Here is a 57,408-nt window from a genome sequence, read left to right as displayed (position 1 = left end):
TATTGTCCAGCCCGCCGCAAGGGCGCTTTCAGGGGTGCGCGCCGGTCCTCCCGCGACCGCCGTGCCCCCAAGCGCCCCCGCCCTCAACGCCCCCAGCGCACCCGGTGTTCCGCGAGATGGGCCAGGACGGCGTGGTTGGCCTCCCAGCCGTCCGGGAACTTCACGGTCACGCCCAGCTGGACCGGCTCCGTCGACGGGTGCTCGTCCAGCAGGTCCGAGACGCCCTCACGGCACACCACGACGCAGGCGTGGCGGTGGCGGGAGGCCAGCACGCACAGCCGGCCCGTCTCCAGATGGAACGCGGTGGCGTCCGGGCGGCCCGACAGCGGGTGCAGCACCACCGTGACGTCGAACTCACGGCCCTGGAGCCGGTTCGCCGTGTCCACCGCCACCCCGGTGACCCCGAGCTCGGCGAGCGCCGCCCGTACCGCTGCCGCCTGGTCGCGATGGGCCGTACCGACCGCGACCCGGTCCGCCGTCACGGGCGCCGGGTCCGGGGAGCGCTCGCTGGTCGCCGCGCCGCCCCGGTCCAGCAGCCGGCGCACCACGAGGGCCACCGCCCGTACGGCCTCCGGGTCGGTGCGCGGGGTGTGCCGGGCAGGGAGCTCCAGCAGCCCCCACCCCGACTCCGCCGCCTCGTCCAGCACCCGGTCCGCCGCCGATCCGTCGGACGCGACGCCGAACGACAGCAGCCGGTCGCCGTGGTCCGTACCGCTGCGGAACGGTGTGTACGGGTAGAACGCGTCCGACACCAGCGGCGCCGCCGAGGCCGGCAGCCGCCAGGAGACCGGCAGCCGGTGCTGCGGCAGCTCCGGGTTGTGCGCGAGCAGCGTGGTGACCGCGCTGGCCGACGGGTCATAACTCAGCCCGGCCCACTGGTCCGCGCCGACGATCGAGAACGGGTCCAGCTGGCCCGGATCGCCGACGAACAGCGCCCGCTCGAAGAGCCCCGCCACGGCCAGCAGCGCGTCCGAGCGCATCTGGTACGCCTCGTCGACGATGGCGTGGCCCCACGGCTCGACGTTCTTCACATGGGCCCACTTCGCCGCCGTCGAGATGACGACGTCGAGGCCGGCCAGGTCCGCGGCCTTCGCCGACTTCCGTACGTTCGCCAGGCCGTCCAGCACCTTGTCGTACGGATCGGAGTCGTTGCTGTGCAGCCGGCCGACCGGCAGGCCGGGGTCCTTCTCGGCGAGCCGGACCACCAGGTCGTCGACCTGGGCGTTCGTCTGCGCGACCACCATCAGCGGGCGTCCGGCCGCGGCGAGCTCCAGCGCGGCACGCACCACCAGGGTCGACTTCCCCGCACCCGGCGGGGAGTCGACCACGATGCCGCGGGCCGAGCCGTTCAGCGTGTCGTCCAGGATCCGGGCGGTTGCCAGGCCCGCTGCCGCGCCCGGGTCGAATACGGCCGTCACAGCAGGTCCTCCGTGGTCACGGGGTCGGGGCGCTCGGCAGCCGCCGTGCCGCCCGGCGGGCCGCCGTGGGTCCACGGGGTCTCCTCCGCGTCCGGAAGCTGGGGGCCGCCGCGCTGGTCGTGCTCGAAGAGCGTCCAGGCGATGACGTCACCGGGCTCCGGCACCGAGCCCGGGGCGGGCTCCTTGCCGCGGCCCATCCGGTCCGTGATCCGCAGCACCAGCGCGGGAGCCGGGCCGTCCCCGGCCGGGCCGTAGCCCGCGAACTCGGCGGTCTGCGGCTTGCCGTCCAGCGAGCGGTAGACCTTCACGCGCTCGCCCAGATGCGGCTGTTCGGCCGTGCGGACCGTGACCAGCGGGCGCGGGGAGGGGCGCTTGGACTCGCTGTACGCCATTTCCACCGCGGTCACCTCGCCGAGGAACGCCTCGCCCGCCAGCCGCCGCCCCGCCAGCACCAGCGGATCGTCCAGCGCCTCCTGGGCCTCCAGCTGCGCCTGCGCCGTCTCGCGCGCGGCCAGCTTGCGGGCCGCCGTCACCGCGTCGTCCCGCCGCGGCTGCGGGGGCTCACCGGCCCGCACCCGGTCGCGGTGGCCGGTGAACGACCAGCGGTCACGGGTCCAGCGGTCCTCCACCCTGGATCCCTCGGGCAGCTCCCGCAGCAGGTCCAGGCCCCGCCACACCGCGTCCCAGGTCGGCAGCAGCACACCGGCCAGCACCTTCCGGATCTCCCGCTCGGCCGCCGTCAGCCCGGCGAGCCCGGCATCGGCCGCCGGCCCGTCCTCGGCCGCGGCCAGCGAGGTGCGCGCCCGGTCGTACTTCTCGATCGCGGGGGCCAGCAGCCGGTTGTCGAAGTCCGGGTCGGTGGCCGGTCCGGCCGGCGGGCACAGCAGCTGGCCCCCGGCGTCCCTGGCCAGCTCGGCACGGAGCGCGGCCTCGGCCCCGGACTCGCCCGCCGGCGGGTCGATCCAGGCGAGCAGGGCGCCCAGGTGCTGGTCCTCCAGGGAGGACTGGCCGGTCGCCCAGTGCCGGTTCAGCAGATCGGTGCCGGCCAGCAGCAGCGACGAGCCCGGCACCCGCGCCCGCTCGCCGTAGTGCGTCAGCCAGCGGCCCAGCAGCGGAACCCGGGCGGGCGCCGGATACGGGGTGTCCGGATCATCCTCGGCGGTGCGCCGGAACCGCATCGAGCGGCCCAGCAGCCGGACGAACTCGATCCCCGCCCGGCTCGGCACGACCAGCTGCGCCGCGTCCGTGCACAGCTCGGTCTCGACCTTGACCTTCTTGCCCGTGCCGGGGTCGGTCTCGCTGCGCTCGGCGGGCTCGATCACATCGGCGTACGACTCGATGTACGGCAGGACCGCCTCGGCCAGCTCGGCGAGGAACGCGAACCGCAGGTCCCGGTCGCGCGGCTGGGCCACCGCCAGCAGCCGGGGCGCGTCCCGGTCCGTGCCGACGAGCGCGCCGAGCGGGGCGCCCGCCTCGCCCGCGGTGGTGAGCGGCACGAGCACGAGGGGCCGGTCGCCGAGCCGGCGGTGGCGGACGGTGGCCATCGGCTGCGCGCGGCCGCTCTCCACGGCCTCCAGCCGGGCCAGGGTGCCGATCAGCGACATGCCGTGCCCCCCAGGCCCTGTACGGCGTTCCCCCGCAGTGTCACGGCGACTCCTTCTCCCGCGCCGGAACTCCGTACAGGACCCAGAGCCTCGGCGCGCAGCGCAGCCGCGCGGAGCAGCGCGGCGACCGTCGGGTCCGCCGGATCACCCTCCTTGCCCGCGGCCGCCGCGAGCACCGCGGTGACCGTGGTCAGCCCGCCGAGCTCGCCCCGCACGCTCCGCCCGAGCGCCTCGACCGCACCGGCGGCGCGGGCCTTGGCCCGGCAGTGGAACGCGAGCTCGCAGGCGGCCAGGCACTCCGGCGCGTACGCCGCCGTGACGGACTCGACCGCGGTGTCCAGCTCCTCGCGGGAGCACTCCGGGTCGAAGGTGGTGCCCTCGGGCAGGGCGGCGGCGATGTCCTCGATGCGCGTGAGCCGGGTCAGCTGGCGCCGGGTGACCGCACGCTGCTTGCGTACGTCGACGACGGACGCGGTCGGCAGGTTGGAGAAGTCCTTGGGGCAGACCAGCAGTACCCGGTGGCCGACCTCCGCGCCGTCCGTCGCCGCCGCGACCCGCTCCAGCGCCAGGACGTACACGGCGGACTGGCGGGCCGCGGCGCCCACCTTCGCCGCGTCGGCGGAGCCGTCGATCATGGGGAAGGACTTGATCTCGACGACCGTCCAGGTGCCGTCGGGGTGGACCACCACCGCGTCCGGCTCCAGGTAGGCGGGTGAGCCCGCCACCTCCAGAGCCAGCATCGGATGGTCGAGCAGCGCCCAGCCGCCCGACCCGGTCGCCTCGCGCAGCGCGAGCGCGGTGCGGGCGGCCCGGCCCTCGGGGCCGGCGGCCGTCAGGTCGGGTACGGAGACGTCCACGGGCGGTTCGCCGGGTTCACCGAATCCCTGGTGCAGCAGGCGCATCAGCTCCGTACCCCCGTCGGCCTTGACGCGGGCCTCGAAGGCGTTGCCCCGCATGAAGGCGAACTGGGACTGGCCGAAAGCGGCCGGTGAACCGAGCGCGGTGGCGAGCGCGCCCTTGTCGACCCCTGCGCCGTCGAGCAGTGCGCGCCGCTTGCAGCCGGGGTTGGCGGCCAGGGCGGCCAGCGCGCGGGCGTCCAGCGGACGGGGCGCGACGGCCGGGCCCCTCAGCTCAGCGAGCCGCCGTCGCAGCGTCACCGCCTGCGGCTCTTCCCGCGGAGGCCGGGACATCGGCCGGGGCAGGTGGGCCGGCCGGTGCTGCTGCGTCGGTGGGATCTGCGGAGGAGGTCCGCTGGCCGGGGATTCGCTCACCCGCGGAAGTCTTGCATCCGGCACTGACATCCGGGGACTTCACGGCCGGGGACACCTGTGCGAAACGGGCCTGGACCGCGTCCTTGACCCGGTCGGCGAGGCGCGTCACGGGCCTGGCCAGCAGCGCCCCGGCGCCCATCACGGCGGCCCCCGCGACAGCGTCCAGGAAGTAGTGGTTGGCCGTGCCCATCACCACGATGACGGTGATCAGCGGGTAGGCGACACCGGCGGCCCGCAGGAGCGGGTGCCTGCCGTGGCGCCACAGGAGGATGCCGCACCACAGGGCCCAGCCGACGTGCAGGCTCGGCATGGCCGCGTACTGGTTGGTCATACCGCCCATGCCGCGCGGTGCGCTCGCTTCGGTGCCCCACCAGCCGTACGAGCTGTACTGGGCCATCGTGTCGACGAAACCGTGTCCGGCGGCCAGCAGCCGCGGCGGGCAGGTCGGCATCAGCGTGAAGCCGATGAGGCCGAGCATCGTGGAGGTCATCAGCCAGGTCCTGGCCCGGCGGTAGGCGGCCGAGTGGCGGCGGAACATCCAGATCAGGACGGCCGGGGTGACCAGGTAGTGCAGGGAGGCGTAGGCGAAGTCCGCGGGTATGCCTATCGAGGCGTGCGCGGTGAACAGCCGGTTGAGCGGGTGCTCGGCGTTCAGGAAGAGCGCCTTCTCGAGATCCAGGATGCGCAGCCCGTGATCGACGGCGGTGGACACGTCGCCGCGGACCAGGAGTCTGCCGCCCGAGTACGCCCCGTACACCAGGGCCAGGAGCGGGAGCTCGGTCCACCAGCGGGGCCGGTGGCGCGGCACGGGCGCGGTGGTGGCATGCGGCATCCGGAATTTCTCCATCACGTGTTCATGCGGCCGACGGCGGGCGTTCAACCGTACGGTGCCATGCGGCCGCGGTTCGCCCGGGGTGCTCTTTCGGCGCCCCTCAGCTGCTCGGATTCGTCTGTGGTCAGTGGGACGCCGGTGCGGCCCCACAGGTTGCCTCACGCGAAGGTACGCGATGATGGAAATCCGGACGATCCGTTTCCCCGCTCCGCCCGTCGCACCCGCCCCATCCGTTCCCACCTGGACGGATTCGTCCCCCGTCGATGTCCAAGATCCAAGATCTCAGATCCCGTATCTGAAGGTCTCAGTTTTACAGGGAGAGCCGCACATGGCACCGCGCATCCTGCTGGCCCGGCACGGCCGGACGGAATGGTCCGTCAAGGGCAATCACACCGGCAGGACGGACATTCCGCTGCTCGACTCCGGGCGCGAGGGGGCCAAGCTGCTCGGCGAGCGGCTCCACCGCGGGCCGTGGGCGGACCTGCCCGGCCTGGAGATCCGCACCAGCCCGCTCGTGCGGGCGTCCGAGACGTGCGCGATCGCGGGGTTCGGCGAGCGGGCGGAGCCGTGGGACGCGCTGATGGAGTGGGACTACGGGGCGTACGAGGGGATGACGCCGGACGAGATCAAGGCGATCCGCCCGGACTGGTTCATCTGGCGCGACGGGGTCCCGGAGGGCGAGACCCTGGCCGAGGTGTCGGCCCGGGCCGACGAGGTCGTCGAGTGGGCGCGGTCGGCCGACCGGGACGTCCTGGTCTTCGGCCACGGCCACATCCTGCGGGTGCTGGGGTCGCGGTGGCTGGGCGAGGACGCGTCGTTCGCGGCACGCATCCGGCTGGACCCGACGTCGCTGTCGGTCCTGGGCTGGGCGTACGGGGCGCCGGCGCTGGAACGGTGGAACGACACGGGCCACCTGGAGCGGTAGCGCGGGGGCGCGCGCTGGTGCGTCCGGGGCTTGTTGGCGGACCCGTCCGGCTGGGGCTCCCGGTCTGCCCGGGAAACCGAGCCGGCCCGGCGTTTGTCGGTGGACCCGTCTGTCGGGGTTCCCGGTCTGCCCGGGAGTCCCAGCCGGCCCGGCGTTTGTCGATGGGCCCGTCTGGCCGGGAATCCCAGCCCGCCCGGCGTTTGTCGGTGGACCTGTCTGGCCGGGAATCCCAGCCCGCCCGGCGTTTGAGGGCGGAACCCTCAGCCCGGGATCGGGGTGCGAAATGCAGCCCGCCCGGCGCTTGAGGGCAACGACCCGCGCCCGGGACCGAGGCGAGGGTTCCGTCCTCAAGCGCCGGACGGGCTTGAAGTGGGCGCGGGGTTGCGTGGTCCGGCGGGCGGGCGGGCTTGTGTGGGGCGCCGTCCCCCTGGCCGGGCGGCCGACGAGGGGGGGCGAGGGTTCCGTCCTCAAACGCCGGACGGGCTTGAGGTGGGTGCGGGGTTGCGTGGTCCGGCGGCCGGGCGGGCGTGTGTGGGGCGCCGTCCCCCTGGCCGGGCGGCTGACCAGGGGGCGGCGGTTCCGTCCTCAAGCGCCGGACGGGCTTGAAGTGGGCGCGGGGTTGCGTGGTCCGGCGGCCGGACGGGCTGAAGTGGGCGCCGTCCCGGGGCGGGCGGGCCGGAAGTGTGTCGTCCTACATGCCCGCGGCCATCGCATGGCGGTCCAGGAAGTCCTTGACGTCCACCGAGCCCCGGCCCCGGGGGCGCAGGACCGTCACCGCGTCCGCCAGCATCGACCGGATCCGGGACGACTGGACCTGGTCCAGCAGGTCCAGCACCCGGTGACCCGTCGCAGCCGCCTCCTCCGTGAGGCCCGCCCGCGCCAGATCCGTGGTCAGCTCGGCGCGGTACAGCGCCAGGTTCCGGGTGAAGTGCGGGTCCTGCAGCCGCGTCGCCCGCCGGGCATGGCGGGCCGCCCTCGACCAGTCGCCCAGCGCCGACCAGCACTGCGCCTCCAGCATCTCCAGCTCCGCCTCGCGGAAGAAGGTCATCCACTCCGGGTCCGCCGCCGACGGCCCCTTCCCGAACGCGGTGTGCGCCCGGCCCAGCGCCCGTTCGCAGCCGGTCCGGTCCCCGAGCCCGGCCCGGCCACCCGCCTCCCGCAGCGCGAGCAGCGCCAGCAGTCGCGGCGAGCCGAGCGACCGTGCGGCCCGCTGCCCCGCCTCCGCCGCCCGGACGGACTCGCGCGGCCGGCCCGTATCGCGCGCCAGGAACGACGCGTTGCAGAACGCGTGCGCCTCCAGCGCCGGGTCCCCGGCCAGCCGTGCGGTGGCCAGCGCCTCCGCGTAGTGCGAGCGGGCGTCGTCGAACCGGCCCGAGTCATGGGCCAGCCAGCCCACCGAGATGGCCAGCTCACCGGCGCCCGCGTGCAGCCGGTCCGCGGTGGAGCGGCGGGTCGCGGTACCGGAGTCGAGCAGCGCGTACGCCGCCCGCAGGGGCTGGGAGGCCCGTCGGTAGAGGCCGTCACCGCCGTGCCGGTCGTCGAGCAGGCGGATCTGCCGCACCGCCTTCTCGACGGCACCCACCTCCGCCTCGCCGACCCGGCGCTGTACGGGCACGGCGGCGGCCGCGCCGCCGAGACCCAGGCCCAGGGAGGCGGCCGCCACCGCGGTGGTGCCGCTCGTCATCAATGCGCGACGCAGCACGTCGCTCTCCTCATCGGTGTCGCTGCCGAGCACGAGCAGCGGGGAAGTCGGGGGGCGTGGGGCGGCGGAGGCGGTCCGGGCCCCCCTGCCGCGTACCGATTCGCGCGGTGAGAAGCCCAGGTCCGCCAGGTCCGCCCCGGGGAACATGTGCAGGAAGACCCGCTCGTACGCGTAGTTGGGACAGCGGATCTCGCCGGACTCCACGCGTCCGATGTACCGGGCGTCGCACGCGACCTGCTCACCGATCTCGCGAGCGGACCTGCGTACCGCGGCAGCGAACTCCCCGGCGGAGCGCTGTCCGCGCAGCCGCCGGAAGGCGATGTTGGGAACTGCCCGTGTCGACACCATGGCGGGGCCCTCTCTGGTGCAAGCCGGGCGCCTGTTTCCGGTGTCCCGGCGGAGCAAGAACGTACCTGCTGTGATGAGACGCACACGCTGCGTTTGCCAACAAACCGGACATCTCGCCCACGATCCGCCATGAACTGCCACCCTTTGGCGCGGTGCTGCACCGTAGCCCTTGACGCCGTCGGCGCGTTGGTCCATGAGGAGACGGAGTCCGGCTCCGCCCGGCGATGAGAGGAGAGGTCCCTTGTTGCACCTCGGTACGGCGACCGGCTCGCGAACGACCGCGACGAGCGCGACGACGGCCACCACGGCGACGACCGGTACCACGGCGACGACCGGCACGACGGCACCTGCCGAGGAGCCCGGCGTCCCCCGCACGCCCCCGGCCCCCGAACCCTGCGATCTCGTGACGGTCCCCGCCCGCCAGGGTCTGGAGGCCGTCGACATCCTGCGGCGCGGCGCCGACCAGGAGGCGGTCGGGCCGGTGATCCACGACGGGGCGTGCGCCACGCTCGGCTTCCTGGTGCCGCCCGGTACCGCGCAGGCCTGGGACGTACCGGGCAGCGCCTGTACGCAGACCGACGGCCGCGGGCTGCGTATCCCCGCCGAGCCGCCGGCCCCGGGCAGCGGCTGGCTGCTGCCGCCCGCCGACCACACGCCGGTCACCGACCCGGCCGTGCTGCGCGCGGCGCTCGATCAGGCGGCCCGGCTGATCGAAGCCGCCGACAACTGCCGCTGAGAGGCGGTCCGACGCGCCCCGGCCGCCCCTGAGCTCATAATGGCCGGACGGCGGGCGTTTCGACCGGCCCGTCACGGCCGGTCCCGACCGGCCCCGGACGTGATGAGCAGTGAGCAGGGACGAGGGGCAGTGGCACGTCGAGGAGCGGCCGGCGGCGCGGGCGACCGCAAGCAGCGCGCGGACCGCAGGACCGACCGCAAGGCGGCGCGCGGCTCCGAGCGCCCCGAGGGCAACGTCACCGAACCCGTGGACGGCGGCCTCGCCGAGCTCGTCCCCGACCGGGAACGCCGGCGTGCCTGGACCCTGACGATCGACGGCGCCCCGCAGTCCCATGTGGACCTGGACGACCCGACGTACCTCTCCTTCGAGTACCAGCGCCGCATCGGCCACATCATCGACCTGGCCGCCCCGCCCGGGCAGCCGCTGCACGTCGTGCACCTCGGCGGCGGTGCCTTCACCCTCGCGCGCTACGTCGCCGAGACCCGCCCCCGCTCCACCCAGCAGATCATCGAGGTGGACGCCGCCCTCGTCCAGCTGGTGCGCCGCGAGCTGCCGCTGGACCCGCAGGCCAGGATCCGGGTCCGCGCCACCGACGCCCGCGCCGGGCTCGGGAAGATCCAGGACGGCTGGGCCGACCTCGTCATCGCCGACGTCTTCAGCGGGGCCCGTACGCCTGCCCACCTCACGAGCACCGAGTTCCTCGCCGAGGTGCGCCGGGTCCTGAAGCCCGGCGGGACGTATGCGGCCAACCTCGCCGACGGGCCGCCGCTGGCCCATCTCCGCGGCCAGATCGCCACCGCCGCGACCGTCTTCCCCGAGCTGGCGCTCGCCGCCGACCCGACCGTCTTCCGCGGCCGGCGCTTCGGCAACGCGGTGCTGCTCGCCTCGGACGTGGCGCCGAAGGCCGCGGAGCTGACCCGCAGGGTGGCGACCGATCCGCATCCCGGACGCGTCGAACACGGGCGTGCGCTCGCCGACTTCACCGGCGGCGCGGCCGCCGTGCACGACGCCGACGCCCGGCCCTCGCCCGCGCCGCCGCCGTCCGCCTTCGACTGACCGGGCGGGGTCTCACGACGGAGGCCGTTCACCGGTGCGGCGTCACGACTTCACGATCTCGACCTGCGGTGGATGGTCGTTCCAGGTGCAGAACACCGACACCGTCGTGGAGTCGTCCCGGGTGAAGTTCACCCGGATCCACGTCGTGTTCGTCCACACCTGCACCGACCAGCCCTGCTCCGGAGTCGCCGACACCAGTTTCGCCGAGTCCGATCCGAGCTCGAAGACGATCCGCCCGCCGTCCGTCTGGTAACTCCTCGCCGTGCCCGACGCGGTGGCCGTCGGCCGCGGAGTGCCGGCGGGGGTGCGCGACGGCGACCGGGACGCGGTCACGGACGGCTCGGGGGCGGCCGAGGAGGCCGTGGCCCGGGGCGGGGCCGACGGGCTCCTCGACGGGGCCGGCTCCGGGCGGTGCGTGGAGGACGACAGGTTCTCGGAGCTGTCCCGGCCGCCTCCGGCACCCGCCTCGATCGGCACCGCGCGCGGCGGGTCGTACGCCGTACCGGCCATCACGGTGTGCACACCCCACCACGACAGCGTGACCGCGGCGCCGGTGGCGAGCGACCACGCGAGCGCGTGTACGAGACCTCGTTGCATCCGGCACATCCTGCACCACCGGCCCCGGCCGAGGACGGAGAACCCCGCACAGGACCCGCATGGCGTACGGTGCCGCCCATGCCAAGTGTGCTTGTGGTCGAGGACGACCAGTTCGTACGTTCCGCCCTCATCCGGCACCTGACCGAGGCCTCCCACACGGTGCGGAGCGTCGGAACCGCGCTCGAAGCGCTGCGCGAGGTCGCCCACTTCCGGTTCGACGTGGTCATCCTCGATCTCGGGCTGCCCGACCTCGACGGCGCCGAGGCGCTCAAGATGCTGCGCGGCATCACCGACGTGCCGGTCATCATCGCGACCGCGCGCGACGACGAGAGCGAGATCGTCCGGCTGCTCAACGACGGTGCCGACGACTACCTGACCAAGCCGTTCTCCGTGGAGCATCTCGCGGCCCGGATGGCCGCCGTACTGCGCCGCTCGCGGGGGACCGGCGGCGAGGCCCCGCCGCCGCGCGTCATCCAGGTCGGCGGGCTCTCCATCGACCCGCTGCGACGCCAGGCCGAACTCGACGGCACGGAACTCGACCTCACCCGCCGCGAGTTCGACCTGTTGACCTTCCTGGCCGGCCGGCCGGGCGTCGTCGTCCCGCGCAGGGAACTCCTCGCGGAGGTCTGGCAGCAGTCCTACGGGGACGACCAGACCATCGACGTCCACCTCTCCTGGCTGCGCCGGAAACTGGGCGAGACCGCCGCCAGGCCCCGCTATCTGCACACCCTGCGCGGCGTCGGCGTGAAGCTCCAGCCGCCCGCCGCGCCCCCGGAGCAGCCCGCATGAGATGGGCCCTGGTCAAGGTCTGCCTGGCCGTCACCGCGATGGTCGTCGTCGCGTTCGCCGTGCCGCTCGGCCTCGTCGTCAAGGAGATGGCGCGCGACCGCGCGTTCACCGACGCCGAACGGCAGGCCGCGACGATCGGCCCCTCCCTCTCCATCACCACCGACCGTGCCGAGCTCCAACGGGCGGTGCTCACCACCGAACCCGGGGCCGCGGGCAGGATGGCCGTCCACATCCCGGCGTCCGACGAGGCCGGCGGTGTGGCGGTGGAGATCGGCAGCCGGCGCGCGACCCGCAAGGACCTGGAGACCGTACGGGAGTCGGGGCGCGCCTCCATCACCGACGTGACGGGCGGCTCCGCGCTGCTCCAGCCGACCGCGCTCGGGTCCGGGGGCATCGCCGTCGTCGAGGTGTTCGTGCCCGAGGACGAGGTCTCCAACGGGGTCGCCACGGCCTGGCTGATGCTGGCCGGCGTGGGCATCGCGCTGATCGTCGGCTCGGTCGCGGTGGCCGACCGGCTGGGCGTACGCATGGTGGAACCGGCCCGGCGGCTGGCGGGCGCCGCACAGGACCTGGGGGAGGGGCGGCTCGGCACCCGGGTGCCGGAGGACGGCCCGACCGAACTGCGTTCCGCCGCCGTCGCGTTCAACTCCATGGCCGATCAGGTCGTCCAGCTCCTCGCCAACGAACGCGAACTGGCCGCCGACCTCTCGCACCGCCTGCGCACCCCGCTCACCGTGCTCCGGCTCAACGCCGCCTCGCTCGGCGAGGGACCGGCGGCCGAGCAGACCAGGGCGGCCGTCCAGCAACTGGAGCGCGAGGTCGACACGATCATCAGGACCGCCCGGGAACAGCGCCCCCAGACCCAGGGGCAGAGCGGCGGGCCCGGGGCCGGCTGCGACGCCTCCGAGGTGATCCGCGAACGGATGGACTTCTGGTCCGCGCTCGCGGAGGACGAGGGCCGCGAGGTGCGCCTCGCGGGAGTCGACCGTACGGTACGCATCCCGGTGGCCCGGCCCGAACTGGCCGCCGCACTCGACGCGCTGCTCGGCAACGTCTTCCGGCACACCGCGGAGGGAACCGCCTTCGCCGTCGACGTCCACCACAGCGGTGACGCGGTGATCGTGCTCGTCTCGGACGCGGGCGGCGGCATAGCGGACCCGAAGGCCGCACTGGCACGCGGCGGCAGCGGGCGCGGCGGAGCGCGGGGATCGGTGGGCTCGACCGGGCTGGGCCTCGACATCGTCCGCCGGGTCGCCGAGTCCACCGGCGGCGACGTGCGGATCGGGCGCTCGGTGCTCGGCGGCACCGAGGTGCGCATCTGGATCGGGCTCGACGGGCAGCTGCCGCAGCGGCGCGGGCGCGGCCACCGGGTGGGACGGCCACGCCGCGGAGTGGCCGGCCGTGGCGGAAGGCCCCGGTTCCGCTCCGGCGCGGGCCCGAACCTTTAGCGCGGCCGATGCGCTCCTTAAGTCAACCCTAAGAACATCAACCCCCGTCCGGATCATGCCGTTTGCCGGATTCGGTGCGGCTAGCGTGCTCCCGCATCCCCCACTTCCGTACGACGAGGCAGGCACGCGATGGGCACCAGCACGCACCGGCGCAAGGCGAGCACCAGGACCAAGGCGATCGGCGCGGTCGTCGCCGCGGCCGTGATCGGTGGCACGGTCTTCGCCCTCACCGGCACGGCCCAGGCATCGGCCGTCGGCGCCGCGTACACGAGGACCAGCGGCTGGACCGGCGGATACACCGGGCAGTACGTCGTCACCAACGACACCGACCGGGCCAAGTCCGGCTGGACGCTCGAATTCGACCTGCCGGCGGGCACGAGGATCAGCTCCCTGTGGAACGGCGAGCACACCGTCAGCGGCAGCCACGTCACGGTCGAGCCGGCGAGCTGGGACAAGGAGCTCGCGCCCGGCAAGTCCGTCACCATCGGCTTCGTCACCAGCTCCGACGGCACGGCCGCCGACCCCACCGGCTGCCTCATCGACGACACCGCGTGCTCCGTCGACACCGGCGCGACCCCGGAACCCAGCGGCCGCCCCACAGAGACCGCGACCCCCACCCCGACCGCCCCGGCCACCCCCACGGCCCCGGCCACCCCCACCGCGACCGCGACACCCACGCCGACGCCGACCGGGACCACCGGCGGCGGCACGGCGAGCGGCGCGGGCTTCGCCCCGTACGTCGACACCTCGCTCTACCCGGCGTTCGACCTGCTCGACACCGCCGCCAGGACGGGCGTGAAGCAGTTCACCCTCGCCTTCATCACCTCCGGCGGCGGCTGCGCCCCGCTCTGGGGCGGGGTCACCGGACTCGGTGACGACCACGTCGCCTCCCAGCTCGGAGCCCTGCGCGCGGCCGGCGGGGACGTCCGGGTCTCCTTCGGCGGCGCCTCCGGCTCCGAGCTGGCGCTCAACTGCACGTCGGCCGCCGACCTGGCGGCCGCGTACGGCAAAGTCGTCGACACGTACGAGCTGACCAAGGTCGACTTCGACATCGAGGGCGGGGCGCTGCCCGACACGGCAGCCAACTCCCGTCGCTCCCGGGCCATCGCCCAGCTCCAGAAGTCCCACCCGGGCCTGGACGTCTCCTTCACCCTGCCGGTGATGCCCGAGGGACTGACCCAGCCCGGCGTGGACCTGATCGCCGACGCGAAGAAGAACGGCGTGGACGTCGGGGCGGTCAACGTCATGGCGATGGACTACGGCGCCTCGTACAGCGGCGACATGGGCACGTACGCCACCCAGGCGGCGACGGCCACCCAGGCCCAGATCAAGGGCGTGCTGGGCCTCTCCGACGCGGACGCGTGGAAGACCGTCGCCGTCACACCGATGATCGGCGTGAACGACGTGGCCACGGAGGTCTTCACGGTGGAGGACGCCGCCCAGCTGGTGACCTTCGCCAAGGAGAAGGGCCTCGCGTGGCTCGCGATGTGGTCGGGCACGCGGGACAAGGAGTGCGCGGGCGGGCCGAAGCCGTCCGCGGACGCCTCGTGCAGTTCGATCGCGCAGGAGCCGCTCGCCTTCACGAAGGCGTTCGGCGCCTACAAGCAGTAACCCAGCAGCCGATTTCCCCCGCCCGCGCGCCCCGGCCGGCCCCCACATTCCCCCCACCCGGCCGGGGCGCGCGCCCCATTGCGCGCGCGGCCCGCCCGGGCGTCCTCGCTCGCCGGACGGGCTTCTACCCCGCCCGGTTCACCGCCGACAGCACCGCCGCCACCGCCGCGGCCACGCCCGAGGCGTCCCGGCCCGCGCCCCAGCGCACCCGCTCGCCGACCCGGACCTCCGCGTACGCCGTGACCAGCCCCCCGGCGCCCCCGTGCTCCGCGAAGTCGAGGACCGCGACCTTGACCCCGGCCCCCTCCAGCGCGTCCGTGAACGCCGACACCGCACCGCCGCCCGTGCCCTCGTGGTCGGTCTCGCGCCCGTCCACCCGCAGCGTGCAGACGAAGCGGTGCTCACCGGCCGCCCCGCCCTCCGCCGACCAGGCGGCCAGGGCGACCGAACCGTCCCGGCCGGGGGCCAGGTACGTCGCGTCGAACAGGTCCCACAGGTCCTTCGGCGTGGCCTCCAGACCGCTGTCGTCCGTCGCGTCCTGCACCGTACGGGAGAAGTCCGCCCGCATCCGGGCCGGCAGGTCCACCTCGTGGTTGCTCCGCAGCAGGTGGGCGATGCCGCCCTTGCCGGACTGGCTGTTGACCCGGATGACGGCCTCGTAACTGCGCCCCACGTCCGCCGGATCGATCGGCAGGTACGGCACCGACCACAGCGGCGAGGCGCTTTCGGCGTGGTGCGTGAACCCCTTGCTGATCGCGTCCTGATGGGTGCCCGAGAACGCGGTGTACACCAGGTCGCCGCCGTACGGATGGCGCGGCGGGACCGGCAGCCGGTTGCAGTGCTCGACCGTGCGGCGGATCTCGTCGATGTCCGAGAAGTCGATCATCGGGTCGACCCCCTGGGCGTGCAGGTTGAGGGCCAGGTTGACCAGATCGACGTTGCCCGTGCGCTCCCCGTTGCCGAACAGGCAGCCCTCCACCCGCTGCGCCCCCGCCAGCACGGCGAGCTCCGCGCAGGCCACGCCCGTACCGCGGTCGTTGTGCGGGTGGACGGAGAGGATCACGGAGCCGCGCCGGTCCAGATGGCGGTGCATGTACTCGATCTGGTCCGCGTACACGTTCGGTGTCGCGATCTCCACCGTGGCCGGCAGGTTGTGGATGACCGGCCGGTCCTCAGAGGCGTCCCAGAGCTCCGTGAGGCTGTTGCAGATCTCCAGGATGTAGTCGGGCTCGGTCAGGACGAAGACCTCCGGCGAGAACTCGAACCGGATGTCCGCCCCGGGCCTGTCCCGTGCCAGCCGGTCCATCTGCCGCGCTGCGTCCAGCACCACGCCGTGCACCTCGGCCCGGCTGCGGCCGAGGACGACGTCGCGCCAGACGGGCGCGGTCGGGATGTAGAGGTGGACGACCACCCGGTCCATCCCCGCGACCGACTCGAAGGTCCGCTCGATCAGCTCGGCCTTGGCCGGGGTGAAGACGACCACGGTCACGTCGTCGGGCACGGCTCCGCTCTCCGCCAGGTGCCGTACGAAACCGAAGTCGGTGCGGCTCGCGGACGGATAGCCGATCTCGATCTCCTTGTAGCCCATCGCGACGAGCAGATCGAACATCCGGCGCTTGCGCGGAGTGTCCATCGGTTCGGCCAGGGCCTGGTTGCCGTCGCGCAGGTCGACGGGGACCCAGAGGGGGGCGCGGTCGATCCGGGCCTGCGGCCAGCTCCGGCCGGTCAGCGGGATGTCGACCCGGTCGAACGCCGGCCGGTAGCGGTGCGAGGGCATCGAGCTGGAGCGTTGCGGGTTCCAATGGGGCGCGGCCTCGGGTACGGGCCCGCGGGGCGTGCAGATCGTGGGGAAGCCGTACATCGGCGACATGGCCTCGGACTTGACGCCGGACGTGACGCCGGACATGGCGTCGGACGGGGAATCGGGCAGGGACTCGGACGTGAGCTCGGACATGAACGCGGTCTCGTTTCGCATCGCCGGATGCGACCGGCCCAGCACGGCACCCCGCGGCGGGGTGCCGATCGCTTCAGGCCCCGCCGCGGCAGCCGAGAAGGAGGAGACCGCGGTACGTCATGATCGGTACGATAGCCAGAAACCAAGTCCTCAGACAACCTGACAGGTGAATCCCGTGTCCTCGCTCGGCCCGCTCCACCCCAGCCCCCTGGTCGACCAGGCCACACGTCATCTGCGCGCGCAGATCACCGAGGGGCACTGGCCGGTCGGCACGAAGATCCCCGGCGAGACCACGCTCGCCAAGACGCTGGGCGTGGGCCGCTCCACCGTGCGCGAGGCGGTGCGTACGCTCGCCACGCTCGGGCTGCTCCGGCCCCGCCAGGGCGCCGGCGTCTTCGTCATCGCCGATCACGAGGCGGAGGAATGGCCGGTCCGGCTGCGGCGGGCCGCGGTCACCGACGTCTACGAGGTCCGCATGCTCATCGAGGTCCAGGCCGCCCGCCTCGCCGCCCGGCGCCGCACCGACGAGGACCTGATCGCCCTGGACGCGGCGCTCGCGGCCAGGCGGGAGGCGGGCGCCGGGCCGGACGACGCCGCGTTCGTGGACGCGGACATCGCCCTGCACCGGACCGTCGTGGCGGCCGCCCACAACCCCGTACTCACCGATCTCTTCGCCGAGTTCGCCCCCGCGCTGCGGCAGGCCCTCATCGACCTGGTGGATCTGCTCGGGCTGCGCCGCGGCGACCCGCACCACGGTGACGCGCAGCACCGGGCGCTGGTCACCGCCGTGGTGGCGGGTGACGCGGAGTCCGCGGGCCGGGCCGCCCAGGCGGAGCTGGAGCACACCCTGGAGCGCCTGCGCTCCGCCTGACCTGACCTGACCTGACCGGGCCGGCCTGGCCCGGTCAGGCCCGGGCCGGGCCGGAAGGTGCTAGGCCGGTCCGGTCCCCGAGGCCCGCCACTCCTGTGCGTACTCGTCGAAGATCGCCCGCAGCTGGTGGCCGATCTTCAGATAGTCCAGGTCGTCCAGATTGGCCAGGGAGACGCGGACCGACCACTCCGGCCCCTCGAAGCCGCCGCCGTTCAGCAGCACCACGGACGTCTGCTCGGCCAGCCGGAACAGCGGGTCGACCGGCTCGTAGTTCTGCTCCAGATAGTCGGCGAACCCCTTGCCCAGGGTCCGTTCCGCCTCGGCCAGCAGGTCCAGCTCGATGTAGTACGCGGCACGCTTGGGGTCCTCGGAGATCTTCATGTGCGCGCCCTCCAGGAGGAGTTCGAGGCGCTGCCGCACGATGGCGCGGATCCGCTTCTTGTACTCCTGGCCCTCGTCCAGCATGTCGAAGAGGGAGAAGAGCGTCATCATCACCTGCTGCGGCAGCGACAGGCCCGCCGTGTGGTTGAGCGCCACCTGCCGGGAGTCCGCGACCAGCCGGTCGATGAAGCGCATCCGCTCCGGCTCCAGGGACAGCGTCCCGTACCGCTTGTTCAGGCGTGCCTTCTCCTCGGCGCCCTGCGCGGCCAGCAGGTCGTCGATGACGTTGTCGTCGTGCAGCCCGATGACACCGAGCCGCCAGCCGGTGGCACCGTAGTGCTTGGAGTACGAGTACACGAGCAGCGCGTTGCGGGGCAGGTCGGCGGCCAGCGAGCGGAAGCCCTCGACGAAGGTCCCGTAGACGTCGTCCGTCACGACGATGAGGTTCGGGTTCTGCTCGGCGACGATGCCCACGATCTGCTCGGCGACCTTCGGTGCGAGCGCCAGGGACGGCGGATTGCTCGGGTTGACGCAGCAGACCATCCGGACGGACGGATCGGCCAGCTTGGCGACCTCCTCCGGCGGGTAGCGCCACTGCCGGACCCCGGTCTCGGTGAACAGGTTCGCCTCCACGTGCACGACGTCGAAGCCGTACGTGTCCAGCTCGGGGATCTCCAGGTACGGGGTGAACACGGGCACCATCAGGGCGATGCGGTCGCCCTTGTGCAGGATCCCGTTCTTCAGCAGCGAGTCGAAGATGTAGCACATCGCGGCGGTGCCGCCCTCGGTCGCGAACAGGCTGAGGTCTTGCCCCTCCGGCGGGCGGTGGTCGAACATCTCGTCCGCCACGTACCCGCGCACGATCTGCTCGACATGCGGCAGGATCCGCCCCGGCACCGGGTAGTTGTCCCCGATCGACGCGTCCGCCAGCTCGTGGACGAACGCGTCGGGCACGAAACCGAAGCGCTTGACCGCCAGGTCGATGCTCGCCTGCAGCAGCTCGATCCCGGGCAGCTCCGGATGCGTCCGCACGAAGTGGGCGAAGCGGTCCGCGCAGCCGGCCTCCTCGGGCATCCCGCCCAGGTTGTCGGCCGTCCAGACCCGGCGGGACTCGGCGATCGCGAAGTAGCCGAGGGCGTGGTACGCCTCCCGGGGGCCGGTGGCGACCCAGTTCGGGTTGCCGCGGCCCGCGTTCAGCATGGCCCGGATCGTCTTGCCCTTCTGGCCCGGCTTGTCGCTCTGCTCGGACTGGGCGATGGTGATGAACTTGTCCTTCAGCTCGAACGGGCTGAGCTGGGCGAACGACCGGATCTCTGCACGGCTGAGGCTGGCCTTGGGCATGTCTGCGCTCCCGCGGTTCAGTGGTTGAGGATGACGATGACGGCGCCCCACACGGTCAGCAGCACATTGCCGACGGCGTACGGGATCGTGTAACCGAGCGTGGGGATCTGGGACTTGGACGTCTCGTTGACGGCGCCGATCGCCGCCGTGGTGGTCTGGCCGCCGGCCAGTACCCCCATCAGGATCGGGAACCTGATCTTCTGGATGTAGTGGCCCACCAGGAACCCGACGATCAGCGGCACGACGGTGGCGACGGCCCCCAGGACCAGCAGCCCCCAGCCCGCCGACGACAAGCCGCTGGTGAAGCTGGGGCCGGCGTTGATGCCGACCACCGCGACGAACATGCACAGGCCCAGGGTGTCCATGAACCACTGCGCACCCGGCGGTACGTTCCCGTAGGTCGGGTACTTGCCCCGGATCCACCCGAAGACCAGACCCATGATGAGCCCGCCGCCCGACGTGGAGAGCGAGATCGGCACGCCGCCCGCGGTCAGCGCCGGAATGCCGATGCAGCCGCCGAGGAAGATGCCGAGGCCCACCCACACCATGTCCGTCGCGAAGCTCGTCGGCACGGGCTTGCCGAGCTCCTTGCCGGCCGGGCCGACCAGGCGCTCCGGACCGGTCAGCACCAGCGTGTCGCCGCGCTCCACCGGGGTGGAGAGCCGGAAGGGGAACTCTGCGCCGGCCCGGTACAGCTTCTCGATGTAGACACCGGCCATGAACGGCTCCCGGCGCAGCTCCTCCACCGTCCGGCCCAGCCGCGCCTTCTCCGACGCCACCACGTGCAGGGTCTCGGTCCGGTACCCGAGCAGCGCCACGTCGTCGGCCTCCGGGCCCACGTGCGTACGCGCGTCGAAGTCCACCAGGTCGTGCCGCAGCGCGCTGACGGCGATGGTGTCGCCGTCCCGCAGCACGAGGGACTGGGCCTGCGGCAGGATCGTTCCCCCGCGCCGGACCCGGGTGATGTAGACGCGGCGGCCGAGCGACTGCTGCTGGGCCTCGAAGTCGGCGATGCTGCGGCCGACGAGGTCATGGCGCTCGACGGTGTAGGCCCGCAGCACCGTCTCGTAGTAGCCCTCGCCCTCGTCCGGGTCCTCGTCCGGGGCGTCCAGCTCCGCGGCCAGTTCCGCGCTCTCCTTCGCCAGGTCCCGGCGGTAGAGCCGCGGCAGCACGTTGGCGAGGAGCATCGCGCAGAGGATGGTGCCGAGCGGATACGTGACGGCGTACCCGACCGCGACCAGGTTCTGCTCCGACTTCACCTCGGCGGAGGAGAGACCGGGCAGGGTGCCGATGGCGTCCTGGGCGACGCCGATCGCCGCCGACTGGGTGAGCGCGCCGCTCATCAGCCCGGCGCCGAGCCCCGGTCCGTAACCGAGCAGGACGGCGAAGAGCCAGGAGACCAGCAGTCCGGTCACACAGACCACGACCGCGTTGACGACCTGCGGCAGCCCGTCCTTCTTCAGGCCCCGGAAGAACTGCGGACCGACCCGGTAGCCGAGTGCGAACAGGAACATGATGAAGAAGAGGTTCTTCACCGTGCCGTCGATCTGGATCTTGAACTGCGCCCCCAGGACCAGGCCCGCGACCAGACAGCCGGTCACGGCGCCGAGCGCGATCGCCCGGTAGCGGAGCTTCCCGATCAGGAATCCCAGCGCGACGACCAGGAAGACGAGCAGCTCGGGATGGGGAGTGAAGATGTTGCGGTTGAGGAAATCGATCATTCAGGCCCCCAGGACGCCGACGAGGATGGGACCGGTCAGAGGCAGCAGGAAGTTGGAGAGCGCGTACGTGATCGTGTAGCCGAGAAGCGGCACCGAGCTCTGCGCCACCTGGGTGATGGACGTGATCGCCGGGGTCGAGCACTGCTGGCCCGCGATGGCGCCGATGAGCAGGGGTTTCTCGATCTTCAGGAGCGTCAGACCGACGATCAGGGAGATGGTCGCGGGGATCAGCACCATGGCGATCCCGGCGAACGGCAGCAGCGCGCCGTACTCCTTCAGCAGCGGCCAGGCCTGGGGCCCGGCGGTCAGCCCGGTGCACGCGATGAAGATGGCCAGACCCAGGTCCTTCAGCGTGTTCGCGGCCTGTGGGGGAAAGGCCCCGAAGGTCTGCCTGCGGGAGCGGAACCAGCCGAAGAGCAGCCCGGAGACCAGGCATCCGCCGCCGGTGCCGAGCGACAACGGGATGTCGCCGATCCGCACGACGATCTGGCCGATCAGCGAACCCGCCACGATGCCGAGGCCCAGGTAGACGAAGTCCGTCGCGTCGTTCTTGACGACGGCACCGATCTTCGCGACGAGCTTGTTGAGGCCCGCCCGGGCACCCACCAGGGTCAGCACGTCGCCGCGCTCCACCTGCGTCTCGGCCGACGCGGGCAGATGCTGGTCGTTGCGCAGCACGTCCGTGATGTACACGCCGTCCCGCCGGAACTCGGGGTGGTCCCGCTCCAGCTCGGCGATGGTCGACCCGGCGGTGGCCTTCTCGGTCACCGCGACCTGACGGGTGGCCAGCGGGGTGTCGAGGCCGGGCACGGCCGGGGTCTCCGGGCCGATCGCCCGGCCGGCCGCGATGATCCCGCGCCGCCGGCCCACCAGCTGGACCAGATCGCTCAGGGTCAGCTCCAGATCGGGGGAGGGGTCCAGCAGCACACTGCCGCGCTTGACGCCCTCCACCGTGACGACGCCGCCGAGGGAGGCCTCCAGCTCACCGACGCTGCGGCCGTCCGCCGTGGTCACGAGGAAGGTGCGGCCGACCGTCCTGGGCAGTGCCTCGCGCTCGTCGGACTCCAGACCGCGGACGCCGCCGCGCATCTTCTCCCAGAGTTCGCGCGAGGCGTCCGCCAGGTTGATGCGCAGCAGCATCGGCATGATCTGGCTGGTGTACAGCACGATGGTGACCAGGCCGAAGAGGTAGCAGACGGTGTACGCGGTGGCGACGTGCCCCTGGTACTGGGTGATCTGGGCGGCGGTCAGATCGTCGAGCTTGCCGATGGCCTCGGTGGCCGTACCGACCACGGCGGACTCGGTTGCCGCGCCCGCCAGGATGCCCGAGGCGGTTCCCACATCGAGGTCGAACGCCTTGGCCAGGCCGAAGGCGATGCCGAGCACACAGACCAGTTCGATCAGGCACAGGGCGAAGAAGCGAAGGCTCTTGCGGTTGAGGTTGGCGAAGAACTGAGGCCCGGCCAGATAGCCGAGCGAGAAGATGAACAGCGCGAAGAAGACCGTCTTGACGTCCTCGTTCACGCTCACGTGCCGGGTGCCGATCAGCAGCGACACGATCAGGGTGCCGCAGATACCGCCGAGCGTGATCGGCCCGACGCGGATCTTTCCCACGAGGTAGCCGAGGGACAGGCAGAGGAAGAGAGCAAGTTCGGGATGGTCGCGGACTACTCCCATCCGGCGTCACCCACCCTGGGTGACAGGAGTGATCATTAGGTACATAAGGGTGAAATTAACAGAGTGTGAGATGACCGGCATGTCAGGTTCGCCGGTGTCTCGCGGGGCCGTAACGGCTCCTCCGGGGGGTGTTGTTCGGTCATCGGCCCGGCCGCTTTCTCGGCCACCGTCCGGCGCTCGGCTTCGGGGAAAGAACGCGGAGGTGGGTCTGGGTGGCCCCTGGACGCGACGTCCCGTTCACCTTCCGGCGGGCACCGCCGCGGGAATCGGGGGTGGCGGGGGGTGTTTCCGGGGTGCGCCGGAAAACCGGCGCGATCGGGCCCGTCTCCTGGAGGCGGCCTCAAGATCGACTGTCAACAGGGCTGTCACCTGCGGCGATTCAGGAATCGACCGGTCCGCTTCCTCTGGTTGCGCGCTTTGGCAAGCCTTCGGCCGGACACGGTCTCGTGACTTGCAGGACACGCTCGCGCAACGGAAGCGTCTTCAACTCTTGACACCCACCCCTCCCAGGCAGCAACCTTCCGACATCGACGCATGGGAGCGCTCCCACATCGCATGAGGAAATCTCGTGCGAACGGCACTGCCCGTGTCCTCCCCCCTGAACCATCTGGCACCCGCACTCACCAGCGCGTATGCCACGCAGTGAGCCAGTCCCACCCTGGAACAAGGAGTAGTGGAATGCGTATCACCCGCACCGTTGCCGGTCGCAGCCGCAGAGTCGCGGTTCTGGCCACCACGGGCCTGACAGCCACGGCACTGTTGCTGACCGGCTGCAGCAGCGACTCGGACGATTCGGACAGCGCCGGCGCCGATGCGAACGGGAAGATCACGCTGACCGTCGCCGACTTCGGGCAGTTCGGCTACAAGGAAGCCGGCCTCTTCGAGAAGTACCACGAGCTGCACCCGAACATCACGGTGAAGGAAGACACCACCGCCGATGAGAAGGTCTACTACCCCAAGCTGCTCCAGCAGCTGAACTCGGGCAGCGGTCTGGCCGACGTCCAGGGCCTCGAGGTCGGGCGCATCAAGGAGCTCGTCGACACGAAGGCGGACCAGTTCGCCGACCTGAGCAAGGTCATCGACGTCAACGAGTGGGTGTCCTGGAAGGAGAAGCAGGCCACCACCAAGGACGGCAAGGTGATCGGCGCGGGCACCGACATCGGCCCGATGTCGCTCTGCTACAACACCGAGCTCTTCAAGAAGGCCGGTCTGCCGACCGACCGCAAGGAAGTCGCCGCCAAGATCGCCGGGGGCTGGGAGGACTACCTCAAGCTCGGTGAGGAGTACAAGAAGAACGCGCCCGAGGGCACGTACTTCATGGACTCCGCCAGCGCCATGTACAACGCCGTCGTCAGCTCGAACGCGAAGCAGTACTACGACGAGAGCGGCGAGGCGATCTACAAGGACAGCCCCAGCGTCAAGCAGGGCTGGGACCTGGCTGCCGAGGCCGCGGACAAGAAGCTGACCCAGGGCCTCGCGCAGTTCAGCGACCCGTGGAAGGCCGCTCTGCGCAAGAGCACCATGGCCACCGTCGCCTGCCCCGCCTGGATGGCCGGTCAGATCTCGGTGAACGCCGGTGACGCCAACAAGGGCAAGTGGGACATCACGACCGCCCCGGGTGCGACCGCCGCCAACTGGGGTGGCTCCTTCCTCGGAGTCCCGAAGGCCGGCAAGCACGTCAAGGAGGCCGGTGAGCTCGTCAAGTGGCTGACCGCTCCCGAGCAGCAGGCCGCCGTCTTCAAGGCGATCGGCAGCTTCCCGTCCAACAAGGGCGCGTACGACCTGCCCGACGTGAAGACCGCCAAGCTCGAGTACTTCAACAACGCGCCGATCGGTGAGCTGTACGCCGACGAGGCCAAGTCCATCCCCGAGACCGTTCTCGGCCCGAAGGACGGCATCATCAAGGACACCATCTCCACCCAGATCAACAACATGGAGCAGCGCGGCACCAAGCCCGACGACGCGTGGAAGGCAGCGACCAACGCGATCGACAAGGCGATCGGCTGACGGTCGTAGCAGCGGGCGGCCCCAGGGCCGCCCGCACCTGCGTGTTCCCGCCCTCTCACGGGGGCAGGGAGCCGCATCGGCCCGTGTGCAGTGGGCTTCCGCGGGGTGGCCGGGTCACTCCCCGGCCGCCCCGTGGAAGCCCACCGCACACGCCCGGCCCGTCCGCCCCATCAGACGCTGTCGTCCGACCACCCGCCCGGCCCCGCACCCCGGTGCGGCCGCTCGCCGCGTTGCCGAACTGCCCGCACGGCTCCGCCATGAGGTCACTCCGGCGCTTTGCGATCGACCGCACCGGCTGCCCCGAGCAGGTCCGTCGGGAGTGGGACAACAGCCTCCACCCGGGTAACCCAAGCAATCCAGGGAAGGAATATCGCCCGTGGCCACCTCGTCTCCCACCCGGGATGTATACGCCCCGCCGCCCCCCGGCTCTCAGCGGAAGCCGGTGAGCACCCGCCGGCAGACCTGGCGCAGCCGCCTCTGGCGGTTCGACGACAAGGCATCGCCGTACGCCTACATAGCCCCGTTCTTCCTCGTCTTCGGGGCCTTCGGGCTCTACCCGCTGATCTACACCGGCTGGATCGCCCTGCACCGGGTGGAGATGACCGGCCTGGACCAGATGGAATGGGTCGGCTGGGAGAACTTCGACAAGATCCTGCACGACTCGGAGTTCTGGACCGCCGTCAGCAACACCTTCCTGATCGGTGTCATGTCGACGGTCCCGCAGCTGCTCGTGGCCCTAGGCCTGGCGCACCTGCTGAACTACAAGCTCCGTGCCAGCACCTTCTGGCGGACGGTCATCCTGACCCCGTACGCCACCTCGGTGGCCTCCGCGGCCCTCGTCTTCGCCCTGGTCTTCCGGGCCGACGGCGGTCTGCTGAACTGGGCGCTGGAGTTCGTCGGCCTGGGTGACACCAACTGGGCCAACGGCCACTGGACGTCCAAGATCGCGATCTCCGTCATCGTGATCTGGCGCTGGACCGGCTACAACACCCTGATCTACCTCGCCGCGATGCAGGCCGTCCCGTCCGACCTGTACGAGGCCGCCTCGCTCGACGGAGCCTCGCGCTGGCAGCAGTTCCTCAAGGTGACGATTCCCTCGCTGCGGCCCACGATCCTGTTCACGATCGTCATCTCGACGATCGGCTCCATGCAGCTGTTCGGCGAGCCCCTGCTGCTGGAGGGCGGCACCCTCGGCGCCATCGGCGGCAACGAGAACCAGTACGAGACCCTCAGCATCTACCTCTACAACTACGGCTGGAACCTGGGGCATCTCGGTCCGGCCGCCGCAGTGGCCTGGGCGATGCTCGCCCTCCTGCTGATCATCGCCGCGGTCAACTGGCTCATCGGCCGCTTCGTACGCAAATCCGCGGTCTGACCGGGAGCGATATCCATGACCATCACCAGCCCCACCAAAGTCCCGGCCTCCGTCCTCCCGGCGCGCACCGCGCACCGTGCGCCGAAGCGCGCGAGCCGTTTCAAGCCCGGCGCCGGGCAGCAGCTGAAGGGCGGTCCGTTCGCCTACATCGCGCTGACCGTCGTCGGCATCGGCTCGCTGCTGCCGCTGTACTGGACCCTGGTGGCCGCGTCCCACACCCAGGACGAAGTACTGGCCTCCACGCCGCCGTTCCTGCCCGGCGACCGGCTGTTCCACAACCTCGACGCCGCCTGGAACCAGGCCCACCTGGGCAAGGCGATCCTCAACAGCTTCATCGTCTCCAGCTGCATCACCGTGGCGACGCTCTTCTTCTGCACCCTGGCCGGCTACGCCTTCGCCAAGATGCGCTTCCGCGGCCGCGGCGCCCTGATGACCGGCGTCATCGCGACGCTGACCATCCCGCCGCAGCTCAGCGTCGTCCCGCTGTTCATGATGATGTCGGACCTCGGCTGGAGCGGGAGCCTGGAGTCGGTGATCTTCCCGACCCTGGTCAGCGCGTTCGGCGTGTTCTTCATGCGGCAGTACCTGACCGAGGCCCTGCCGTACGAGCTGATCGAGGCCGCCAAGATCGACGGCGCGAGCAACTTCCGTATCGTGCGCAGCGTCGTGCTCCCCGTGGCCCGCCCCGCGATGATGGTGCTGGGCATGCTCACCTTCGTCCAGGCGTGGAACGACTTCTTCTGGCCCTACCTCGCGCTGAACCAGCAGAACCCCACCCTTCAGGTCGCCCTCGGCCAGCTGAAGGCCTCCTACACCCCCGACGAGAGCATCGTGATGGCCGGCGGGCTGATCAGCACGCTGCCGCTGCTCGTGGTGTTCGTCGTCTTCGGCAAGCAGATCGTCGGCGGCATCATGTCCGGTGCCGTCAAGGGCTGACCTCGCGTCGTCCCGCCGCTCTTCCCGGCAGCCCCGCACGGCCCGCGCCCGCCCCGCGGACCGTACGGGCTCCGGAGTTCCACTTCCCGCCCCTGCCCCGTCCACCCCTGGGAGCGCTCCCGCATGACTGCCGTACGACCCGACATCGCCCCGAAGCAGGCGCCCGAGGCCACGCAATTCCCGACGGGCTTCGTCTGGGGAGCGGCCACCGCCGCCTACCAGGTCGAGGGCGCCGCCGCCGAGGACGGCCGCACCCCCTCCATCTGGGACACCTTCAGCCACACCCCCGGCAAGGTCCACAACGGCGACACCGGTGACATCGCCGCCGACCACTACCACCGCTTCCGCGACGACGTGGCGCTGATGAAGCAGCTGGGGCTGAAGGCGTACCGCTTCTCCATCTCCTGGTCCCGGGTGCAGCCCACCGGCCGCGGTCCCGCGGTCGAGCGCGGTCTGGACTTCTACCGCAAGCTCGTCGACGAGCTGCTCGAAGCGGGCATCGCCCCCGTCGCGACCCTCTACCACTGGGACCTGCCCCAGGAGCTGGAGGACGCCGGCGGCTGGCCCCAGCGGGTCACCACCGACCGGTTCACCGACTACGCCGCCATCATGGCGGGCGCGCTCGGTGACCGGGTCGCCACCTGGACCACCTTCAACGAGCCGTGGTGCTCGGCCTTCCTCGGATACGGCTCCGGCGTGCACGCCCCCGGCCGCACCGAGCCCGCCGCCGCCCTGCGGGCGGCCCATCACCTCAACCTCGCCCATGGCCGGGCGATCGAGGTTCTGCGCGATCAACTCCCCGCTGGCGCGCAGACCTCGGTCACCCTCAACCTCCACCAGGTCCGCCCGCTGACCGCGAGCGCGGCCGACGCGGACGCCGCCCGCCGGATCGACGCGGTCGGCAACCGGATCTTCACCGGTCCGATGCTGCGCGGCGAGTACCCCGAGGACCTGCTCGCCGACACCGCGCACCTGGTGGACTGGTCGAAGCTGGTGCAGGACGGCGACCTGGCCGCCATCTCGCGCCCCGTCGACGTCCTCGGCGTCAACTACTACACGCCGACGCTGGTCTCCATGCCCGAGAAGGGCGAGAGCGGCTCTGGCAACGATGTCCACGGCGCCAGCGAGTACTCCCCGTGGCCCGGTTCCGAGCACGTCGCCTTCCACCTCGCCGAGGGCAAGAAGCGCACCGCGATGAACTGGTCGATCGACCCGAACGGGCTCTACAACCTGCTCATGGACGTCACCCGCGACCACCCCGGCCTTCCGCTGATGGTCACGGAGAACGGCGCCGCCTTCGACGACTACGTCTCGCCCGAGGGCCGGGTGGAGGACCCCGAGCGGATCGACTACCTGCACGGCCACCTCGACGCAGTGCAGCGGGCGGTGGCCGACGGCGCGGACGTCCGCGGCTACTTCCTGTGGTCGCTGATGGACAACTTCGAGTGGGCGTACGGCTATTCGAAGCGCTTCGGCACCGTGTACGTCGACTACGCCTCCCAGCGCCGGATCCCCAAGGCGAGTGCCCACTGGTACTCCGACGTGATCCGCCGTCACGCGCTGCCGTCGGCGGGTCTGTCCTGACCTTCTCCTGATCCACGCGCCACTTCTGAGACCCGGCCCCGTGCCGGGTCTCCGTCGTGTACGCGGCCGTTTTCTCCGTCCACCCCCGCCACCTGCACGGGCCCCATGACCACGCGCGTAGAGTGGGAGCGCTCCCACGATCCGGTCCGTGGAAGGGCGGGCCGGTCCCGTTGAGTGTCAAGGCAACCGACGCCAGGACTTGGTTTGGTTATCCGACTGTGAGAAATTGACCGCGAACGGGAGGCAGCCATGACGGCAGCGCGAGTACGGAGCGGGGGCCGGCCCACGCTCGAAGAGGTCGCGGCTCGGGCAGGGGTGGGGCGCGGCACCGCCTCGCGGGTCATCAACGGTTCACCACGGGTCAGCGCGCACACGCGCGAGGCGGTGGAGGCGGCCGTCGCCGAGCTCGGGTACGTGCCCAACCGGGCCGCCCGCGCCCTGGCGGGGAACCGGACGGACGCCATCGCGCTCGTCGTTCCCGAGTCGGAGAGCCGCTTCTTCGCGGAGCCCTACTTCTCCGACATCGTCCGCGGCGTGGGCGCGGCCCTCGCCGACACCGAGATGCAGCTGCTGCTCACCCTGGTCGGCAGCGACCGGGAACGCCGAAGACTCGCCCAGTACCTCACCGCCCACCGCGTGGACGGCGTCCTGCTGGTCTCCGTGCACGCCGACGACCCGCTGCCCGATCTGCTGGAACAGCTCGGCATGCCCGCCGTGATGAACGGCCGCAGGTCCGCCACCGAGCCGTTGCCCTCGGTCGACTCGGACAACTTCGAGGGCGCCCGCGGCGCCGTCGAGCACCTCGTCTCCCGGGGCCGCCGCTCCATCGCGACCATCACCGGCCGCCTGGACGTCTACGCCTCCCAGCGGCGCCTCGACGGCTACCGCAGAGCCCTCGCCGACGCGGGCCACGAACCCGACGAGCGGCTGATCGCCCCGGCCGACTTCTCCGAGGAGGGCGGCGTCCGGGCCATGCGCGAACTGCTCGCCCGCCGCCCGGACGTGGACGCGGTCTTCGCCGCGTCCGACCTGATGGCCGCGGGCGCCCGCCAGGTGCTGCGCGAGGCCGGCCGGCGCATCCCGGACGACGTGGCCCTCATCGGCTTCGACGACTCGGCCGTGGCCCGTCACATGGACCCGGCGCTGACGAGTGTGCGCCAGCCGATCGAGGAGATGGGCCGGGCGATGACCCGGGTGCTGCTGGAGCAGATCGCGGGCGAGAGCGCCGAGCGTCAGCAGATCGTGCTGCCGACGGAACTGGTGGTCCGGGACTCGTCGTGAAGGCGGGGGAGCGGGCGTGAGCACGCCGTCCCGCCCGCGGCGCGTCAGGCCCGCCTCGCTCCGCCCGCGGCGCGTCCGGCCGGCCCCTCTCCGGCCTCCGGAGGCCGGAGAGGGGCCGGGCGGCGTCCGGTCACGCCTCCCCGGCCTCCTCGGGCCCGGCAGGGGCCCGGCCGATGGCCATGCCGAGGGGATCGTCGGGCCGATGGCTGGCCGATGGCTGGCCGAGGGGGATCGTCGCGACTCCGGCCGCCGCCATGCTGCCTGTTGTCACCGCCGGCCGCCCGTGGGCGCCTCCGGGGAACCGGTCCTCGTCCTGTCCCGCGCCGGTCGAGGCCGTGGTGCGATTCCGTAGGGCCGCGCCGGCGGCCGGTCCGGACGCCTCGCCCGACACGGGCGGGCCCGGCTCTCCTCGTGGGGGCCGCTCCATGCCGGGCTGCGTGATGACAGCCGCCGTGTGATCAGGCCGAAGAGCTCTGTCACCGGCTCGCCGGGCTCCTGCCCGGACCCGGCCGGCCCCTGAGTGACCTGGGGTGGCGATGTCGGCTCCACCTTCCGCCGGGCCGGGCCGTCCTGGACCGGTGCCCGCAGGCCGGGTGCTGAGAGCCGGGTGTGCGCCGCAGGCTCGTCGCCCGTCAGTGACGGACGTGCGCCGAGGGCTCCTCGGGGGTGAGCAGCGTGGTGATCTCCCGGGCGAGCCCGGGGCCGAGTGTCCCCCAGCCGTCCTTGTAGCCGTAGACGCTCGCCAGGCTGCGGGCGTCGTAGTCGCCGTTCATGATCTCGATGTCGTCCGTGGTGATGAGTGCCGGGTGGGCGACGCCGACGGCGGCAGAGACCTTCAGCAACTCCTTGCGCAGCGTGCGCAGGTAGAGAGCGGCCCGAGTGGCCTTCGTGGGCGCGTCGACGCCGCGCACGAGCCACGGGTCCTGGGTGGCGATGCCGGTGGGGCATTTGTCGGTGTGGCATTTCTGCGCCTGGATGCAGCCGATGGAGAGCATCGCCTCGCGGGCGACATTGATCATGTCGACACCGAGGGCGAACGCGACGACGGCGTTCTCGGGCAGGCCGAGCTTGCCGGAGCCGATGAAGGTGATGTCGTCGGTCAGGCCTCGCTCGGCGAACGCGGCGTAGACGCGGGAGAAGCCCATGCGGAAAGGCAGCGAGACCGAGTCGGAGAAGATGAGGGGAGCCGCCCCGGTCCCGCCCTCGCCCCCGTCGACGGTCACGAAGTCGACCCCGCGGTCGCCGCGCGCCATCAGCGTGGCCAGCTCCTCCCAGAAGCTCATCTCGCCCACGGCGCTCTTGATCCCGACCGGCAGACCGGTCTCGGTGGCGAGCAGCTCGACGAAGTCGAGCATCGAGTCGACGTCGTGGAACGCGGTGTGCCGGGAGGGCGAGGCACAGTCCTTGCCGGCCGGGATGCCCCGGATCTCGGCGATCTCGGGGGTCACCTTCGCTCCCGGCAGCAGCCCGCCGAGCCCCGGCTTCGCACCCTGCGAGAGCTTGATCTCTATCGCCTTGACCGGGGCGCCCGCCACCACGTCCTTGAGCCTGTCGAGGCTGAAGGCGCCGTCGTCGTCGCGGCAGCCGAAGTACGACGTCCCGATCTGCAGGATGAGGTCGCCACCGTTGCGGTGGTACGGCGAGAGGCCGCCCTCGCCCGTGTTCTGCATCGCGCCGGCCAGCGCCGCGCCCTTGTTGAGCGCCGTGACGGCCGCCCCGGACAGCGATCCGAAGCTCATCGCCGATATGTTCACGACGCTCGCCGGCCGGAACGCCCCGGCGCGCCCGCGCGGGCCGCCCAGGACCTTGGCCGAGGGCAGCGGGCTCTGCGGGTCGTGCAGGTCGGGCAAGGTGCCGGCGAACGTCCGCTGCTTCACGTAGGCGTGCCCCTGCACGTGCTCGACGTCCATGTCGGTCCCGAAGCCGAAGTAGTTGTTCTCCTCCTTCGCGGACGCGTAGATCCAGGTGCGCTGGTCGCGGCTGAACGGGCGCTCCTCCTCGTTGGACGTCACGACGTACTGCCGCAGCTCCGGCCCGATCCTCTCCAGCAGGTACCGGGCGTGGCCGACCACGGGGAAGTTCCTGAGCAGCGCGTGCTTCTTCTGGACGAGGTCGCGGGCCGCCACCAGCGCCAGTGCCGCTGCGGCGGCCGTACCGATACTCCGGGCGCGCATGAACGTTCCTCTCGTCGACTGCTCGAACGCCACACGATGCCAGAGCCCTCGCGCGCGGGCGGACCCGGCAGGGTGGGGCCGCGAGGGGCGGGCGGAGGAGTGGAGCCACTGGCTCCGGCCCCGCACATGAAGAAGGGCCGATCCGCTTTCGCGAATCGGCCCTTGATCATTCAGGGTGAGTAACGGGACTCGAACCCGCGACATCCTGGACCACAACCAGGTGCTCTACCATCTGAGCTATACCCACCATGTCCGGGCGTTTCCGACCGGCCGAGAAAAAGTGTACAGGGTCCGAGAGGGTGCTCGCGCCCCCGTTTCCCCGCCGCCGGTCGCAGCCCCCGAAAGGGCCGTGACCAGCGGCTTTCGGAAGACCCTAGGCCGAGGGCTGCGACAGGCGCGCAGCGATCGACTTCGCGCGCTCCGAGTCGGGGCCCGGCTGCGGGACGAAGACCGCCTCGCGGTAGTACCGCATCTCCGTGATCGAGTCGCGGATGTCGGCGAGCGCCCGGTGGTTGCCGTTCTTGGGCGGACTGTTGAAGTACGCCCTCGGGAACCAGCGGCGGGCCAGCTCCTTGACCGAGGACACATCGACGATCCGGTAGTGGAGGTAGCCCTCCAGTGCCGGCATGTCCCGCGACAGGAAGCCGCGGTCCGTACCGACGGAGTTCCCGCAGAGCGGGGCCTTGCCGGGCTCCTTCACATGCTCGCGGATGTAGGCCAGGACCTTCTCCTCGGCGTCGGCCAGGGTCGTGCCCGCGGCCAGCTCGTCGAGGAGGCCCGAGGCGGTGTGCATCTGCCGCACCACCTCGGGCATGGTCTCCAGCGCCGCGTCCGGCGGGCGGATCACGATGTCCACCCCTTCGCCGAGCACGTTCAACTCCGAGTCGGTGACCAGTGCGGCCACCTCGATGAGTGCATCATCCGTCAACGAGAGCCCGGTCATCTCGCAGTCGATCCATACCATGCGGTCGTTCATGCGCCCCACCCTACGGGGCGCTCCGCTGTCCCGGCAGGGCCGGGCGGCCCGAGGCGTACGCCTCGGAGCCCGGTTTCCCGGGCTCGCCGCGCCCCGCCTCCGCGACGGCTGCCGACGGACCCGACGGGGACGGACCCGCCTGGGCCGGCAGTGGCGCGCGACGGCTCACGAGGCCGCTCTGTGCGGGCACCACCGGTTCGGCCGCCGTGACGACCTGCTCCGGAACGACGCCCTGCGGACGACGGGCCCGGTACGCGGCCCGGTAAGCGGCCGGCGAGGACCCCAGCTGGCGCCGGAAGTGTCCGCGCAGCGCGACCGGCGAGCGGAAGCCGCAGCGGCCCGCGACCTCGTCGACCGAGTAGTCGGACGTCTCCAGCAGTCGCTGCGCCTGCAGCACCCGCTGGGTGATCAGCCACTGGAGCGGTGCGCTTCCCGTGAGCGAACGGAACCTCCGGTCGAAGGTCCGCCTGCTCATATAGGCGCGCGCGGCCAGCGTCTCCACGTCGAACTGCTCGTGCAGATGCTCCAGCGCCCAGGCCACGACCTCGGCGAGCGGGTCGGAGCCGATCTCTTCGGGTAAAGACCTGTCGAGGTAGCGCTCCTGGCCGCCACTGCGCCGCGGCGGCACGACGAGCCGGCGGGCGAGTGCCCCGGCGGCCTCCGTGCCGTGGTCCGAGCGGACTATGTGCAGACAGAGGTCGATCCCGGCCGCCGTACCGGCGGAGGTGAGCACATCGCCGTCGTCGACGAAGAGCTCGCGCGGGTCGACGTGCACCGACGGGTAGCGCTTGGCCAGCGTCGGTGCGTACATCCAGTGCGTGGTGGCCGGGCGGCCGTCGAGCAGCCCGGCGGCGGCGAGCACGAACGCTCCCGTGCACAGCCCCACGATCCGTGCGCCCTCCTCGTGGGCCCGGCGCAGTGCGTCGAGAGCCTCCACGGGCGGCGGTGAGGTGATCGAGCGCCAGGCGGGCACCACGACGGTGCCTGCCCTGCTGATCGCCTCCAGCCCGTAGGGCGCGGTCAGTTCGAGTCCCCCAGTGGTGCGCAGCGGTCCCTCTTCGCCGCTGCACACGAGCAACCGATAACGCGGAACTCCCGCGTCCTGGCGGTCGATCCCGAACACCGAGAGCGGAATGGAGCTCTCGAAGATGGGGCCACCGCTGAAAAGCAGCACGGCGACGACCTCACGGCGTCGACGCCCGCTCAGCTTCCGTACAGCCTCCGTTGCGGTGGCGGAGTCCTGGCTCATGACGCTAAGCCCCCCTCGGTGTTCGCGTCTTTCTGGTCCTTACGGGCCTGTCGCACCTGCACATGTCCCCTCGGTCGTGCACGAGTCCCCAGCTTCGACACCCAAGATCGAATCTACTGCGTCCCGTGGTGCCGTCGTGACAAGTTCACCAACCGGCTTTATGTCGACAAGGCAACCTGGCGGGAAGCATTCGATCACGAAGCGTTTCACTCGTGAGTCGTGCAGGGAAGTGCGCCTGGCGTTCATGGCCCGTCCCCATGGGGTGGAAGCGTACCGCTTGGTCTCTTCCTGCCTGCTGGCAAGGGGGTTGATCGGCCATTTCGACAAGGATTTGACTGAGACCTGAAGTTGGCTGAAAACGTACGGTCGCGTGTGCGGAAATCAGTCGTTCTACCGGCGCACGACCCGCGGGGCGCGGTCACTCCTGTGCGCCCCTTCGGTCGGTCGGGCACTCGGACGGGAGCCTTCGCGGACGGACCGGCGGAGCAGGACCCGGCAGGCCACGGTGATCGCGGCCAGGCCGAGTGCGACGGCCGCGGCGCCGCCGGGGGAGTCACCGAGGGCCAGGAGGACGGCGGGGACCAGCAGGCAGCCGAATACCGCCCAGCGGACCACGTCGGTCGCCGGCTGCGCGGCGGGTTCCGGATGCGTGGGCGGGACGGGTGCGGGCACGGGATGCTCCCAGGGGGGTTCGGTCGGCGTTCCGGCCGGTACGGAACGGCCGGCGGGCCCCGCGGCAGGCCCGCGGGCCATGGACACGTGGCTAACGGGGCGGGCCCCGTGCGGTCACCGGCCCGTCACCGATTGCGGCCGTCCGGGGCTCGCGACGTCGGTGTACCGCGCACCCGGCATTGCCATACGGGGCAGGTCTCGGGCATGCTCCGTGCAACGTCGCACGCGCTTTGCGCGGGTCTGGGCTGTGGAGGAGTGGCGCCGTACCCTTGGGGGTAAGGGGTTGGGAAGATGATTCCCGGACACCGCAACACCGCCCACTGACGCAGCTTCCCCACGTCGCTCTCCTCACGAGGACTCTCTTCGCCGAGACACCGATGGCCGGTCACGAAATCCCCGAACCCGCGGACCGCAAGCAGGTAGCCGACCCCCGGTCGGACCAGCAAGCGGCCGAAGATGCGCGCCACTCCTGCGATCCCGCCTTCCGGCACGGTGTCGTCGTCGGTTTCGACGGCTCGACCTCCAGTGAGCGGGCCCTCGCCTATGCCATCGGCATGGCCCGGAGAACGGGCTCCGGCCTGATCATCGTCCATGTCGCCAACCGGCTGCCGACCACGGTCTGGGCGGGCTGCGAGCCACCCGTCTTCGTGGACGTCCCTGATCACCGCACCGAGGTCCTCGGCCTGGAGCTCGCCTGCGCGGACTACCTCTCCGAGGTGCCGTGGGTACTCGTCGAGCGCGGCGGGGACATCTGCCACGAGCTGGAGGAGGTCGGCCGGGAGTACTCGGCCGACGCGATCGTCGTCGGTTCCACGCACGGGATCGTCGGCCGGATCTTCGGATCGGTGGCGGGCCGGCTGGCGCGCCGCGCGCAGCGCCCGGTCGTCGTCATCCCGTAGGGCTTCACGGCGCGGCTGCCCGCAGGGCTCCTCGTGCGGCTGCCCCGTGGGGCCGCGCCCCGCACGGTTGTCCCGCAGGGCTGGTTGCCGTCCGCAGCAGCCCCGCCCCCGGAATCAGCTCCGCCCGGTCGGTCCGGTCCGTCAACTCCGCCGGGTCCGTCAACTCCGTCAACTCCGCCCGGTCCGTCCGGTCCGCCCGTTCCCGCGCCGCCGGGAACGGGCGGTCTGTTTTGCGTCCGTTCTGCGTCTTTCCTGATCCGGCCTCGGTCAACGGCCGGTCCTTTTCCGTCCGAAGAAGACCGACGTGGCGTCAACTCGACTACGGAAACAGCGGAAAAAACGAAGCTACCGGTCCGTAGATGCTGATGACGCATGTGTGGAGGATGCATAAGCGTCACGGGAGACAGCGCGATCGCATGCAGGTGGGGGCGGCCGGGCCGCCTCCGTGCGCCCGGTCCGAAGCGGATTTGCCGGGGTCCGCGACGTCGCTGCGGCAAACACCGGAGCCTCCGGCCCGGCCATCTCGCCCCGGGGTTCTGGCGGTTGGCTGCGGGATCGCCCGCACACACGCGAGAGCGGCCCGGCACCCACGGGGCGTGGGTGCCGGGCCGCTCTCGGTACGTGGGCGGGGGTGTGATCACCCCACCGTGCCTACTCCACCGTGACGGACTTCGCCAGGTTGCGCGGCTTGTCGATGTCCCGGCCCATGGCCAGCGCCGTGTGGTACGCCAGCAGCTGCAGCGGGATGCCCATCAGGATCGGGTCCAGCTCGTTCTCGTTCTTCGGAACGATGATCGTGTGGTCGGCCTTCTCCTGCTCACGGTGGGCCACGGCGAGGATGCGGCCGCTGCGGGCCTTGATCTCCTCCAGGGCCGCGCGGTTCTTCTCCAGCAGGTCGTCGTCGGGGACGATCGCGACCGTGGGGAGCGCCGGCTCGATGAGCGCCAGCGGGCCGTGCTTCAGCTCCGAGGCGGGGTAGGCCTCGGCGTGGATGTACGAGATCTCCTTGAGCTTCAGCGAGGCCTCCAGCGCGACGGGGTAGCCCCGGACCCGGCCGATGAACATCATCGACTGCGCGCCCGCGTACTCCTCGGCCAGCTTCTTGATCTCGTCCTCCGACTCGAGGATCCGCCCGATCTGCTCGGGCAGCTTGCGCAGCCCCTCGATGATCCGCTTCCCGTCGGCGACCGACAGGTCGCGGATGCGGCCCAGGTGCAGGGCGAGCAGCGCGAAGGCGACCACGGTGTTGGTGAAGCACTTGGTGGAGACGACGCAGACCTCGGGGCCCGCGTGGACGTACATGCCGCCGTCGGCCTCGCGGGCGATCGCCGAGCCGACGACGTTCACGACGCCGAGGACCCGGGCGCCCTTGCGCTTGAGCTCCTGGACCGCGGCCAGTACGTCGTACGTCTCGCCGGACTGGGAGACCGCGACGTACAGGGTGTCGGGGTCCACGACCGGGTTGCGGTAGCGGAACTCGGAGGCGGGCTCGGCGTCCGCGGGGATGCGGGCCAGCTCCTCGATGAGGCCGGCGCCGATCATGCCCGCGTGGTACGAGGTGCCGCAGCCCAGGATCTTGATGCGGCGGACCCCGCGCGCCTCGCGGGCGTCCAGGTTCAGGCCGCCGAGGTGCACGGTGGAGAAGCGGTCGTCGATGCGGCCGCGCAGCACACGGTCCACGGCCTCGGCCTGCTCGGAGATCTCCTTGTGCATGTACGTGTCGTGGCCGCCCATGTCGTACGACTCGGCCTCCCACTCCACCGTGGTGGGCGTGGCCGTCGTGGTCGAGCCCTCGGTCGTGTACGTACGGAAGTCGTCGGCCTTGAGGGTCGCCATCTCGCCGTCGTCCAGGGTGACGATCTGGCGGGTGTGCGCGACGAGGGCCGCGACGTCGGAGGCGACGAACATCTCCTTCTCGCCGATGCCGAGCACGACCGGGGAGCCGTTGCGGGCGACGACGATGCGGTCGTTGAAGTCGGCGTGCATGACGGCGACGCCGTACGTGCCCTCGACGGACTTCAGCGCCTCGCGGACCTTCTCCTCCAGGGTGACGGCCTGCGAGCGGGCGATCAAGTGGACCAGCACCTCGGTGTCGGTCTCGGAGAGGAAGACGATGCCGTCGGCGACGAGCTTCGCGCGGAGTTCGGAGGCGTTGTCGATGATGCCGTTGTGGACGACGGCGACCTTGTTGTCGGCGTCCATGTGCGGGTGGGCGTTCTCGTCGCTCGGGGCGCCGTGCGTGGCCCAGCGGGTGTGGGCGATGCCGGTGGTGCCGGTGAAGCGCTTGGGTACGCGGGACTCCAGCTCGCGGACCCGGCCCTTGGCCTTGACCATCTTCAGCGCGGCGGGCTTGCCGGCGGCCGGCTTCCCGGTGATGACGATGCCCGCGGAGTCGTAACCCCGGTACTCCAGCCGCTGCAGGCCTTCCAGCAGCAGCGGGGCGACGTCACGCTTTCCGATGTAACCGACGATTCCGCACATAGAGCCTCTGCCCTCCATCGACGTACAGGTACAAGCAAGCAAGTGGGTGCCCGGCCGCGGGGCCGGCTGGTCCGCCGGTCTCAGCCGTAGACGATGCGGCGCAGCTGGCGGAGCGAGAGCTCCGGCGGCGCCACCGCCCGGTGCGGCAGCTCGGCCGAGATCCGTTCGAAGATCTCCGTGTTGACCAGGCCGCCGGACTGCAGTTCGCGATGGCGGCGGCGGACGAAGACGTCGGTCGTCTCGTCGAAGTAGGCCAGTACGTCGAGGATCACCCGGGCTGCCTCACCGCGTGGGAGCGCGGTGCTGCGGACCAGGTGGTCAATGAGGTCGTCATGCGACGAGCGGCGTTCGAGCACCCGTCGATATTGCGGCGGAAGGGGCTCCAGCGCAACAATCCTGCCCGATATCGGGCAGATATGCGGTCGAGTGGCGCTCGTTTTTCCGTTCTGGGTGATTCCGGGGCGGTCGAGGAGGGTGCGCGCACCCAGGCGCGGGCCGGTGCGGAGAGGCCGTGGGGGCCGACGGGATGAATTCGGCCATACCCCCCGGACGGTCGGCCACGTTCACGTGCGGGCGGCAGGGGGGAGTGGTCTACACCTTGACCATCCGTGAGGCAGGCGGTACGCATGGCGACGGTGCGAATGGTCAGGAGATCCAGGTGTGAACCAGCAGAAAGGGACCCGGCTGTGAGACTGCACACGACACGGCGCAGTGCTCTTCCCCGTGCTCTACCCCGTCTTCTCGGCTCGCTGCTTCTCGTCACGGCGGCCGGAATCTCCACCGCCTGCGCGACCAACGCGGCGTCCGCGGCCGCCGGCGGCTCCGCCGCGTCGGCGCCCCGTCCGCTGGGCCAGGTCGTGCCCGCTCCCGCCGCGGTGACGCCGGGGGGATCCCCGTACGCCATCACTCCCGCCACGCGGATCCGCGTCGACGGCTCGTCCGGCGAGGCCCGCAAGATCGGCGAGTACCTCGCGGGCGTGCTGCGGCCCTCCACCGGATACGCCCTGCCGGTCACCGAACGGGCCGGCCACGACGGCATCCGGCTCCGCCTCGGTTCCGGCGACAGCGAACTGGGCACCGAGGGCTACACCCTGACGGCGGGGCGCGGCTCCGTCACCATCACCGCCCGGAAGCCCGCAGGGCTCTTCCACGGCGTCCAGACGCTGCGTCAGCTCCTGCCGGCCCAGATCGAGAGCGACAGCCGCCAGAAGGGCCCCTGGAAGGTCGCGGGGGGCAGCATCACCGACACGCCGCGCTACGCCTACCGGGGCGTGATGCTCGACGTCTCGCGGCACTTCTTCTCCGTCGACGAGGTCAAGCGCTACATCGACCAGGTCGCGCTGTACAAGGTGAACACCTTCCACCTGCACCTCTCCGACGACCAGGGCTGGCGCATCGCCATCGACTCCTGGCCGAACCTGGCCGCGTACGGCGGCTCCACGGAGGTCGGCGGCGGGCCCGGCGGCTACTACACCAAGAGCCAGTACAAGGAGATCGTGCGGTACGCGGCCTCCCGCTACCTGGAGCTGGTGCCGGAGATCGACATGCCCGGCCACACCAACGCCGCTCTCGCCTCGTACGCGGAGCTGAACTGCGACGGCGTCGCGCCGCCGCTCTACACCGGGATCAAGGTCGGGTTCAGCTCGCTGTGCGCGGGCAAGGACGTCACGTACAAGTTCATCGACGACGTGATCGGGGAAGTGGCCGCGCTGACCCCCGGCAGGTACATCCACATCGGCGGTGACGAGGCGCACTCCACCAGCCACGAGGACTACGCCAGGATCATGGAGCGGGCGCAGGCGGCCGTCGGCAAGCACGGCAAGACCGTGATGGGCTGGCACCAGCTCACCGGGGCCACGCCGGTGAAGGGCGCGGTCGCCCAGTACTGGGGCTACGACAAGACGAGCGCCGCGGACCGGCAGCAGGTGGCGGACGCGGCGAAGAACGGCACCAAGCTCGTGCTGTCGCCCGCGGACCGGGTCTACCTCGACATGAAGTACAACGAGGACACCGTGCTGGGTCTGAAGTGGGCCGGCCTGGTGGAGGTGCAGCGTTCGTACGACTGGGACCCGGCGACCTACCTCGCCGACACCCCGGCGGACGCGGTGCTCGGGGTCGAGGCGCCGATCTGGGCCGAGACGCTGACCGACAGCGACGACATCGACGCGATGGCGTTCCCGCGGCTGCCCGGGGCGGCGGAACTGGGCTGGTCACCGGCCGAGACGCACGACTGGGACACGTACAAGCTGCGCCTCGCGGCGCTCGGGCCGCGGTTCACGGCGATGGGCATCGACTACTACCGGTCGCCCCAGGTGCCGTGGCCGGCGGAGCCGGCTGCGGCGGAGTGAGCGGTGCCGTCCGGCGGCCGGGGATGCGAGCCCCCGGCCGCCGGACGGGCTGTCGGAAGGTGCCCCCAGGCGGCGGCGGGCCCTCGGAGGTGCCTTCACGCTCACGCGCCGGACGGGCCGTCTCGGACGTCCTCACGCGCCGGACGGGCTGTCACGGACGTCCTCACGCGCCGGACGGGCTGTCACGGACGTCCTCAATCGCCGGACGGGCCCGAAGCGGCCTCCTCGCGGAGCTGCTCCTCGCTCAGGCCGCGGCGCCAGTAGCCGACGAACGTCACCCGCTTGCGGTCGATGCCGCGCTCGCGCACCAGATGGCGCCGCAGTGCCCGTACCGAGGATGCCTCGCCCGCGATCCAGACGTACGGGTTTCCCTCGGGCAGTTCGGCCTCGCGCACGGCCTCCACGGCGTCCGGCGCGTCCTCGTCCCGCACCAGCCAGCTGATCCGGGCGTCGGCCGCCGTGTCGATCGCCTGGCGGTCCCCGGTGTGCGTGACCTCCAGCCAGACCCGCGCATGCAGATGGTCCGGCAGCCACTCCAGGGCGGCCGTCGCGGCGGGCAGTGCCGTCTCGTCGGCCCAGATCAGGACCCAGTCGGTGTCCTCGGGCGGGCGGAACCGGACGGCCGTGTTGTCCTCGACGGCCGGACCGAGCGCCTTCAGCGCGTCGCCGGGCGAGGCCGCGGCGGCCCAGCGGCAGGCCGGACCGCCGTCCTCGTGGAGCGCGAAATCGATGTCGATCTCGGTGGCCGAACCGCCGGCGGTACGACGCTGCGCGCGGACCGTGTACGAGCGCAGCACGGCCCGCACGTCGGCCGGAAGTGCGCGCCAGGGGGCGAACCAGTTGCCCTCGTTATCGACCGGAACGACTGGTTCCGCCTGTCCGGGGTGCGGCAGGAACAGCGACAGGCTCTGATCGCGGCCCCCGGAGGCGAAACCGTCGAGCCCCGGCCCGCCGAACGTGACCCGGAGCATGGACGGGCTCAGCCGCTCCGTGCGCAGGACGGTCAGGCCGAAGAGCCGGAAGGGCTCGGCGGGCGGCGTGGCGGCAGTGGCGGCGGTCGTCACGGTCAGGCGGTCTTCTTGGCGTCCTCGATGGCCTTCGCGAGGTCCTCGAGGATCGGCGCGCACTTGTCGTAGCTGTAGATCGGCTCGGTGGTGCGCGGGACGACCTGACCGGCCTTGACCGCGGGCAGCTGCGCCCAGGTCGGCTTGGAGGTCAGGGCGTCGGGCTGCAGGGCCGAGGAGCGGTTGTCCATCATGATGATGTCGGCGCCGTACTTGTCGACGTTCTCCCAGCTCAGGCTCTCGAAGAAGCCCGCCGCGTCCACCTTCGGCTCGACGAACTTCACGCCCAGTTCCTGGAAGTACAGGGTGTCGGCGGACATCTTGGCGAGCGAGACGTAGAAGAGGTCCTGGCTGGCCGAGCCGATCATGACCTTGATGTTCGGCTTGGACTTCGCGGCGGCGCGGAGCCGGGCCGCGGCCTTCTCGAAGCGGGCCTTGGCGTCGGTGACCGTCTTGGCCTTCACGTCGGCGCCGAGCGAGGCGGCGAGGTCCTCGTGGCGCTGGATCGCCTTGGGGATCGTGGTCTGGGCGGCCCACAGGGCGACGCTCGGGGCGAGCTTGAGGATCTTGTCCTTGGACGCGTCCGGCACGTACCAGAGGGCGTCCTTCTCCCACATCGCGGTGACCAGCAGGTCCGGGCCGAGTGCCGCGTACTTCTCGACGTTGAACTCGCCCCAGACGTTGCCGAGGATCTCGACCTTGCTGATGTCGAGGTCGCCGGCCTGCACGTCGGCCTTGCCGTCCGCGGCCTTCGTGGGGCCGAAGACGGCCTTGACCTCGACGCCGTAGTCGTGGAGCGCGGCGGCGACACCCGTGAAGGCGACGATGTTCTTCGGGACGGCCTTGGCCTCGGCGGTCTGCCCGCGGTCGTCCTTGAAGCTCCACGGCCCGGCGTCGGCGCTCTTGGAGCCGGTGGAGCCGGAGTCCTTCGAGTCGCTGTCACCGCAGGCCGCCAGCACGGCGCCCAGGCCGACGGCGCCGCCCATGGCCAGCAGGCCGCGGCGGGTGGGACGGGACACTCGGGCAGTGCGCATGACGGAGTCCGCTTTCGTACGAGCCGGGGACCGGCCGGTGACAAGTTCGAACGAAGGTTAGCCTAACCTCATGAGTGGTCCCCTGGCCGGTGCCCCCTCGCTCACCAGACGATGACGCCACCGCCCACGTCCAGGGCGCGCTCGGCGGCGGCCGTGATGTTCGCCAGCCGCGCCGCCACGTAGTCGTCCGCATAGCCGCTGTGGGCGGCGAGCTCCGCGATGTGGTCGCGCAGCAGCCCGCACTCGGCGAGGAAGGCCGGGACGTCCTCCGGATCCACGCAGAGGTTGGCGGTGGCCAACTGCGGGAGGAACCGGGCCCCGAGGTCGCGCGCGAGCTGCGACCCCCACAGCTTGGTCCGGCTCTTCTCGAACCCGGCGAGGGTGAGCCCGTGCTCGGGGTCCTCCAGGAAGTGGTCCTCGCCGCTCCGGCCGCGGACGTAGGTGTGCACCAGGAGGGTCATTCGAACATCTCCCGGCAGTCGTCCAGCCCCTCGACCGTGACCTCGACCGAGCGGTACTCCTCCCACCGTGCCCGCTCCAGACGGAGCCGCTGGAGCGTGACGCGTTCCTCCCGCAGCGCCGCGACCGTCAGGCCGTCCGGGAGATAGCCGAGCCGCCGCGAGACGCCCAGCGACCGCGCGTTGTCGGTCATGGCGTCCGAGGTGGCCGCGGCGGCGCCGAGTCCGGCGAAGGCCAGATGCAGGGCGGCGGCGCGCATCTCGGTGCCGATGCCGCGGCCCTGGTGCGCGAGCCCGAGCCAGGAGCCGGTGCCGGCCTCCCTGGTCACCGCGAAGTCCGTCGCCATGACGTCCTGCCGACCCACGACCCGGCCCTCGTGCAGCACCGCGAGGCTCAACACCCAATGCCGGGGCGACCAGTTGGCGACCGTGCCCAGCACGTGCTGGAACACCGCCCGGCCGCGCTCGGCGGGCGGGCAGTCGGTCCACGGGACGGTGAACGGCATGGCGTCCGGCTCGTGCACCCCGTCGGCGGCCACGGACGCCAGCTCGTCCAGCAACTCCAGTTCCGGAAGGCGCAGTTCCAGACGGGGGGTGCGGATGCGGAGCCCGTACAGGGGCCAGGCGTGAGGCTTCATGAGTCGACTCTGCCGGGGCGGCGGATGGCTGTCGAACGGATTGCGGAGGCCGATCCGGCCGTAGTGGCCCGGAGTTCCGCGTCGTGGCGCCGGCGCCGTCGGCATCCGCGCATGGCGCCGACGCAACCTGTCGCGTGTTCAGGAATCCGACTGGTCCGCGGAGGTGAATCCGCTCTCCGGCGGGGTGTCTGGCCGGCCGCTCGACAGAAGAACCAGCCCGCACACGCCACCGGCCAGCCAACTGGCCGTCATCCACATGTCCCAGCCGAAGCCCAAGGTCACCGTGAAGGCGACCGCCGATGGCGTGAGAACGGCGAGAGCCGCACGCTCCAGGACGTTGCCGGCATCCCACTCGCGGCGCAGCACTCCGGAGCGCCGCCAGGTTCTCAGCAGGACGACACCGACGACCGCCGCCTCCGCCGCCACGAACCAGACGGGAGCCGGTGGCAGATCGCCCGGCCCCGCCCTGCTGCGCCATACGCCCAGTAGTCCGCTGACCAGGGCGACCGGGCCGATCAGGGCGAACACCCCTGCTAGTACACGGATGAAGCCGACGCTCAGTGGGGGCTCCCCGGCGCCGCTGAATGGCGTGGCGGCGTGGGAGTACGCGTGGAAGCGATGGGCGGCTCCCCGGAAATCGGTCGCGACGATCCAGCCGAAGGCCGTTGCGAACACCTCCCAAGCGAGTGGGAACATCACGGTCCTCCTTCATGGCGCCCATGTGCCCGGCCGGTGCCGCGAGCGGACACGGCCGTCACGCTATGCCGGGTTCTTCGGCTCGCGGCATGCAGGACTTCGGCAACGAACGTGCTCGTAGGGTGCCGGAACGATGCCCTGGCGAGGGGTGGACCCGTGACGCGGCCGTTCGCCGAGATTCCGGGTTCCGGATTCCGGGTTCCGTCGAGCCTCGCGGTGTCCCGCTTCTGCAGTGCCGGGCCCGCAGCCGTCGAATCCTGATGAGGCGTACGGATGCCTCAGAAAGGCGTACCGGTCCCGTCTTCGACCAGCCGGCTCGTGAAGCCCGCTCGGTGCAGCCGCTCGTACGCGGCGGCCACCTCGTCCGGAACGGGGTCGGCGGCCATGAAGCCCTGAGCCGGGTAGATCATCAGGCGCTGCAATGCGCCGACCAGCATGTCGATGACCATGCGGTCGTCCTGGATGGACGCCAGGTACTCCTCGAACGTGACAGGGGCCGACGCACTCACGAACTCGACTCCCGGCCACAGCCTGCGCGCGGTGGCGTGGACGCGCCGTTCCTCGTGGGGCTTGCTGACGAGCAGCGCGGAAGAGACCGTGACGCCCGCCTCGTCGAGCAACGCACGGGAGAAGCTGATGTTCTCGCCCGTGTTGCGGGCACGCGGCTCGGTGAGCACGGCGCGGTCGGGGACGCCGAGTTCGAGAGCCCGTTCCCGGTAGTGCACGGCTTCGCCACGGGGCATGCGCGCACGGGTGGTGCGGCTTGTGGCGCCGGTGAAGACGATGAGGGGCGTCATGCCCCGCCGGTAGAGATCCACGGCCGCGTCCGCGACCCCGAGGTCATGGCTTCCGAGCCCGATCGCGACCGAGCAGGGGCGTGGATCGTGGTGCATCAGGTGGTGGTCCCAGACGAGTTGGGCGTCTGAACGGGACTGGGAGGAGATCAACGCGGCTCACCTTGGGACGAGTCCGGAACCTCGAAGTCGTACGACCATCTGAAACGTGAGGCCGCGTGCACGCCTATCGCGAACTCCATGACGGTTCCGTCGGCCGTGTAGGCGGTCCTGTGCAGTTCGACGACCGGTTCACCGCTGGGCAGCATGAGCAGCTTCGACTCCTCGGGCGTCGGGACGCGCGCGAAGAGTTCCTCTCGCATGCGGTCGATCTCGTAACCCGCGTCGTACAGCACGCGGAAGCCGCCGCCGCGGCCCGCGGGGCCCGGTGACGAGCCCTGAGACCGGGTGGGGCGGACCCGGCAACCGGATCCGCCCCACCCGCACCGGAATCCGTCAGGCCGACATGCCCAGCTCCCGGGCGATCAGCATCCGCTGCACCTCGCTCGTGCCCTCGCCGATCTCCAGGATCTTGGAGTCGCGCCACATCCGCGCCACCGGGTACTCGTTCATGAAGCCGTAGCCGCCGTGGATCTGGGTCGCCTCGCGGGCGTTGTCCACCGCCACGGTCGAGGAGTACAGCTTGGCGATCGCGGCCTCCTTCTTGAACGGCTCGCCCGCCAGCAGACGCGACGCCGCGTCGCGCCAGCCGATCCGGGCCATGTGGGCCCGCATCTCCATGTCGGCGATCTTGAACTGGATCGCCTGGTTGGAGCCGATCGGCTTCCCGAAGGCGTGGCGCTCGGCGGCGTACTTCACCGACTCGTCCACGCAGCCCTGCGCCAGGCCCGTCGACAGCGCCGAGATGGCGATCCGGCCCTCGTCCAGGATCCGCAGGAACTGCGCGTAGCCGCGGCCCTCCTCGCCCAGCAGGTTCTCCAGCGGGACGCGGACGTCCGAGAAGGAGAGCTCGCGGGTGTCCGAGGCGTTCCAGCCGACCTTGGAGTAGGGGGCTGCGACCGTGAAGCCGGGGGTTCCGGACGGGACGATGATCGACGAGATGAGCGGGGCGCCGTTCTCCTTGCGGCCGGTCACCGCCGTGACCGTGACCAGCTCGGTGATGTCCGTGCCCGAGTTGGTGATGAAGCACTTGGAGCCGTTGATCACCCACTCGCCCGTCGCCTCGTCGCGCACCGCCGTCGTCCGGGTGCCGCCCGCGTCCGAGCCGCCGTCCGGCTCCGTCAGGCCGAACGCGCCGAGCGCCTCGCCCGCGCAGAGCTTCGGCAGCCAGCGCCGCTTCTGCTCTTCCGTGCCGAAGCGGAACACCGGCATCGCGCCCAGGGAGACCCCGGCCTCCAGGGTGATCGCCACCGAGGAGTCGACCCGGGCCAGCTCCTCCAGGGCGATGCCGAGCGCGAGGTAGTCGCCGCCCATCCCGCCGTACTCCTCCGGGAACGGCAGCCCGAACAGGCCCATCCGTCCCATCTCGCGCACGATCTCGTACGGGAACTCGTGGCGCTCGTAGAAGTCGCCGATCTTCGGCGCGACCACGTCGTGGGCGAACTCCTCGACGGTGCGGCGGAGTTCCTCGTGCTCGGCGGTCAGCCGGTGGTCCAGGGACATCGGGGGATCACTGCTCCTTGTGGGACTGCGTTTGTTGGACCGAGAGCGCGCGGACGGTACGGGACGGGCTCGGTCGGCCCAGGTGTCCGGCGAGCCACACGCTCGTGGCGGTGAGCTCGTCGAGGTCGACCCCGGTTTCGATACCGAGGCCTTCGAGCATCCAGACCAGGTCCTCCGTGGCGAGGTTCCCGGTCGCGCTCTTCGCGTACGGGCAGCCGCCGAGGCCGCCCGCGGAGGCGTCCACGGTGGACACGCCGTGCTGGAGCGCGGCGAGGGTGTTGGACAGGGCCTGTCCGTACGTGTCGTGGAAGTGCACCCCGATCGTGTCGGTGTGCACCCCCGACTCGTTCAGTGCCGACAGCAGGGTCTGTACGTGACCGGGCGTCGCGACCCCGATCGTGTCGCCGAGCGACAGCTCGTCGCAGCCGAGGTCCATCAGCTCCCTGGCGACCCGGACGACCTGGTGGACCGGGACGGGGCCCTCCCACGGATCGCCGAAGCACATCGACAGGTAGCCGCGCACATGCACCTTGTCCGCCTTGGCGCGGGCCACCACGGGCTCGAACATGGCGAGCGACTCGTCGATCGTGCGGTTGAGGTTGCGCGCGGCGAAGGTCTCCGTCGCGGAGCCGAAGACGGCGATCCGGCGGGCGCCGAGCGCCAGGGCCCGGTCCAGTCCCCGCTCGTTCGGCACGAGGACCGGCAGCGCCACGTCCCCCACGTCCCCTATGTCGCCGAGCATCGGGAACAGCTGCTCCGCGTCGGCCAGTTGGGGAACCCACTTGGGATGGACGAAGCTCGTCGCCTCGATCGTGGACAGGCCGGCGACCGCGAGCCGGCGGATGAACTCCGCCTTCACCTCGGTCGGCACGACCGCCTTCTCGTTCTGCAGCCCGTCACGGGCGCCGACCTCGTGGATACGGACCCGGGCGGGCAGGTCCGGCGCGGCCACGGCCATCGGCAGGGTGCGGTCGGTGGCCGTCATGCGTCCTCCCCGGTGCCGGCCGCGGGAACCACGACCGCCAGTACCTGGTCCATGGCCACCGTGGTCCCGGCGGTCACGTCGAGTTCGGTCACGGTGCCGGCGTGCGGGGCGGAGATGACGTGCTCCATCTTCATCGCCTCCACGACGAGGAGACTCTGTCCGGCCGCGACCTCGTCCCCGACGGCCACCTTCACCACCGTGACGGTCCCGGGCATGGGTGCGGCGAGCGTGTCCGCCCCGGAGCGGGCGGCGCCGGACAGCGACGCCTCCACCGGGTCGTGGTCCCGCACGTGCCAGGTGTCGCCGTCCCGGCCGAGCCAGTGGCCCTCCGGGGATACGGCGTACGCGAACGAGTGCGTGACACCGCCGAGTTCGAGGGTGATCCGGCCTCCGTCGGCGGACAGGGTCCTGGCCGTCTCCGCGCTGCCGGGCAGCGGGCCCAGGGGGCCGCAGGTGCCGGAGGCGGGGAGCGGCGGCCGGGCGCCCTCCCCGACGTGGCCGAAGGTCAGCTCCGCGCCCGCGCCGCACGGTCGCAGGCCCACCTGGACCGGGTCGTGGCCCGGGATCCGGAAATGCCGCACGGTACGCGCCGGGGTGCCGCCGAGCCGCCAGCCGTCACCGGCCGAGAACGGGTCGGCCCAGACCCCGGCCGTCCGGGCGGCGGGGGAGTGCTGCCGCAGCAGCGCCGCAGCCGCGTACACCTCCTCCGGCACCCCGTCCGGCACCAGCGCGTCCACCTCGCGCTCCACCAGGCCCGTGTCCAGCTCGCCCGCCACCACGGCCGGGTGGCCGAGCAGCCGGCGCAGGAAGCCCGCGTTGGTCGGGACGCCGAGGACCACCGTGTCCGCGAGCGCCGCCCGCAGCCGGCGCAGCGCCGTCGCCCGGTCGGGGCCGTACGCGATCACCTTCGACAGCATCGGGTCGTACAGGCTGCCGACCTCGCCGCCCTCGGCGAGCCCCGAGTCCGTCCGCACCCCGCCGCCCCGCGGTTCGTGCAGCGCCAGCACGGTGCCGCCCGAGGGCAGGAAACCGCGGGCCGGGTCCTCGGCGCAGACCCGGGCCTCGACCGCGTGACCGGTGAGGGTGATGTCTCGCTGGGCGTACGGGAGTTGTTCGCCGGACGCGACGCGCAGCTGCCACTCCACCAGGTCGAGGCCGGTGATCAGCTCGGTCACCGGGTGCTCGACCTGGAGGCGGGTGTTCATCTCCATGAAGTAGTACGAGGCCGGGTCGTTGCCCGGGACGATGAACTCCACCGTGCCCGCGCCCACATAGCCGCAGGAGCGGGCCGCCTGCACGGCCGCCTCGCCCATCGCCGCGCGCGTCTTCTCGTCGAGCAGGACCGAGGGCGCCTCCTCGATGATCTTCTGGTGGCGGCGCTGGAGCGAGCACTCGCGCTCGCCGAGGTGCACCACATGGCCGTGGCTGTCCGCCAGCACCTGGATCTCGATGTGGCGCGGCCGGTCGATCCACCGCTCGACGAGGAGGGTGTCGTCGCCGAAGGAGGCGCGTGCCTCGCGGCGGGCGGCGGCGATCTCGTCCGCGAGCAGCGTCGCGTCGCGCACCAGCCGCATGCCCTTGCCGCCGCCGCCCGCGGAGGGCTTGAGCAGCACCGGCATGCCGATCTCGTGGGCCGCTTCGGCCAGTTGACCGTCGGTCAGCTCACTGCCCGAGGAGCCGGGAACGACCGGGACGCCGGCCGCGGCGACCGTTTCCTTGGCCCGGATCTTGTCGCCCATCAGCGAGATGGCGGCGGCGGGAGGGCCGATGAAGACCAGCCCCGCGTCGGTGCACGCCCGTGCGAAGGCGGCGTTCTCGGCGAGGAAGCCGTAGCCGGGGTGCACGGCCTGCGCACCCGTGCGGCGGGCCGCCTCCAGGAGCCGGTCCACGCTCAGATAGCTCTCGGCGGCCGGTGCGGGGCCGATCCGTACCGCCGTGTCGGCCTCCCGTACGTGCCGGGCGTCCGCGTCCGCGTCGCTGAAGACGGCGACGGAGCGCACGCCCAGTTCCCGCAGGGTCCGGATGACCCGGACCGCGATCTCGCCGCGGTTGGCGACGAGAACCGTGTCGAACATCGTCATCTCTTCCTCACATCCGGAAGACGCCGAAGCCGGCATCACCCAAGGGCGCGTTGGCGCACGCGGTCAGGGCGAGCCCCAGCACCTGCCGGGTCTCCATCGGGTCGATCACGCCGTCGTCCCAGAGCCGGGCGGTGGCGTAGTACGCGTTGCCCTGGGTCTCGTACTGCTCGCGGATCGGGGCCTTGAACGACTCCTCGTCCTCGGCGCTCCAGTCGTCGCCCAGCTGGTCGCGCTTGACCGTGGCGAGGACGGACGCGGCCTGCTCGCCGCCCATGACGGAGATCTTCGCGTTGGGCCACATCCACAGGAAGCGGGGGTTGTAGGCCCGGCCGCACATGGAGTAGTTGCCGGCCCCGTAGGAACCGCCGATCACCACGGTCAGCTTCGGGACGCGCGTGCAGGCGACGGCGGTCACCATCTTGGCGCCGTGCTTGGCGATGCCGCCGGCCTCGTAGTCGCGGCCGACCATGAAGCCCGAGATGTTCTGCAGGAAGACCAGCGGGATGCCGCGCTGGTCGCACAGCTCGATGAAGTGCGCGCCCTTCTGGGCGGACTCGGAGAACAGGATGCCGTTGTTCGCGACGATGCCGACCGGGTGGCCGTGGATGTGCGCGAATCCGGTGATCAGCGTCGTCCCGTACTCCGCCTTGAACTCGGCGAAGCGCGATCCGTCGACGACCCGGGCGATCACCTCCCGTACGTCGTAGGGCGTGCGCGAGTCGACCGGGACGGCGCCGTACAGACCGGCGGGGTCCACCTTCGGCTCGTCGGCCGGCTGTACGGACCACGGCAGCGCGCCCCGGTCCGGCAGCGTCGCCACGATGTTCCGCACGATGCGCAGCGCGTGCGCGTCGTCCTCCGCGAGATGGTCGGTGACCCCCGACGTACGGGAGTGGACCTCGCCGCCGCCCAGCTCCTCGGCGGTGACGACCTCGCCGGTCGCGGCCTTCACGAGCGGCGGACCGCCCAGGAAGATCGTCCCCTGGTTGCGGACGATCACGGCCTCGTCGCTCATCGCGGGGACGTACGCGCCACCGGCGGTGCAGGACCCCAGCACCGCCGCGATCTGCGGGATGCCGGCCCCGGACATCCGGGCCTGGTTGTAGAAGATCCGGCCGAAGTGCTCCCGGTCCGGGAACACCTCGTCCTGCATCGGCAGGAAGGCGCCGCCCGAGTCCACCAGGTACAGGCACGGCAGCCGGTTCTCCAGCGCCACCTCCTGGGCCCGCAGGTGCTTCTTCACGGTCATCGGGTAGTACGTGCCGCCCTTGACGGTCGCGTCATTGGCGACGATCACGCACTCCCGGCCGCTGACCCGGCCGATCCCGGCGATCACCCCGGCGGCCGGCGCCGCGCCCCCGTACAGCCCCTCGGCCGCCAGCGGGGCCAGCTCCAGGAAGGGCGAGCCCGCGTCGAGCAGGGTGTCCACCCGCTCCCGGGGCAGCAGTTTGCCGCGCGCCACATGCCGGGCGCGGGCCTTCTCACCCCCGCCGAGCCTGGCCGTGGCGAGCCGCTTGCGCAGCTCGTCGGTGAGCGCGTGATGCGCCGCCTCGTTGGCCTGCCAGGCCTCCGAAGCGGGATCGGCCGCGCTCGCCAGCACCGGTGCCTGCTGCATCCTGTCGAGCCCCCTTGCCCGTACCGCAGTGTGACGACCTCGCCCCCGTCCGTGGCGGGCGAGGCTGTTAGTGAGCGTTAACGTATCGCATAGGTTAACGACCGCTAACGCACCTGTCTAGAATGACTGTTCATGAGCACCCATGCCGCCGCCCGCGTCGCGGCCCCCACCCGCCGTGAGCAGATCCTCAAGGAGGCCGCCCGCCTCTTTGCCGAGCGCGGCTTCCACGGGGTCGGCGTCGACGAGATAGGTGCCGCCGTCGGCATCAGCGGCCCCGGTCTCTACCGGCACTTCCCCGGCAAGGACGCGATGCTCGCCGAACTGCTCGTCGGCATCAGCGAGCGGCTGCTGGCCGGCGGACAGCTGAGGGTCTCCGAGGACGCCTCCGGTGACGGCTCTCCCGAGGCGCTCCTGGACGCGCTCATCGAGGGCCACATCGACTTCGCCCTCGACGACCGCCCACTGATCACCCTGCACGACCGCGAGCTGGACCGCCTGCGGGACACCGACCGCAAGCGGGTGCGCCGGCTCCAGCGCGAGTACGTCGAGGTCTGGGTCGCCGTCGTCCGCGACCTCTACCCGGACCTCCCCGAGCACGAGGCCCGCGCCACCGTCCACGCCGTCTTCGGCCTGCTCAACTCCACCCCGCACCTGGGTCCCGTCCGGAGTACCGGCGCGGGAGAAGGCGCGGCGTCCGGTGCCGCTGTGCCGCGGGGCGGCTCCGGACAGGACCTGAGCCGCCCCGGCGCGCTCCCGGGCCGCACCGACACGGCGGCGCTGCTGCACCGGCTGGCGCGGGGCGCCTTCGCCGCGGCGGGAGAGCGCAAACCCGTCTGAGCGACCGGGGCGGCGGGCCGCTCACGGCCCGGCGGCTTCGGGCCGTCAGGCCGCCCACCCCGCAATACGCCCGGCACGCTGCGCACATCCCACGGCACAATGGGTTCATGCCGATACCCAGCCGCGCCGCCCTCGTCGACCACCTCGTCCGTACGCGCATCGCGGGAGACGTCGCGACGCCGCGCGACAACAACCTCTCCCACTACCGCAAGCTCGCCAACGGCGACCGCCACTTCTGGCTGGGGCTCGAGCTCGGCGACCGGTGGCGCGACGAGCAGGACGTCCTGGCGGTCATGGCCGAGAGATGCGGTGTCAGCGACGACCCGGAGCACCGGTTCGGCCAGGACACCATCGACCCCGAACTCACCGTCGCCGCCCTGGACCGGGCCGCGGCCCGGCTGCGCAAGGCGGCCGACGGCACGGAGCGGGTCCTCTTCGCCACCGGACACCCGGGCGGGCTCCTGGACGTCCACCGGCAGACCGCCGCCGCACTGCGGGCGGCCGGCTGCGAGATCATGCGGATCCCGTCCGGGCTCACGGCGGACGAGGGCATGGTCTTCCAGTTCGCCGACGTCGCCGTGCAGGAGCGCGGCGCGACCCTCTGGCACACCCACTCCCCGGCCCCGATGGCCGCGATCCTGGACGGCCTGGAACGGGAGGGCCGCCCCATGCCCGACCTGGTCGTCGCCGACCACGGCTGGGCCGGATGCGCGGCGCAGCGCGGACTGGACGCCATCGGCTACGCGGACTGCAACGACCCGGCCCTGTTCCTCGGGGAGGCCGAGGGCACCCTCCAGGTGGCCGTCCCGCTCGACGACCACGTGCTGGACCCGCGGTTCTACGACCCGATGACCGAGTACCTGCTGGACGCGGCCGGGCTGCTCTGAGCAGGCGGCGGGCGGTCCGGACGCCGGCGGCGGAGGACGTCACCGCGTCTGGCGCAGCCCTCAGCCGTTGTCCAGCCGGTCGGTGAACAGCCCGCCGCCGTCCCCGTTGCCGTTCCCGTCGCCCGGCCCGACCACCGGATTCCCCTCGGCCCGGGCCCGGCGCCTCTGCGCCACACCCGGCGTCGGGTCCAGATACACCCGCTTGATCGACGGGTACCGCTCCCGCAGCTGCTGCTCCGCCTCCTCGCAGGCCCACTCGACCTGTTCGGCACTGGCCACGTCCCGGAAGTCGACCTTCGCGGCGATCAGGATCTCGGACGGTCCCTGGATGAGCGTGGTCAGTTCCAGGACGTCGATGATGTGCGGCACCGTCAGCAGTTCCTCCCGTACCCCCGTCCGCATCGACGGGGGCACCGGGCGGCCGATCAGCAGCTGGGCGTTGGAGCGTCCGAGCACCCAGGCCACGTACACGAGCAGCACACCGATCAGGATTGACGCGATGCCGTCCCAGACGCCCGAGCCCGACAGCTGACCGCCGAGCAGTCCTCCCGCGGCCAGCAGCAGTCCGACCAGAGCCGCGGAGTCCTCCATCACCACGGCCTTGACCGCGGTGTCGGGCGTGCGGCGCAGGTAGCGGCCGGGCGCGGCGCCCAGCCGGGCGGCCTCGCCGCGCACCTGCCGCAGCCCGGTGCGCAGGGAGAAGCCCTCCAGGAGGAAGGCGATGCCCAGCACGATGTACGAGATGAGCGGATCGCCGAGTTCCTCGCCGTGCGTCAGGGTGTGGATGCCGTCGTACAGCGAGAAGACCGCGCCGCCGACGAACGTGGCGACGGAGGCGAGCATCGCCCAGATGTACCGCTCGGGCCCGTAGCCCAGCGGATGGTCCTCGTCGGCGGGCTTCTCGCTGCGTTTGAGGGCGGTGAGCAGCAGCACCTCGGTGACCGTGTCGGCGACGGAGTGGGCCGCCTCGGAGAGCATCGCGCTCGATCCGCTGATCAGCCCGGCGACGGCCTTCGCCACGGCGATGCCGAGGTTGGCGACCGCCGCGACGATGACGGCGAACGTGGACTCCCCACCAGCAGACTTCTCGTCACTCATGGTGGGGAGTATGTCCCCAGCGGGGCCGGGCATGTCCGACGCGTGGCCGTGCGGCCCGTTCAGCGTTCCCGCGGGACCCGGACGACGCCCTCCTGGATGACGGTGATCGCCAGCCGGCCGTCCTGGGTGTAGATCCGGGCCTGGCCGAGTCCTCGTCCGCCGGACGCGGACGGCGACTCCTGGTCGTACAGCAGCCATTCGTCGGCCCGGAAAGGCCGGTGGAACCACATCGCGTGGTCCAGGCTCGCTCCCACCACGTCGCCGACCGCCCAGCCGCCGCGCCCGTGGGCGAGAAGTACCGAGTCGAGCAGCGTCATGTCGGAGACGTACGTGGCCATGCAGACATGCAGCAGCGGGTCGTCCACCAGCTTGCCGTTGGTACGGAACCACACCTGCGAGCGGGGCTCGCGCGGCTCCCCGACGGTGCCGAACGGCGGGGCGTCCGCGTACCGCAGGTCGACCGCGGCCCGCGCCTCGATCAGGCGGTCCACGACGCCGGGGTCGCTGAACCGGTCCGCGTACCGCGGCAGCATCTCGGCGGCCGTGGGCAGTGTGCCGGGGTCGGGCGCGGCGGGCATGTCCGCCTGGTGCTCCAGCCCCTCCTCGTGCGTCTGGAAGGACGCGGAGAGGTGGAAGATCGGCTGGCCGTGCTGGACGGCGACGACCCGCCGGGTGGTGAAGGACCGGCCGTCCCGGATGCGGTCGACGCTGTAGACGATCGGCGCGCCCGGGTCCCCCGCCCGCAGGAAGTACGAGTGGAGGGAGTGGGCGGGCCGGTCGGCGGGGACGGTGCGGCCCGCGGCGACGAGCGCCTGGGCCGCGACCTGTCCACCGAAGACGCGCGGCACGATCGCCGAGCGGCTGGTGCCCCGGAAGATGTCCTGCTCGATCTGCTCCAGGTCGAGGAGATCGAGCAGATCGAGCAGGGCTGCGTCTGGTGCTGAGCTCATGGAGAGAACGTAGCCGCTCTACAGACCCATGGACTTCGCGATGATCGACTTCATGACCTCGCTGGTGCCGCCGTAGATGCGGTTGACCCGGTTGTCCGCGTACAGGCGGGCGATCGGGTACTCGTTCATGAAGCCGTAGCCGCCGTGCAGCTGGAGGCAGCGGTCGATCACGCGGTGCGCGACCTCGGTGCAGAACAGCTTCGCGGAGGCGGCCTCGGCGGCGGTCAGCTCACCGGCGTCCAGGGCCTCCAGCGCGCGGTCGGCGACGGCCTGGGCCGCGTCCACCTCGGCCTGGCAGGCGGCCAGCTCGAACTTGGTGTTCTGGAACGAGGCGACGGTCTTGCCGAAGACCGTGCGGTCCTGCACGTACTCCTTGGCGAACCGGACGGCGGCGGCGGCCTGGGCGTACGCGCCGAAGGCGATGCCCCAGCGCTCGGAGGCCAGGTTGGTGCCGAGGTAGCCGAAGCCCTTGTTCTCCTCGCCGAGGAGGTCCTCGACCGGGACCTTCACGTCGACGAACGCCAGCTCGGCGGTGTCGGAGACGCGCAGGCCGAGCTTGTCGAGCTTGCGGCCGATGGAGTAGCCCTCGGACTTGGTGTCGACGGCGAACAGGGAGATGCCGAAGCGGCGGTCGTCCTCGCGCGGGGCGGAGGTACGGGCGCAGACGATCACGCGGTCGGCGTGCACGCCGCCGGTGATGAAGGTCTTGGAGCCGTTGAGGACGTAGTGCGTGCCGTCCTCGGAGAGCTTGGCGGTGGTCTTCATGCCCGCGACGTCGGAACCGGTGCCCGGCTCGGTCATCGCGAGGGCCCACATCTCCTCGCCGGAGGTGAACTTCGGCAGCCAGCGCTTCTTCTGCTCGTCGGTGGCGAGCATCTTGATGTAGGGCAGGCCGAGCAGCGTGTGCACACCGGAGCCGCCGAAGGAGACGCCCGCGCGGGCGGTCTCCTCGTAGATGAGGGCCTCGTACTTGTGCGAGTCGATGCCCGCGCCGTCGTACTCCTCGTCCACGTTGATGCCGAAGACACCCAGCTCGCCGAGCTTCAGGTAGAAGTCGCGCGGGGCCTGGCCGGCCGCGAACCACTCGTCGTACACGGGCACGACCTCGGCCGCGATGAAGGCGCGGATGGTCTCCCGGAACGCCTCGTGGTCCTCGTTGAATACCGTACGGCGCACGGGGTGCCTCCCTGGTCGGCTTCGCTCGGCTTGGCTAAGCGCTTGCTCAGCCTTGGTTAAAAGTTACCCGGCGGTCACCGGAGCTGTCCAGGGTGACGCTGAGCACGCCGGAGCGGGGGCGCCGGCCGCTGTGCCGGGCCCGGGGTCCCCAGGGGTGTCTCAGATGCCGAAGCGGGCCGCGATCCCGTCCAGCACGCAGTCCAGACCCGTCTCGAACGCCCAGGTCGCGTCGTCCTTGCGGGTCGCGCGCAGCCCGTAGCGCTTGTACGTGGGATAGCGGCCGGTCTCCATCAGGTACATCATCTGCGGGGCCAGGCCCAGCCGGGTCTCGTCGCCGGAGGACCAGCCCTCCGCCTCGGTCCACGCCCGCAGGGCCACCTCCGACTGCGCCGCGCCGTGGGCGAACGCGCTGACGGTGCGGAACGCGACCATCATCGCGTCCTCGTCGAGGCCGAGTCCGTCGAGCGAGGCGAGCTGCCGTTCGGCGACGGCCAGCCGCCCGGGCGTGAGGACGAAGAGATGGGTGGGCAGCTGTCCGACCCAGGGGTGCCGCAGCATCGTGTCCCGGGTCAGCAGGCCGAAGGCGCGCAGCACCTCGCGCCATCCGGTCACCTCGTCGGGGATCCGCATCTCCGTGGTCACCCGCTCGGCCATCAGGGCCCACAGGTCGTCCTTGCCGGAGACGTGGCGGTAGGCGGCCATGGGGGCGACGCCCAGTTCCGTGGCGAGCCGGCGCATGGTGACGGCGGCGAAGCCCTCCGCGTCGGCGATCCGCACGGCGACGGCCCCGATCCGCTCCAGGGTCAGCGAGGCGCGGGGGGCGGTCGCCGGCTGTTCCAGGCGCTGCCAGAGCGACAGGTCGGGCCCCTTGCCGTCGCCGTCCTCGCTGCTGTCCTTTTTTTTCCGGCCGGGCACGGGTGGACTCCTCTCGACGGGGAGTCAGCGTACAGCGTATCGACCAGTGGACAACGTACACATCGATGGATACGTTGTACGCACAGAGATACGTTGTACACATCCACTGGTTCCAGGGGGATCCCATGTCCAGCACCCGCCCGCAGCTCCGCGTCGCCGTCCTCGTCGGCAGCACCCGCGAGGGCCGTTTCGCACCCGTCGTCACCCAGTGGCTCAAGGGCCACCTCTCCCAGCGCGACGACATGGCCGTGGAT

At 71.6% G+C, this 57,408-nt stretch carries 47 protein-coding genes, 1 tRNA gene and 1 pseudogene (1 of these 49 running past the window's edge); 17 read left to right on the top strand and 32 right to left on the bottom strand.

What is annotated here, in order from left to right:
• Positions 1-83 precede the first annotated feature (83 nt).
• From ACIQMX_RS09630 to ACIQMX_RS09615, 4 genes are read right to left on the bottom strand one after another with little or no spacing between them, the layout of a single operon-like run.
• Positions 84-1,418, bottom strand: a complete 1,335-nt coding sequence (locus ACIQMX_RS09630) for an AAA domain-containing protein (RefSeq protein WP_363074999.1) — start codon at positions 1,416-1,418, stop codon at positions 84-86.
• Entirely contained in the window at positions 1,415-3,022 is a 1,608-nt protein-coding gene (locus ACIQMX_RS09625) for a hypothetical protein (protein ID WP_363074997.1), read from the bottom strand. The genes ACIQMX_RS09630 and ACIQMX_RS09625 overlap by 4 nt, the downstream gene beginning before the upstream one ends.
• Complete coding sequence (locus tag ACIQMX_RS09620) at positions 3,013-4,179, bottom strand: hypothetical protein (protein WP_402476090.1); 1,167 nt, start codon at positions 4,177-4,179, stop codon at positions 3,013-3,015. The genes ACIQMX_RS09625 and ACIQMX_RS09620 overlap by 10 nt, the downstream gene beginning before the upstream one ends.
• Entirely contained in the window at positions 4,154-5,125 is a 972-nt protein-coding gene (locus ACIQMX_RS09615; protein ID WP_363074993.1) for a phosphatase PAP2 family protein, read from the bottom strand. The genes ACIQMX_RS09620 and ACIQMX_RS09615 overlap by 26 nt, the downstream gene beginning before the upstream one ends.
• A 328-nt stretch (positions 5,126-5,453) precedes the next feature.
• Here ACIQMX_RS09615 and ACIQMX_RS09610 point away from each other — a divergent pair, with 328 nt between their 5' ends.
• Positions 5,454-6,050 carry a histidine phosphatase family protein gene (locus ACIQMX_RS09610; protein WP_363074991.1) on the top strand — a complete coding sequence of 199 codons (597 nt, stop codon included), beginning with the start codon at positions 5,454-5,456 and terminating at the stop codon, positions 6,048-6,050.
• Positions 6,051-6,741: 691 nt separating this feature from the next.
• On the opposite strand, the gene ACIQMX_RS09605 is transcribed toward ACIQMX_RS09610, so the two are convergent.
• Positions 6,742-8,100 (bottom strand): tetratricopeptide repeat protein, encoded by a 1,359-nt coding sequence (locus ACIQMX_RS09605; protein WP_363074989.1) that lies wholly within the window; start codon positions 8,098-8,100, stop codon positions 6,742-6,744.
• A 241-nt stretch (positions 8,101-8,341) separates the two neighbouring features.
• Between ACIQMX_RS09605 and ACIQMX_RS09600 the strand changes: the two genes are divergently transcribed.
• Complete coding sequence (locus ACIQMX_RS09600) at positions 8,342-8,836, top strand: hypothetical protein (RefSeq protein WP_402476085.1); 495 nt, start codon at positions 8,342-8,344, stop codon at positions 8,834-8,836.
• A 129-nt stretch (positions 8,837-8,965) separates the two neighbouring features.
• Complete coding sequence (locus tag ACIQMX_RS09595; protein WP_363074985.1) at positions 8,966-9,892, top strand: fused MFS/spermidine synthase; 927 nt, start codon at positions 8,966-8,968, stop codon at positions 9,890-9,892.
• Between the two features lie 42 nt (positions 9,893-9,934).
• On the opposite strand, the gene ACIQMX_RS09590 is transcribed toward ACIQMX_RS09595, so the two are convergent.
• Positions 9,935-10,489: a hypothetical protein gene (locus tag ACIQMX_RS09590; RefSeq protein ID WP_363074983.1), complete on the bottom strand. Its 555-nt coding sequence runs from the start codon at positions 10,487-10,489 to the stop codon at positions 9,935-9,937.
• 78 nt (positions 10,490-10,567) lie between these two features.
• On the opposite strand from ACIQMX_RS09590, the gene ACIQMX_RS09585 reads away from it, so the two are divergent.
• From ACIQMX_RS09585 to ACIQMX_RS09575, 3 genes are all read left to right on the top strand, one after another.
• On the top strand, positions 10,568-11,278 hold the full coding sequence (locus ACIQMX_RS09585) for a response regulator transcription factor (RefSeq protein WP_363074981.1): 711 nt from the start codon (positions 10,568-10,570) through the stop codon (positions 11,276-11,278).
• Complete coding sequence (locus tag ACIQMX_RS09580) at positions 11,275-12,726, top strand: sensor histidine kinase (RefSeq protein WP_402476081.1); 1,452 nt, start codon at positions 11,275-11,277, stop codon at positions 12,724-12,726. The genes ACIQMX_RS09585 and ACIQMX_RS09580 overlap by 4 nt, the downstream gene beginning before the upstream one ends.
• A gap of 129 nt (positions 12,727-12,855) precedes the next feature.
• Positions 12,856-14,337 carry a cellulose binding domain-containing protein gene (locus ACIQMX_RS09575; protein ID WP_402476079.1) on the top strand — a complete coding sequence of 494 codons (1,482 nt, stop codon included), beginning with the start codon at positions 12,856-12,858 and terminating at the stop codon, positions 14,335-14,337.
• Between the two features lie 124 nt (positions 14,338-14,461).
• On the opposite strand, the gene ACIQMX_RS09570 is transcribed toward ACIQMX_RS09575, so the two are convergent.
• Positions 14,462-16,198 (bottom strand): 2-isopropylmalate synthase, encoded by a 1,737-nt coding sequence (locus tag ACIQMX_RS09570; RefSeq protein WP_402476516.1) that lies wholly within the window; start codon positions 16,196-16,198, stop codon positions 14,462-14,464.
• 259 nt (positions 16,199-16,457) lie between these two features.
• On the opposite strand from ACIQMX_RS09570, the gene ACIQMX_RS09565 reads away from it, so the two are divergent.
• The gene (locus tag ACIQMX_RS09565; protein ID WP_402476076.1) at positions 16,458-17,162 is read left to right on the top strand and encodes a FadR/GntR family transcriptional regulator; all 705 of its coding nucleotides are present in this window, start codon (positions 16,458-16,460) and stop codon (positions 17,160-17,162) included.
• Between the two features lie 60 nt (positions 17,163-17,222).
• Here the strand turns inward: ACIQMX_RS09565 and ACIQMX_RS09560 are convergent, their stop codons facing one another.
• Genes ACIQMX_RS09560 through aspT (ACIQMX_RS09550) form a run of 3 tightly spaced genes read right to left on the bottom strand, consistent with a single transcriptional unit; the run spans position 17,223 to position 22,282 of the window.
• Positions 17,223-18,884: a bifunctional aspartate transaminase/aspartate 4-decarboxylase gene (locus tag ACIQMX_RS09560; RefSeq protein WP_402476072.1), complete on the bottom strand. Its 1,662-nt coding sequence runs from the start codon at positions 18,882-18,884 to the stop codon at positions 17,223-17,225.
• A 17-nt stretch (positions 18,885-18,901) separates the two neighbouring features.
• Positions 18,902-20,605 carry an aspartate-alanine antiporter gene (aspT, locus tag ACIQMX_RS09555; RefSeq protein ID WP_402476070.1) on the bottom strand — a complete coding sequence of 568 codons (1,704 nt, stop codon included), beginning with the start codon at positions 20,603-20,605 and terminating at the stop codon, positions 18,902-18,904.
• A complete protein-coding gene (aspT, locus tag ACIQMX_RS09550; protein WP_402476068.1) occupies positions 20,606-22,282 on the bottom strand; it encodes an aspartate-alanine antiporter in 1,677 nt (558 codons plus the stop codon).
• 678 nt (positions 22,283-22,960) lie between these two features.
• Here aspT (ACIQMX_RS09550) and ACIQMX_RS09545 point away from each other — a divergent pair.
• From ACIQMX_RS09545 to ACIQMX_RS09525, 5 genes are all read left to right on the top strand, one after another.
• Positions 22,961-24,289, top strand: coding sequence for an extracellular solute-binding protein (locus ACIQMX_RS09545; protein WP_363074968.1), 1,329 nt, complete (start codon positions 22,961-22,963; stop codon positions 24,287-24,289).
• A 376-nt stretch (positions 24,290-24,665) separates the two neighbouring features.
• A complete protein-coding gene (locus ACIQMX_RS09540; RefSeq protein WP_148018818.1) occupies positions 24,666-25,664 on the top strand; it encodes a carbohydrate ABC transporter permease in 999 nt (332 codons plus the stop codon).
• A gap of 15 nt (positions 25,665-25,679) precedes the next feature.
• Positions 25,680-26,600: a carbohydrate ABC transporter permease gene (locus ACIQMX_RS09535; RefSeq protein WP_363074966.1), complete on the top strand. Its 921-nt coding sequence runs from the start codon at positions 25,680-25,682 to the stop codon at positions 26,598-26,600.
• Positions 26,601-26,723: 123 nt separating this feature from the next.
• Positions 26,724-28,184, top strand: coding sequence for a GH1 family beta-glucosidase (locus ACIQMX_RS09530; protein ID WP_363074964.1), 1,461 nt, complete (start codon positions 26,724-26,726; stop codon positions 28,182-28,184).
• Positions 28,185-28,433: 249 nt separating this feature from the next.
• Positions 28,434-29,465, top strand: a complete 1,032-nt coding sequence (locus ACIQMX_RS09525; RefSeq protein ID WP_363074962.1) for a LacI family DNA-binding transcriptional regulator — start codon at positions 28,434-28,436, stop codon at positions 29,463-29,465.
• A gap of 632 nt (positions 29,466-30,097) precedes the next feature.
• Here the strand turns inward: ACIQMX_RS09525 and ACIQMX_RS09520 are convergent.
• From ACIQMX_RS09520 to ACIQMX_RS09500, 5 genes are all read right to left on the bottom strand, one after another.
• A complete protein-coding gene (locus ACIQMX_RS09520) occupies positions 30,098-31,639 on the bottom strand; it encodes an FMN-binding glutamate synthase family protein (RefSeq protein ID WP_363074960.1) in 1,542 nt (513 codons plus the stop codon).
• Positions 31,640-31,813: 174 nt separating this feature from the next.
• A tRNA-His gene (locus ACIQMX_RS09515) sits at positions 31,814-31,886 on the bottom strand.
• 126 nt (positions 31,887-32,012) lie between these two features.
• Entirely contained in the window at positions 32,013-32,615 is a 603-nt protein-coding gene (gene orn, locus ACIQMX_RS09510; RefSeq protein ID WP_363074958.1) for an oligoribonuclease, read from the bottom strand.
• Positions 32,616-32,625: 10 nt separating this feature from the next.
• Positions 32,626-33,864: a helix-turn-helix domain-containing protein gene (locus tag ACIQMX_RS09505; protein WP_402476062.1), complete on the bottom strand. Its 1,239-nt coding sequence runs from the start codon at positions 33,862-33,864 to the stop codon at positions 32,626-32,628.
• A gap of 390 nt (positions 33,865-34,254) precedes the next feature.
• Entirely contained in the window at positions 34,255-34,536 is a 282-nt protein-coding gene (locus ACIQMX_RS09500; RefSeq protein ID WP_402476060.1) for a hypothetical protein, read from the bottom strand.
• A 377-nt stretch (positions 34,537-34,913) separates the two neighbouring features.
• Here ACIQMX_RS09500 and ACIQMX_RS09495 point away from each other — a divergent pair, with 377 nt between their 5' ends.
• Positions 34,914-35,435, top strand: coding sequence for a universal stress protein (locus ACIQMX_RS09495; protein ID WP_326662001.1), 522 nt, complete (start codon positions 34,914-34,916; stop codon positions 35,433-35,435).
• A gap of 651 nt (positions 35,436-36,086) precedes the next feature.
• Here ACIQMX_RS09495 and glmS read toward each other — a convergent pair.
• Together glmS and ACIQMX_RS09485 are read right to left on the bottom strand one after the other, a co-directional pair.
• Positions 36,087-37,916, bottom strand: coding sequence for a glutamine--fructose-6-phosphate transaminase (isomerizing) (glmS, locus tag ACIQMX_RS09490; protein ID WP_363074952.1), 1,830 nt, complete (start codon positions 37,914-37,916; stop codon positions 36,087-36,089).
• Between the two features lie 80 nt (positions 37,917-37,996).
• Positions 37,997-38,272: a hypothetical protein gene (locus tag ACIQMX_RS09485; RefSeq protein WP_148018800.1), complete on the bottom strand. Its 276-nt coding sequence runs from the start codon at positions 38,270-38,272 to the stop codon at positions 37,997-37,999.
• Positions 38,273-38,602: 330 nt separating this feature from the next.
• Here ACIQMX_RS09485 and ACIQMX_RS09480 point away from each other — a divergent pair, with 330 nt between their 5' ends.
• On the top strand, positions 38,603-40,264 hold the full coding sequence (locus ACIQMX_RS09480; protein WP_402476057.1) for a beta-N-acetylhexosaminidase: 1,662 nt from the start codon (positions 38,603-38,605) through the stop codon (positions 40,262-40,264).
• 194 nt (positions 40,265-40,458) lie between these two features.
• Here the strand turns inward: ACIQMX_RS09480 and ACIQMX_RS09475 are convergent, their stop codons facing one another.
• From ACIQMX_RS09475 to ACIQMX_RS09425, 11 genes and pseudogenes are all read right to left on the bottom strand, one after another.
• Positions 40,459-41,328, bottom strand: a complete 870-nt coding sequence (locus ACIQMX_RS09475) for a siderophore-interacting protein (RefSeq protein ID WP_402476055.1) — start codon at positions 41,326-41,328, stop codon at positions 40,459-40,461.
• A gap of 2 nt (positions 41,329-41,330) precedes the next feature.
• Positions 41,331-42,362: an ABC transporter substrate-binding protein gene (locus ACIQMX_RS09470; protein WP_402476053.1), complete on the bottom strand. Its 1,032-nt coding sequence runs from the start codon at positions 42,360-42,362 to the stop codon at positions 41,331-41,333.
• A 101-nt stretch (positions 42,363-42,463) separates the two neighbouring features.
• Positions 42,464-42,823 (bottom strand): hypothetical protein, encoded by a 360-nt coding sequence (locus tag ACIQMX_RS09465; protein WP_363065603.1) that lies wholly within the window; start codon positions 42,821-42,823, stop codon positions 42,464-42,466.
• Positions 42,820-43,458, bottom strand: coding sequence for a GNAT family protein (locus ACIQMX_RS09460; protein WP_363065605.1), 639 nt, complete (start codon positions 43,456-43,458; stop codon positions 42,820-42,822). Before ACIQMX_RS09460 ends, ACIQMX_RS09465 begins: the two co-directional genes overlap by 4 nt.
• 138 nt (positions 43,459-43,596) lie before the next feature.
• The gene (locus ACIQMX_RS09455) at positions 43,597-44,154 is read right to left on the bottom strand and encodes a hypothetical protein (RefSeq protein ID WP_402476052.1); all 558 of its coding nucleotides are present in this window, start codon (positions 44,152-44,154) and stop codon (positions 43,597-43,599) included.
• Positions 44,155-44,432: 278 nt separating this feature from the next.
• Positions 44,433-45,101, bottom strand: coding sequence for a YdcF family protein (locus ACIQMX_RS09450; RefSeq protein WP_402476050.1), 669 nt, complete (start codon positions 45,099-45,101; stop codon positions 44,433-44,435).
• Positions 45,098-45,379 (bottom strand): annotated as a pseudogene (locus ACIQMX_RS09445) (UTRA domain-containing protein); the annotation flags it as partial. The gene ACIQMX_RS09450 and the pseudogene ACIQMX_RS09445, both read right to left, overlap by 4 nt.
• A gap of 64 nt (positions 45,380-45,443) precedes the next feature.
• A complete protein-coding gene (locus ACIQMX_RS09440) occupies positions 45,444-46,610 on the bottom strand; it encodes an acyl-CoA dehydrogenase family protein (RefSeq protein ID WP_363065610.1) in 1,167 nt (388 codons plus the stop codon).
• 7 nt (positions 46,611-46,617) lie between these two features.
• The gene (locus ACIQMX_RS09435) at positions 46,618-47,595 is read right to left on the bottom strand and encodes a hydroxymethylglutaryl-CoA lyase (protein ID WP_402476048.1); all 978 of its coding nucleotides are present in this window, start codon (positions 47,593-47,595) and stop codon (positions 46,618-46,620) included.
• Positions 47,592-49,670 (bottom strand): acetyl-CoA carboxylase biotin carboxylase subunit, encoded by a 2,079-nt coding sequence (locus ACIQMX_RS09430; protein WP_363066127.1) that lies wholly within the window; start codon positions 49,668-49,670, stop codon positions 47,592-47,594. The genes ACIQMX_RS09435 and ACIQMX_RS09430 overlap by 4 nt, the downstream gene beginning before the upstream one ends.
• Before the next feature lie 13 nt (positions 49,671-49,683).
• Positions 49,684-51,291 carry a carboxyl transferase domain-containing protein gene (locus ACIQMX_RS09425; protein WP_402476047.1) on the bottom strand — a complete coding sequence of 536 codons (1,608 nt, stop codon included), beginning with the start codon at positions 51,289-51,291 and terminating at the stop codon, positions 49,684-49,686.
• 132 nt (positions 51,292-51,423) lie between these two features.
• On the opposite strand from ACIQMX_RS09425, the gene ACIQMX_RS09420 reads away from it, so the two are divergent.
• Together ACIQMX_RS09420 and ACIQMX_RS09415 are read left to right on the top strand one after the other, a co-directional pair.
• Positions 51,424-52,128 (top strand): TetR/AcrR family transcriptional regulator, encoded by a 705-nt coding sequence (locus ACIQMX_RS09420; protein ID WP_402476046.1) that lies wholly within the window; start codon positions 51,424-51,426, stop codon positions 52,126-52,128.
• A gap of 107 nt (positions 52,129-52,235) precedes the next feature.
• Positions 52,236-53,015, top strand: coding sequence for a phosphatase (locus tag ACIQMX_RS09415; protein ID WP_363065616.1), 780 nt, complete (start codon positions 52,236-52,238; stop codon positions 53,013-53,015).
• Between the two features lie 60 nt (positions 53,016-53,075).
• Here ACIQMX_RS09415 and ACIQMX_RS09410 read toward each other — a convergent pair whose 3' ends face one another.
• The 4 genes from ACIQMX_RS09410 to ACIQMX_RS09395 form a co-directional block, all read right to left on the bottom strand.
• Positions 53,076-54,113: a cation diffusion facilitator family transporter gene (locus tag ACIQMX_RS09410; RefSeq protein WP_402476043.1), complete on the bottom strand. Its 1,038-nt coding sequence runs from the start codon at positions 54,111-54,113 to the stop codon at positions 53,076-53,078.
• A 59-nt stretch (positions 54,114-54,172) separates the two neighbouring features.
• Entirely contained in the window at positions 54,173-55,063 is an 891-nt protein-coding gene (locus ACIQMX_RS09405; RefSeq protein ID WP_363065620.1) for an acyl-CoA thioesterase II, read from the bottom strand.
• An 18-nt stretch (positions 55,064-55,081) separates the two neighbouring features.
• Positions 55,082-56,239: an acyl-CoA dehydrogenase family protein gene (locus tag ACIQMX_RS09400; RefSeq protein ID WP_363065622.1), complete on the bottom strand. Its 1,158-nt coding sequence runs from the start codon at positions 56,237-56,239 to the stop codon at positions 55,082-55,084.
• A gap of 159 nt (positions 56,240-56,398) precedes the next feature.
• Entirely contained in the window at positions 56,399-57,154 is a 756-nt protein-coding gene (locus ACIQMX_RS09395) for a TetR/AcrR family transcriptional regulator (RefSeq protein ID WP_363065624.1), read from the bottom strand.
• 125 nt (positions 57,155-57,279) lie between these two features.
• Between ACIQMX_RS09395 and ACIQMX_RS09390 the strand changes: the two genes are divergently transcribed.
• Positions 57,280-57,408, top strand: partial view of an NADPH-dependent FMN reductase gene (locus tag ACIQMX_RS09390; RefSeq protein WP_402476041.1) — the 5' end (the start) only. Its footprint extends 468 nt past the window's final position; the window shows 129 of its 597 coding nt (coding positions 1-129); it begins with the start codon at positions 57,280-57,282; its stop codon lies off the right edge, out of view.

This window comes from Streptomyces sp. NPDC091416, assembly GCF_044756845.1.
Taxonomy (GTDB): domain Bacteria; phylum Actinomycetota; class Actinomycetes; order Streptomycetales; family Streptomycetaceae; genus Streptomyces.
This window is presented reverse-complemented; position numbering and strand designations above follow the sequence as displayed.

Bases quoted from the DNA above. Each gene is read 5' to 3' on its own strand.
- ACIQMX_RS09625 (WP_363074997.1), bottom strand. From the start codon at position 3,022: ATGTCGCTGATCGGCACCCTGGCCCGGCTGGAGGCCGTGGAGAGCGGC.
- ACIQMX_RS09615 (WP_363074993.1), bottom strand. From the start codon at position 5,125: ATGCCGCATGCCACCACCGCGCCCGTGCCGCGCCACCGGCCCCGCTGG.
- ACIQMX_RS09610 (WP_363074991.1), top strand. From the start codon at position 5,454: ATGGCACCGCGCATCCTGCTGGCCCGGCACGGCCGGACGGAATGGTCC.
- ACIQMX_RS09605 (WP_363074989.1), bottom strand. From the start codon at position 8,100: ATGGTGTCGACACGGGCAGTTCCCAACATCGCCTTCCGGCGGCTGCGC.
- ACIQMX_RS09590 (WP_363074983.1), bottom strand. From the start codon at position 10,489: ATGCAACGAGGTCTCGTACACGCGCTCGCGTGGTCGCTCGCCACCGGC.
- ACIQMX_RS09585 (WP_363074981.1), top strand. From the start codon at position 10,568: ATGCCAAGTGTGCTTGTGGTCGAGGACGACCAGTTCGTACGTTCCGCC.
- ACIQMX_RS09580 (WP_402476081.1), top strand. From the start codon at position 11,275: ATGAGATGGGCCCTGGTCAAGGTCTGCCTGGCCGTCACCGCGATGGTC.
- ACIQMX_RS09575 (WP_402476079.1), top strand. From the start codon at position 12,856: ATGGGCACCAGCACGCACCGGCGCAAGGCGAGCACCAGGACCAAGGCG.
- ACIQMX_RS09570 (WP_402476516.1), bottom strand. From the start codon at position 16,198: ATGTACGGCTTCCCCACGATCTGCACGCCCCGCGGGCCCGTACCCGAG.
- ACIQMX_RS09560 (WP_402476072.1), bottom strand. From the start codon at position 18,884: ATGCCCAAGGCCAGCCTCAGCCGTGCAGAGATCCGGTCGTTCGCCCAG.
- aspT (WP_402476070.1), bottom strand. From the start codon at position 20,605: ATGATCGATTTCCTCAACCGCAACATCTTCACTCCCCATCCCGAGCTG.
- aspT (WP_402476068.1), bottom strand. From the start codon at position 22,282: ATGGGAGTAGTCCGCGACCATCCCGAACTTGCTCTCTTCCTCTGCCTG.
- ACIQMX_RS09545 (WP_363074968.1), top strand. From the start codon at position 22,961: ATGCGTATCACCCGCACCGTTGCCGGTCGCAGCCGCAGAGTCGCGGTT.
- ACIQMX_RS09535 (WP_363074966.1), top strand. From the start codon at position 25,680: ATGACCATCACCAGCCCCACCAAAGTCCCGGCCTCCGTCCTCCCGGCG.
- ACIQMX_RS09530 (WP_363074964.1), top strand. From the start codon at position 26,724: ATGACTGCCGTACGACCCGACATCGCCCCGAAGCAGGCGCCCGAGGCC.
- ACIQMX_RS09525 (WP_363074962.1), top strand. From the start codon at position 28,434: ATGACGGCAGCGCGAGTACGGAGCGGGGGCCGGCCCACGCTCGAAGAG.
- ACIQMX_RS09520 (WP_363074960.1), bottom strand. From the start codon at position 31,639: ATGCGCGCCCGGAGTATCGGTACGGCCGCCGCAGCGGCACTGGCGCTG.
- orn (WP_363074958.1), bottom strand. From the start codon at position 32,615: ATGAACGACCGCATGGTATGGATCGACTGCGAGATGACCGGGCTCTCG.
- ACIQMX_RS09505 (WP_402476062.1), bottom strand. From the start codon at position 33,864: ATGAGCCAGGACTCCGCCACCGCAACGGAGGCTGTACGGAAGCTGAGC.
- ACIQMX_RS09495 (WP_326662001.1), top strand. From the start codon at position 34,914: ATGGCCGGTCACGAAATCCCCGAACCCGCGGACCGCAAGCAGGTAGCC.
- glmS (WP_363074952.1), bottom strand. From the start codon at position 37,916: ATGTGCGGAATCGTCGGTTACATCGGAAAGCGTGACGTCGCCCCGCTG.
- ACIQMX_RS09470 (WP_402476053.1), bottom strand. From the start codon at position 42,362: ATGCGCACTGCCCGAGTGTCCCGTCCCACCCGCCGCGGCCTGCTGGCC.
- ACIQMX_RS09465 (WP_363065603.1), bottom strand. From the start codon at position 42,823: ATGACCCTCCTGGTGCACACCTACGTCCGCGGCCGGAGCGGCGAGGAC.
- ACIQMX_RS09460 (WP_363065605.1), bottom strand. From the start codon at position 43,458: ATGAAGCCTCACGCCTGGCCCCTGTACGGGCTCCGCATCCGCACCCCC.
- ACIQMX_RS09455 (WP_402476052.1), bottom strand. From the start codon at position 44,154: ATGTTCCCACTCGCTTGGGAGGTGTTCGCAACGGCCTTCGGCTGGATC.
- ACIQMX_RS09440 (WP_363065610.1), bottom strand. From the start codon at position 46,610: ATGTCCCTGGACCACCGGCTGACCGCCGAGCACGAGGAACTCCGCCGC.
- ACIQMX_RS09435 (WP_402476048.1), bottom strand. From the start codon at position 47,595: ATGACGGCCACCGACCGCACCCTGCCGATGGCCGTGGCCGCGCCGGAC.
- ACIQMX_RS09430 (WP_363066127.1), bottom strand. From the start codon at position 49,670: ATGTTCGACACGGTTCTCGTCGCCAACCGCGGCGAGATCGCGGTCCGG.
- ACIQMX_RS09425 (WP_402476047.1), bottom strand. From the start codon at position 51,291: ATGCAGCAGGCACCGGTGCTGGCGAGCGCGGCCGATCCCGCTTCGGAG.
- ACIQMX_RS09420 (WP_402476046.1), top strand. From the start codon at position 51,424: ATGAGCACCCATGCCGCCGCCCGCGTCGCGGCCCCCACCCGCCGTGAG.
- ACIQMX_RS09415 (WP_363065616.1), top strand. From the start codon at position 52,236: ATGCCGATACCCAGCCGCGCCGCCCTCGTCGACCACCTCGTCCGTACG.
- ACIQMX_RS09410 (WP_402476043.1), bottom strand. From the start codon at position 54,113: ATGAGTGACGAGAAGTCTGCTGGTGGGGAGTCCACGTTCGCCGTCATC.
- ACIQMX_RS09405 (WP_363065620.1), bottom strand. From the start codon at position 55,063: ATGAGCTCAGCACCAGACGCAGCCCTGCTCGATCTGCTCGATCTCCTC.